Genomic DNA, 57,671 nt, shown 5'->3' on the forward strand with positions numbered 1-57,671 from the left:
CGTGACGGACAGCACCCAGCCGGTCACACGCGTCCCGTCCCATGCTTCCACCCGTCCATAAAAGGGGGCGGTTGCCGAGGGTCGTCCCAGATCGCCAGTGGTCGTGCCGCCGTTTTCCGGTTCGGAGGGGCGTGCAGGCAAATGGGTCATGGTGAGGGTATCCTGAAAAAGCTGCCGCACGGTCCTAATCAGGAGGAGCGCCGACGCAGCGCCTCCGTGATCTCCCGGCGGAACTCTTTCATCTCATCGTCGCCACGCCAAGCCGGACGATGGATCTCGTCCTTGATCACCTCGTCCAGCACGCGCCCGTTGGCCGCCACATGGGCTTCGTCGTAGTAGGAGTGCCCGGTGTCGACCGAAAAGCCGTGGGAGAGATAGAAGAAGTCGGCCTCATGCGGGTTTTCGGTCGGAATGGGTCGGCCGCCGTACCCCGCCTTGACGATCCGGATGGTGTGATCGGCGTGTTCAAAACCATAATGCTTGAACCGCGTGTCGTAGTATCCGCAATAGGAAATCACCTCTTTCGTAAAGGCGGACACCTGCGCCGTCAGCGAGCGGCATATGTACGGATCCTGCGGTACGCCCGCCCCTCCGACGATTTTGTCCTGATACCAGGGAGGCAGAAGGTTGATGTGCCCCCAGAGGTGCAGGGCTTCAACCCATGGGGCCTCCCATTCCGGCTCGATCGGGTACGAGTCGTCTTCAATGATAAAATATAAATCGGCTTGCGTAAAATTATTTAAGTAAAACAGGGCTCTATTTTTGTTCCATGATATTCCTTTGTTTTGTCCTGTTACGTAATTTATTTCATTTTCTTCAAGAAATAGCCTGGTGTCGTCAGATGATCCATCATCGGCGACGATTATTTCGTATGAATGATTTGTATTTTCTTTAATTTTTTTGATAGTTTTGGCAAGACAATCAACGCGATTGTAGGTAATGACGCCTATTCCAATGGTCTGGCTTTCAGTATTGTTTTTATCTTTCATAATTCTGTCCTGCATCGTATGCGATATGCCACAGTGATGTTTGCGGAGATCATTGGAGCATATTTTAAAAGTTCGGTTTGCACTTTTAGTCGTAAAATTGCTTAAAGCCAATGTCTTGTCAACCGGCGTCAAGAGAAGGGGGCAGCTCGATGCCTGCTCCTGGACACGCTTTGGGGCTGCGACAAGCCTGTGGATATGGACTGGCCAGACAGCAAAGATGTTGACGCGCGTAATGGAACCGCGCACTCATGCACAGCCCTTGCGAGGGGTGCGATCACCGGTCTCCAGCTTGGGCTGGGTGGCTGGGCGGTATCGGGGAATGGCTTCGGTGCGCGACATACCGCCTGGAGCGTGGAAGATCACGATCTCTGAAACAGGAGCGAGCGTTGAGCAAGGTTGCTTTGATCACTGGTGTTACGGGACAGGACGGCGCCTATCTCGCGGAGCTTCTGCTTTCGAAGGGCTACACCGTCCACGGTGTCAAGCGGCGCTCGTCCTCGTTCAACACCGAGCGGGTGGAGCATCTGTACCATGACGTTCATGAGGGCAACGTCCGTTTCCGGATGCATTACGGCGATCTGACCGATGCGACCAACCTGATCCGCATCGTGCAGGAAGTCCAGCCCGACGAGATCTACAACCTTGCCGCCCAGAGCCATGTGCAGGTGAGTTTCGAGACTCCGGAATACACGGCGAACTCCGACGGGCTCGGCACGCTGCGCCTGCTGGAGGCGATCCGCATTCTTGGTCTGGAGCAGAAGACGCGCTTCTACCAGGCTTCCACCTCCGAGCTGTACGGCCTCGTGCAGGAGACGCCACAGAAGGAGACGACGCCCTTCTACCCGCGCAGCCCCTACGCGGCGGCAAAGCTCTACGCCTACTGGATCACGGTGAACTACCGTGAGGCCTATGGGATGCACGCCTCCAACGGCATCCTGTTCAATCATGAGGGTCCGACCCGCGGCGAGACCTTCGTCACCCGCAAGATCACCCGCGCCGTTGCCGCCATCCAGCTCGGCCTGCAGAAGGCGCTCTATCTCGGCAACTTGGACGCCAAGCGCGACTGGGGCCACGCCCGGGACTACGTCGAAGGCATGTGGCGCATCCTGCAGCAGGACAAGGCCGACGATTACGTCCTCGCCACCGGCGAGACCCATTCGATCCGCGAGTTCGTGGAGTTGGCTTTCGATTGCGTGGGCCGCAAGATCGAATGGCGCGGCACGGGCGTGGACGAGAAGGGCGTGGACGTGGCGACCGGCGACGTGCTGATCGAGGTCGATCCGCGCTATTTCCGCCCGACCGAGGTGGATCTGCTGCTGGGCGATCCGTCCAAGGCCCACGCCAAGCTGGGATGGAAGCACACCACCACCTTCCCGGAACTGGTGCGCGAGATGGTGTCGAGCGACCTCGCGCGTTTCGAGCGCGAGGCGGCGGGACGCCGGGCCTGATTCCGCCGGAGGAGCCGCCGTGGCGCGGACCGCACTGATCTTCGGGGTGTCCGGGCAGGATGGAAGCTATCTTGCCCGGCATCTGCTCGACCGCGGCTACACCGTCCATGGCACCTCGCGGGACTGCGAGATCGCGTCGTTCCGCAACCTGACAATCCTGGGCATCCGTGACCAGGTGAACGTCCATTCGGCGACCCTGCACGATTTCCGCAGCATCGTGCAGGTGATCCGGGCGGTGAAGCCCAACGAGATCTACAATCTCTCGGCCCAGTCGGCGGTGGGGCTGTCCTTCGAGCAGCCGGTCGAGACGATCGACAGCATCCTGAACGGCACGCTGAACATCCTGGAGGCCATCCGCTTCCTGGGGGTGGACGCGCGCTTCTACCACGCCTCCTCCAGCGAGAGCTTCGGCAACACCCTGGACGAGCCGGCCGGTGAGGCGACCGCCTTCCGCCCCTGCAGCCCTTATGGCGTCGCCAAGTCGGCGGCGCATTGGATGGTCGCCAACTACCGGCAGGCCTACGGGCTCTATGCCTGCTCCGGCATCCTGTTCAACCACGAGTCGCCGCTGCGTCCGGCGCGCTTCGTCACCCGTAAGATCGTCCGCGGGGCCATCGCGGTGGCGCAGGGCCGGGTGAAGACGCTGGAGCTGGGCAACCTCGCGGTGGCGCGCGACTGGGGCTGGGCGCCGGAATATGTGGACGCCATGTGGCGGATGCTCCAGCAGGAGGAACCGGACGATTTCGTCATCGCCACCGGCCGCATGCACGCGCTGGAGGACTTCGTCCGGACAGCCTTCGCGCATTTCGGCATAGACTGGCGGGAGCATGTGGTCCAGGGTGCCACGAACCTGCGGCCGATGGACATTCATCGCAGCGTCGGCAACCCGGCCAAGGCCGCGGCTCGTTTGGGATGGAAGGCCGAAACCCTGATGCCGGATCTCGTCAGCCGGCTGATCGAAGCGGAGCTGGCCCTGGCGCCGCCGTAAGAGGGACCCCGGAAAGGAGCCAAGAGAGGACTGTGACGGTGGCCGAGATCCGGGGTATAGAACCGGCCCGTTCCTGCCTGTGCCGTGGGGCTGCCGCCCATGGATTTCCCCACCCCGTCGGCCTGGCTTTGAGTGGATTGCGAGAGAAATGACCACCGAGAGCTTTCCCGGCTCCGTCAGCCAACAGAGGAACGGAGCCATCTACGACTCCGGAGACCGCAGCGAGGCGGCGCGGGCCTGGGAGGATCTCAGGGACGGCGCTCTGCGTTGGCGGCTGTGGAGCCGGCTCGGCTGGCACGACATCCGCAAGCGCTACCGCCGGTCGGTCCTGGGGCCCTTCTGGCTGACGCTCAGCATGGCCGTCATGGTGGGCAGCCTGGGGCTGATCTACGGCACGCTGTTCCGGTTGGACCTGGAGGGCTATCTGCCCTTCCTGGCGGTCGGGCTGGCCACCTGGACCCTTATCGCCTCCTTCCTCAACGAGGGATGCATCAGCTTCATCGAGTTGGAGCCGCTCATCAAGAACGTCCGCATTCCGATGTCGGTGCACATCCTGCGGGCGCTGTGGCGCAATCTGATCATCTACGGCCACAACATCGTGATCTTCGCAGTGGTGGCGCTGATTTTCGGGATCTGGCCGGGAGCGGCGGGCCTCCTGGCAGTGGCCGGGTTGGCGCTGCTCCTGGTGAACGCCGGCTGGATCATGCTGCTGCTCGGCATGATCTGCACCCGTTTCCGCGATGTGCCCCCGATCATCGGCAGCGTGATCCAGCTCCTGTTCTTCGTGACGCCGGTCATGTGGAAGCCGGAACTGCTGGGCGACCGCCGCTACCTGATGGTCCTGAACCCCTTCTATCATCTGCTGGAGGTCATCCGGGCCCCACTGCTGGGCCATGTGCCGGGCTGGGAAAGCTGGGTGGCTGGCCTGCTGTTCGCCGCCGCCGGCTGGGCTTTCACCTTTGCCTGCTTCGCCCGCTTCCGCAAACGCATCGCCTATTGGCTCTGACCCGCTGGATCTGGAATGGCTTCGATCCGCCTGAACGACGTCTCGGTCGATTTCGTGCTCTATCAGGGAAGCGCGCGCTCTCTGAAGAAGACGCTGCTTCGCACCTCCACCAGCGGTGCGCTGAAGCACGACGCGCACCACCGGATCACGGTGAAGGCGTTGAACAACCTGAACCTGACGCTGGAACACGGGGACCGGGTCGGGCTGGTTGGCGGCAACGGGGCCGGCAAGACGACCCTGCTGCGCGTCCTGGCCGGCGTGTATGAGCCGACCGCCGGGCGCATCCGCGTCGAGGGCAGCGTCACGCCGCTGTTCGACCTGGGGCTCGGCCTGGACATGGACGCGTCGGGCTACGACAACATCCGGATGCGGGCCGCCTATTTCGGCATCGACGGGGACGAGATCGAGTCCAAGATGGAGGACATCGCCGCCTTCACGGAACTCGGCGACTATCTCGACCTGCCGGTGCGCACCTATTCGGCGGGCATGACGCTGCGGTTGGCCTTCGCCGCGGCGACCGCGGTCGATCCGGAAATTTTGCTGATGGACGAATGGATCGCCGTCAGCGACACACAATTCCTGGAAAAGGCGCAGCGCCGGGCGGAAGGCTTCGTGAACCGGTCCAGCATCATGGTCGTGGCCTCCCACGTGGACGATGTCTTGAAACGGCTGTGCAACAAGGCCCTCTGGCTGGAACGCGGCGCGGTTGTGCGCATCGGTCCGGTTGACGAGGTGCTGGCGGCGTATCACAAACACAACGCGGGCGGCGAACCGCCGCCGCGAGACGGAGATGAGTGATCGGATGACGACGGGTACGGCAGCCTTTTCCCTGGACGGCAAGCGGGTGTGGGTCGCAGGGCATCGCGGCATGGCGGGGTCGGCGGTCGTGCGCCGGCTGGAGCGGGAGCCTTGCGAGATCCTGACCGTGGGCCGCGAGACGGTCGACCTGCGCCGCCAGGCCGAGGTCGAGGCGTGGATGGCCGAGGCGCGGCCCGACGTCGTCTTCCTCACCGCCGCCCTGGTCGGCGGAATTCACGCCAACAACACCCGTCCGGCCGAATTTCTCTACGAGAACTTGGCGATCGAAACCAACATCATCCACGCCGCCAAACAGGTTGGGGTGCAAAAGCTGGTCTTCCTCGGATCCTCCTGCATCTACCCGCGGATGGCGCCGCAACCCATCGTGGAGGACGCGCTGCTGACCGGCCCGCTGGAACCGACCAACGAGTGGTACGCGATCGCCAAGATCGCCGGCATCAAGATGTGCCAAGCCTATCGGCGGCAGTACGGCTGCGACTTCATCTCGGCCATGCCAACCAACCTCTACGGCTACGGCGACAACTTCGACATCCAGCAGGGCCATGTCGCTGCCGCTCTGATGATGAAGATCCACCGGGCCAAGACGGAGGGGGCAGGCAGCGTCGAGCTGTGGGGTGACGGCAGCCCGCTGCGCGAGTTCCTGTTCGTCGATGATCTGGCCGACGGGCTGGTCTTCCTGGCCAAGCATTATTCGGGCGAGCCGCATGTCAACCTCGGCTCCGGCCATGAGGTTTCCATCCGCGGCCTGGCCGAACTGCTGGCTGAGGTGATCGGCTTCCAAGGTGATTTCCGCTTCGACCCGTCCAAGCCGAACGGCACCCCGCGCAAGATCATGGATGGTCACCGGCTGGCCGGCATGGGCTGGACCGCCCCGACGTCCCTGCGCGAGGGGTTCGCGCGCACGTACCGCTGGTATCTGGAAAAGCTCGACGCTGGCACCCTGCGCGGCATGACCGCCGGCCGCTGAAGCGGCCGTCAGCCTTGACGGATGCGGCGCAGCAGCCGCCGCATCCGGTCGCGCCCGCGACGGGCGACGCCGCGGGCCAACCGGCGCCAGGAGAGGTCGAGCCCGGCCCCGGTTTCGGCCAGCCGCCGCTTCAACTCGGCGTTCTCCAGCCGGGTGGCCAGGAAACCCTCCTGGTACAGCTCGATGCGCCGACGCAGCCAAGCTTCCGACTGATAGAGGGGCAGGGCGTTCTGGATGGCGTAGACCTCCGGCTGGCCCTTGGCGAGGTTGCTGGACGTGCCGCCCAGCCCGAAGGAGGCGACGATCACCGGCATGTGCATCAGCGTGACGGACGGGTCGGCGATGGCCTTCAGGAACCAGTCGTAATCGGCATGGACCCGCCACCGCGTGTCGAAGGGACCGGTGCGGTCGAACACCGCCCGCCGCGCGAAGGTCCCCTGGTGCGGCAGACAGCCGCACACCATCGTTTCCGCGGCCTTGTCGGCCTCCAGGGGCGTATGAATGACCGACCCGCCCTCCGGCAGGCGGACCTCGATGTCCCCATAGAAGAGGTCGCCGTCCGGGTGCCGTTCGATGAAGCGCACCGCGTTCTCGACCGAACGGGCGTCGTAGAACCAGTCTTCGGCATTCAGGAAGTGGATCAGGTCCCCGGTGGCCCGCGCCAGTCCTTTGTTCATCGCATCGTAGATTCCGGCGTCGGGTTCCGACACGAGAAGCGCCGGCCGGTGCCGGTGACCTTTTAGGATTTCCAGCGTTCCATCGGTCGAGGCGCCGTCAACGATGATATGCTCAACGTTCTGGTAAGTCTGTTGTGAGATGCTGTCCAGAGTACGGACTATGCCGTCACGGGCATTCCGGCAAATAGTAATAACCGAAACCTTCATCCACCTGCTCCTGTTGAGATCGCCCTGATTGAGCGTCCCGAGTGCAGAGCTTGTATCGGATGAGGGTGCTACAGTACAGTCGCGCCACCGGTGGACCACCGGAAGAGCGACCGGGACACAGGGGCCAGATGCAGAGCAAGACCGCCGCCGATCCGACAGACGCCTCTGCCGAGGCGGCACGGACCACCAGCCTTCATGCGCTTGCCGTTGTCGCACGTCATCATGGGCTGCACCTTTCGGTCGAGCAGCTCAGGCGCGATTATGCCATCGAAGCCGGTGAGCCACCGACGAAGCTGTTGCTGAAGATTGCCGAAGACAATGGCCTGACGGCCCGCGCCGTCAAGCTGCGCTGGAAGCAGCTGTCCCGTCTGGGCAAGGCCTTGCCCCTTCTCCTGCGGTTGCGGGATGGAAGCACGATGGTGCTGGTGTCCTTCCGGGAGGATGGCGGCGCGCCCGTGGCCATGCTTCAGGACCCGCTGAGCACCGATCAGGCCTGCATTGCCGTGGACGAGCTGCGATTGGCCTCCGTGTGGGAGGGCGATGCCGTCTTCATCAAGCGCCGCTATCGCATGACCGACCAGGAGCAGCCGTTCGGCTTCGGTTGGCTGTTCGGGCAGATCCTGCGCGAAAAGCGGATTTTCCGCGACGTCGCCATCTCCGCGCTCGTGCTCAGCATGTTCGCGCTGGTCCCGCCACTCGTCTTCATGGTCATCCTGGATCGCGTGCTTGTCCACCAGCGCCTGTCCACCCTGTATGTTCTGGTGATGGGAATCGCCTTCATCCTGGTGTTCGACACCCTGTTCGGCTACCTGCGCCGCTATCTGGTCGCGATCGGGACGGCCAAGGTGGACGCGCGTATCAGCACTTACATCTTCGACCGGATGATCGGGTTGCCGATCGATTTCTTCGAGCGGACGCCGACCGGCGTCATTTCCTACAAGCTGAACGAGGTCTGGCGCATCCGAGGCTTCCTGACCGGCCAGATGTTCGGGACGGTGCTGGATTCCATGACCCTGCTCGTGCTGATCCCGGCAATGTTCGTTCTCAGCCCACCGCTCGCCTTCATGGTGCTGGGCGTAGCCGCCATCATGTTCTTTGTAGTGGCGGTCTACATCGGCCCGCTCGCCCGCGCCTACGGTAAGGTCATCCAGGCGGAGCAGCGCAAGGGCTCTTTCATGATCGAGGTGCTGCATGGCATGCGCACGGTCAAGTCGCTGGCGCTGGAAGGCCGCAAGCGGCTTGACTGGGATGTGCGCGTGGCCGAGGCGGTGCGCGCCAACACTGCGATGCAGCTCCTGTCCAATCAGCCGCAGACCATTCTGCAGCCGCTGGAAAAGTCGATCTATGCGGGAACCCTGGCGATCGGCGCCTATCTTGCCATCGGCGAGGGAGCCATTGTGAACGGCGGTACGCTCGTCGCCTTCAGCATGATCGCGAGCCGTGCGACGAGCCCCTTCGTCCAGATGGCTTCCCTGATGCAGCAGTTTCAGGAAACCCGGGGTGCCGTCGGCCAAGTAGCCTCGGTCGTCAACCAAGCTCCGGAGCAAGCGCTCGGGCGCCAGGGCGTGCGACCGGCGATCAAGGGCGAAATCACGTTCTCCGATGTGCGGTTCCGTTATCCCGGCGCGCAGAACCCGGCTCTCGACAACATCTCCTTCTCAATCGAATCCGGCCAAGTTATCGGCATCATGGGCCGCTCGGGGTCGGGCAAGACCACGGTCACGCGCCTGCTGCAGGGCCTGCATCAGAACTACGACGGCCTGATCAAGATCGACGGTGTGGACCTGCGGGAGATCGACCTCAGCCATCTGCGCTCGAACCTGGGCGTGGTGCTTCAGGACAACTTCCTGTTCAACGGTACGATCCGCGAGAACATCATGGCCGCCAACCGCAGCGCCTCGCTCGAGGACGTGATGCGGGCAGCCCGGCTTGCCGGTGCGGAGGAGTTCATCGAACGTCTGCCCCGCGGCTACGAGACGGTGATCGAGGAAGGGTCGGCCAACCTGTCGGGTGGCCAGCGTCAGCGCATCGCCATCGCCCGCGCTTTGCTCGTCGATCCCAGCGTCCTCATCATGGATGAGGCGACCAGCGCACTCGACCCCGACAGCGAGGCGATCATCAACAACAACCTGACCCGCATTGCGCAGGGTCGGACGATGATCGTCATCTCCCACCGTCTGGCCTCTTTGGTGAACTGTGATCAGATCATGGTGCTGGAGCGCGGCAGTCTGTACGACATGGGCAAGCACGACGAACTGCTTCAGCGTTGCGACGTCTACCGCCATCTCTGGTTCCAGCAGAACCGACATCTCTCTCCGGGAAATTCTCATGACCGCGCTCCTCTTACGTCAGCCGCAAGCACCTGACCGGGAGGCCGAACAGGCCATCATCGATTTCCAAGGCGAGACCGAGGAAATCACCGGTCAACCGGAACCGCTCGGCGCGCGTGCGGTCGTGTGGGCTTTGGCGGCGATGGCCGTCGTGCTGATTGTTCTGGCTTCGGTGACTGGGCTGGACCGTGTGGTCAGCGCGTCCGGGCGCATCGTGTCCCAGGCGCCGACCATTGTCGTCCAGCCCCTGGAAACCTCGATCATCCGCAACCTCAACGCGCGTGCGGGCCAGACCGTCCAGCGCGGACAGGTGTTGGCGACGCTGGACCCGACCTTCTCGTCGGCCGACGTCGCCCAGCTCGAACGACAGGCCAGCAAGCTGTCGGCCGAGATCGCCCGGTTGAACGCCGAAGCCGAAGGCGCACCCTTCAAGCCCGGCAGCAAGGAGCAGGATCTGGTTCTGCAGGAGTCGATCTGGCAGTACCGGCAGGCCGAGTACGCGGCCAAGCTCGCCAACTTCGAACAGCGCATGGCCACCTTGCAGGCCACGATCAAGACCAGCCGGACCGATGCCGAGTATTACCGTTCCCGCCTGAAGATCGTCGGGGAGATCGAGGACATGCGCCGGACGCTGGAGAAAAACCAGACCGGCAGCCGCTTGAACTCGCTGATCGCCAGCGACACCCGCGTGGAAACGGAACGGACCCTCGGCCTCAGCGAAAACACCATCCGCACCTCGTCGCATGATCTGGAAGCGCTGCGCGCCGAACGGGATGTCTATATCCAGCAGTGGCGCAGCACCATTCTGACCGATCTGTCGACCCGCCAAGTTGATCTGGAGCGTGTTCGCGAAGAGCTCTCCAAGGCCCAGAAGCGCCGCGACCTGGTCGAGTTGCGTGCGGTTGAGGACGCCGTGGTGCTGGAGGTTGGGAAGTACTCCGTCGGTTCCGTGGTGGAAACGGCTCAGCCGATCTACACTCTGGTTCCTCTGAACGCGCCGCTTGAGGTGGAGGCGGAAATCGCCGGCATCGATCAAGGCTTCGTCAAGCCCGGTGACCATGTGCAGGTGAAGCTTGAAGCCTACCGCTACATGAAGCATGGAATGGCGAAGGGCATCGTCAAGACGATCAGCGAGGATGCTTTCACCCGTCGTGAGGACCAGAGCCAGGCGCCGCGGCCATTCTATCGTGCGCGGATCGAACTGACCGAGGTGAAGCTGCGCGACGTGCCGGAGGATTTCCGGCTGGTGCCCGGCATGCCTTTGACGGCGGACATCGTGGTCGGCGAACGGACGATCATGTCCTATCTTGTCGAAGGGGCATTGAGGAACACCTCGGAAGGGATGCGTGAGCCGTAAAACCGCGAGGGCTCCGGCCCTCGCGTGATCTATTGGGAAAAGGATGTTGAGGCCGATGCGCAAGCTCATCAAGGCCGCCGGGCGGCTGTTCGGCTCCACGTCGCCAGACAACGATCACGCCAGAGGTCTTAAAGCGCACGAGCGGGAGGACCACAAGGCGGCGCTTGAAGCGTGGCTGGCCGCAGCACGCGCGGGCCATGCCGACGCGCAGTATCGCCTTGGCCGTCTGTACGACTTGGGCAAGGGAGTCGTGCGCAACGCGGTGGATGCGGTCGGCTGGTACCGGCAGGCCGCCGAGCAGGGACACGGCGAAGCCCAGGCCCGGCTTGCCGAAATCTATTACTATGGATCCGGCCAGCCCAAGGGCGTCGTTCCGACCGACGAGGCGCTGTCACTCCTCTTTCCCAACGGTCTGAAGATCGAACAGGATTACAAGGAGGCGCTGCGTTGGGCGCGGGCCGCCGCTGAAGGCGGAGTCGTCGGCGCACAGGCCATGCTCGGCTACATGTACGCCTCCGGTTTCGGCATCATCCCCGACTACGCAATGGCGGAGCGCTGGTACCGTGCCGCCGCCGAACAAGGCAACGCAGCCGCTCAGCTTGGGCTTGGGACGTTGCTCGCCGGTGGTTACGGGGAGGCTTCCGATCCCGTCGCGGCCCACGAATGGTTCCGTAAGGCGGCGGATCAGAAGAACGTCATGGCTTGGTACTACCTCGGCACCCAGTACGCCTCGGGGCTGGGTGTCGAGAAGGACCATGGCGAAGCGGCCAAATGGTTCCGCAAGGCGGCGGAGGCCGGCGCCGCCGCTGCTCAGCGGGCGCTCGGTCTGCTGTACGCGCGGGGAATTGGCGTCGCGGCCGACCCTCACCATGCGGAAACCTGGCTGCGCAAGGCGGCTGTCCAAGGCGATGCCGAGGCGATGCTGCAACTTGGCCATTTGAACAGCCGGGGCGGCGGGATGCAGCCCAATCTGTTCGACGCCGCATCCTGGTATCGTGCGGCGGGTGAGTTGGGCCATCGTGAAGCCCAGAAAATCATCGCTCAGATGTATCTGGCCGGATCCGGCGTGCCGCGTGACGAGATGGAGGCAGCCCGCTGGCTGGAGCGTGCCGCGGGACAGGGCGACCCGCAGGCGCAGTTGCGCATCGGCACCTTCTACGCGGAAGGGCGCGGGGTGACCCGCGACTATGACCGGGCGCTCGACTGGTTCCGACGGGCCGCCGACCAGGGAAACACCGACGCCGTCTACAACATCGGCATGCTGCACAGCCTGGGGCTGGGGGTGCCGCGCGACCCGGTGGGCGCCATCCAGTGGCTGGAACGGGCCGCCAGTCAGGGCAGCGCGTTGGCCCAGTTCCGTCTGGGGGCAGCGCTCGCGTCGGGGGACGGTGTGACGCAGGATTACGCCGCTGCGGCCGAATGGTCGCGCAAGGCGGCCGAGCAGGGCCATGTCGGTGCCATGGTCAATCTTGGCCGCTTCCGCATGCAGGGGTTGGGGGGAGACCGCGATATTTCGGAGGCGATCCGTTGGTTGACCGCCGCCGCCAACCAGAAGGAGCCGGCGGCGATGACGGCGCTCGGCGAGTTGCATGGCCATTGGAGCAATCATAAGGACTTCGTACAGGCCCATCTCTGGCTGGAGCGGGCGGCGGCGCTCGGTGACGAGCGCGCCAAGGTTCTGCTGGAGCGGATGCCGGTTCCCTCACCTTCCAACGCATCCGACAAGAACGATGGTGGTCGCTCCCGCGCCGCTGGGGAAGGCTGACCTCTGTCCTACAGGACCAGGGTAACGCCGTTCCAAAGGCTTCGTGGCGGCAGGGAAAGAGCCATATGGCGATGGATATCCCCCGTCACCGGATGCGCCACGGGGCCGAGGTCGGCGTAACCCAGCCTGTGGTACAAGGCTTGGGCGCGTGTGTTGTGGGGCAGGACGGCCAGTTCCAGCCGTGGGCAGCATCCGGCGGCCCAGCGCTCCGCCGCCCGCATCAGGGCATGCCCAAGCCCCCGACCACGGACGTCCGGGTGAAGCTCGATGCCCAGAGCAAGGCCGCGCGATTCCGGCATAACGGGCCAGTCCGGTCCGAGCCGGCATTGTCCGATGACGCGCCCGCCCCGTTCCGCCACCAGCCAGCACCGTCCGGCCGTCCCCTGCGCGGACGCGGCGAGCCAGGACCGGATGCTTTCCAAGTTTGGGACGCCGGTGGCGACGGAGCCGCCATTCCAATGAACCATCCCGGCCAGGAAGGTCCACAAGCGTTCCGCATCGCCGTTTGCGGGATGCATGGCGCGCAGCGTGACAGGGCCGAGAGCAGGGATGGCGCGGCGGGGGGCACCGCGCAGACGCATGCCGGGAAAATCGGGCAGCCGCAAGTCCACGTCGTGCTCGTGATCCGCGAACGCAGCGGGGACCGCTAGGTCGAAACCGTAGCGCCCATCCCCTCTGCCGGCTGATTTCAGATCGTCGCGTGGAAGGTCGGCCACCGTGTCCAGCCGCAGCGCATGCCCCGAACCGGAGTCCAGCAGGATCGAGAGGCGCAGCCGCCGGTCGGGATCGGCGGGCATCCACGCCCATCCCCTCACCCGGGGGCCGACACTTTCGAGAAAGCCTTCGCACGCCGTCATGGCGCGGCGATCCAGCGTCCGGGACGCGGCTATTCGGTCAGCAGGTTCAGCAGGTAGCTGCCGTAGCCGCTCTTGGCGAGCGGTCGGGCGATGCGGGCGAGCTGTTCACCGTCGATGAAGCCCTTGCGCCAGGCGATCTCCTCCGGCGAGGCGATCTTCAGGCCCTGGCGGGCCTCGATGGTCTGGACGAACTCGGCGGCCTGAAGCAGGGACTGGTGCGTGCCGGTGTCGAACCAGGCATAGCCGCGGCCCAACTTCTCCACCGCCAGACGCCGCTGCTCGAGATAGACATTGTTCACGTCGGTGATCTCAAGCTCGCCGCGCGGCGACGGCTTGATCGTCGCGGCGATGTCCAGGACGCTGTTGTCGTAGAAATAGAGGCCGGTGACCGCGTAGTTGGACTTCGGCTGAACCGGCTTCTCCTCGATGGCGTTGGGGCGGCCCTCGGCGTCGAAGCTGACCACGCCGTAGCGTTCCGGGTCGCGCACATGGTAGCCGAAGACGGTCGCCCCGTGTGTCCGGCCGGCGGCGCGGACCAGGGCCGGCTCCAGGTCGTGACCGAAGAAGATGTTGTCGCCCAGGATCAGGCAGACCCCGTCCGTGCCGACAAAGTCCCGTCCGATGAGGAAGGCTTGGGCCAGCCCTTCGGGCTTCGGCTGCTCGGCGTAGGTGAGCGAAATGCCCCACTGGCTGCCGTCGCCCAGAAGGCGTTGGAACTGCTCCTGGTCCTGCGGCGTGGTGATGATCAGGATGTCGCGGATGCCGGCCAGCATCAGCGTCGACAGCGGATAATAGATCATCGGTTTGTCGAACACCGGCAGGAGCTGCTTGCTGGTCACCTGCGTCAGCGGATAGAGCCGCGTGCCGGACCCGCCGGCCAGAATGATGCCCTTCATGCCTTTGTTCCCACGCCCTGGGTTTCGTCGAGGATGTCGTCCAGCACCCGGTCGAGTCCGGTCATCCAGTCCGCTGGCGGAATGCCGTAGGCTTGGCCGAGACGCGTGGTGTCGAGGACGGAGTTGGCGGGCCGCCGGGCCGGTGTCGGGAAGTCGGCGGTCGTAATGGCGGTCACGGTCGGGCGGCGTCCGATGCGGGGGGCGGCGCGTTCGACGATGCGGTCGGCGAAGCCGTGCCAGGTGGTGGCCGGCGCCCCGCCGTAATGGAAGGTACCGGACGTCCAGCTTCCGCCGCCCAGCCGCGTCCGCGCGATGGCGGTGATGGCCGCGGCGATGGCCGCCGCCGGGGTCGGGCAACCGTGCTGGTCGGCGACGACTCGCAACTCGTCCCGCTCGCGGGCCAGCCGCAGCATGGTTTTGACAAAATTGTGCCCGTGAGCCCCGAACACCCAGGCGGTGCGCAGGATCACATGATCGGGCTGGGCGTCTCGCACGGCCTCCTCGCCGGCCAGCTTGCTGGCGGCGTAGACACCCTGCGGGGCGACGGGGTCGTCCTCGCTCCAGGGGGTGGACTTGCCGGTTCCGTCAAAGACGTAGTCGGTCGAGATATGGATCAGCGGGACCCCGGCGGCGGCGCAGGCGCGGGCCAGATTGGCCGGGCCGTCGCGGTTGACCGCGAAGGCCGCGTCCCGCTCGCTCTCGGCCCTGTCCACCGCGGTGTAGGCCGAGGCGTTGACGACCAGGGCCGGGCGATAGGCGGCGACGGCCGCAGCCACCGCCCGCGCGTCGGTGACGTCGCCGGACGCACGGTCCAGCCCCACCGGGGTCAGGTCCGGCGCCCAGGCGGCGCGCAGCAGCTCAAATCCGACCTGACCGTTGGAGCCGAAGACGAGAACGGCGCGGGGGTGAGACGTTGCTTCAGCCATGGGTCGATTCGGCGACGGGAGCCACGCCGAGACGCTGGCCACCGTAACCGGTGGACAGGCGCTCCCACCAGGCACGGTTGTCCAGATACCACGCGACGGTGCGGCGGATGCCGGTTTCGAAGGTTTCAGCGGGCGTCCAGCCCAGCTCGCTCTTCAGCTTGGAGGCATCGATGGCGTAGCGATGGTCGTGGCCGGGCCGGTCGGTGACGTGGGTGATCAGGTTTCGCCGCGGTCCGCCGGGCAGCGGTCCGGCCAGCTCGTCGACCAGATCGCAAATGGCGTGCACGACGTCGATGTTCTGGCGCTCGCTGTCGCCTCCGACGTTGTAGCTCTCGCCCAACCGGCCGGTCGTCAGGATGGTCCAGAGCGCCGAAGCGTGATCGTCCACATAGAGCCAGTCGCGCACGTTCAGCCCGCTGCCGTAGACCGGCAGGGGTTGCCCTTGCAGCGCCTTCAGCGTCATCAGGGGGATCAGCTTCTCCGGAAACTGCCAGCAACCGTAGTTGTTGGAGCAGTTGCTGGCCACGGTCGGCAGGCCGTAGGTCTCGTGCCAGGCCCGGACAAAATGGTCGGACGCCGCCTTGCTGGCCGAATAGGGAGAATTGGGGGCGTAGGGCGTGGTCTCGGTGAAGCGCCCATCGTCGCCCAGCGTGCCGAACACCTCGTCGGTGGAAACATGGTGGAAGCGGAAGGCCGCCTTCGCATCGCCTTCCAGCGCACGCCAATGATCGAGCGAGACCCGAAGCAGGGTGACGGTGCCGACCACGTTGGTCTGCACGAAGGCCATCGGACCGTCGATGGAGCGGTCGACGTGGGTTTCCGCCGCCAGATGGATGACCGCCGTGGGGCGGTGGTCGGCGAAGACGCGGCGCAGTTCCGCCTCGTCGCAGATGTCCACCTGTTCGAAGGCGTAGCGCGGGTTCCCGGCGAAGGGAGCCAGGCTTTCCAGATCCGCGGCGTAGGTGAGCTTGTCCACGTTGACGATCGAGGCCGTCGTGTTCGCCAGGACCCAACGGATGAAGGCCGAGCCGATGAAGCCCGCACCGCCCGTCACCAGTATGCGCATGCCATTTCCCCCTACCGCGCCTTTTCGAAAGGCGCCATCAAACCGTCAAAGAGCCCACTCTGAAGCCCCCACCCGGCCGGATCGTGCCGGCCTCAGGATGGCTGGAAATCAAACAGGTCGACCGTCTCGGCCAGCCGCGGAGCCACCGCGTCCTTGTCCGAAACCGACACGCCGGCCGTCGCCGGCCAACCGATGCCGAGTGCCGGATCGTTCCACAGGATGGACCGCTCGCACTCCCGCGAATAGAGCGCATCGACCTTGTAGGCAACGGTCGTGTTCGGCTCGAGCGTGCAGAAGCCATGCGCGAAGCCGGCGGGGATGAAAAGTTGCTCCAGCCCGTCGGCGGTCAGTTCCACCGCAGCGTGCCGCCCGAAGGTCGGCGATCCGCGGCGGATGTCCACCACCACGTCCAGGATGCGTCCGGCCAGAACCCGGATCAGCTTGGTCTGGGCGAAAGGAGGAAGCTGGTAATGCATGCCGCGCACCGTGCCGGGCGTGGCCGACAGCGACTGATTGTCCTGAACCCAGCGCCGTTCCAGGCCGTTCAGGGCAAAGGCCTGCTCGTTCCAGGTTTCGACAAAATATCCCCGCGCATCGCCGAACCGCTTCGGCACGACCAGTCGGACATCAGGCAGTGACGTTGACGTTACCTGCATAGGGAGGGATCCCATCGATCAGAAAGCTCCGCGCGTCGAGGCCGAAGGCTTCTCGGGCGGATTGCGGTGAATGGCAAGGCGACGTGCCAAGGCAGGCGGATGATCGGTTGCATCGAACGTTTCGTCAGGACGCCTGCATTCGGCAAAGAATAAATGGAATAGACCGTTCCTTAGCGCAAACACCTGTTGCATCGCAAGCAAAAGCCGGCTGGAACCCGTGCATAACTTAGGACATCATCCCCTGTGCCGGGGCGGCCTCCTGTACGAAGCCGTACTTCATCAGGTGGACGAGGCTGCGCAGCAGCAGCAGGCGGCGCTCCTCGGGGACGAGCGTCAGGATCTGGGCGACCGTGCGGCCTGGGGCGTCCAGGGATTCCAAAGCCATCAGCAGATCGGTGGCCGGTGATACGGTGCCGCCGCGCGCCGTCGAGTTCAGCGGATCGGCGTGCAGCGCTGCCAGGGCCTCGGCCATTCCCGCGCGGGTCAGACTGCCGGCCCGCGCCAGCCGGGTCGACGGGGTCAGGTGGCGCGTCGGGTAGGACGCGAACATGCGCAGGGGATCCGGGCGCAACGGGTTGCCGTCGCGGTCGGGGCGCCGCGGGGCGCGTTCCGCGGCGTGGTTGCGGATTTCCGCCAGCTGGCGCCAGACGTCGAGATACTGCGGGATGATCGCCCGCCAATCGAAGGCAGCAATGGCGCGGGCCCGGCCGGCCTCACCCATCCGCCGCCGCAGTGCGGGGTCCGCAGCCAGCCGCGTGTAGGCGTCCGCCGCCGCGGCCACGTCGACGGCGCTCACCTGCGAGACGCGGCCGATGTAGAAATCATAGGTGTCCAGCCCGGCGGCGTAGCGGTCGGCAAAATCGGGTCCGGTGCCCGGCGGCGGCAGGATGGTGGGAATCCGGAATCCGTCCACTCCGTCGCGCACCGTCTCGCGGTAGCCGTTCCAGTCGGTGACGACGCAGGGCAGCCCGGCCGCCATCGCCTCCACCGGGGAGATCCCAAAGGTCTCCTGCACGTTGTCCACCAGCGAGGTGAACAGGTCGGCGGCGGCCCAGACGCGGGTCCGCACTTCCGGCTTGCGACCGTCCAGGAAGATGGCGTTGACGCTGGGGCAATAACGTTTGGCACCCTGGATGAAGGCGGCGCCGATGGAGTCGTTGCCGAACCAGCCGGCCTGGATCAGGTGGATCCGCTTGCCGGTTCGCCGGACAGCTTCCTCCAGCGCCAGATACATGGCGATCGGGTGCGCCTTGGCGTGGAAGCTGAGGCGTCCCATGAACAGCACAGCGACATCATCCTCGCCGATGCCCAGCGCCGCGCGCTCCGCGTTGCGGTCCGCCGGGCCGAAGCGGAACGCGTCCGTGTCCACGCCGAGCGGGATCACCGGCAGATGAGGCATCGGGACCCCGGCGGCGCCCAGCCGGTCGCGCAGATACTCCGCGTAGGGCTCCAGAACCGCCTCCACCGAAGCGCGGGCCGCCCAGGATGTGCAGATCACCGCGTCCCACGGTTGCACCGGCGCGGTGGCCAGGGCGCCCAGGGTCTGGGGCGATTCCGAGGTCGTGTGGGTGATGCCGCACAGGCTGTAGCCCCGCTGGTCGCGGGAGCGGCGGCGCCAGGCGAACTGGTCGATGCCCGGTCCCGGCAGGAACAGGCAGCCGACACGGGCCAGCCGCGACGGTTCTCCGGTCGGGTAGAGCGCCACCTCCCGCCCCGGCGCGTGACGGGCGGCGAGATCGGCGAACAGGCGCGCCTGCTCCGCTCCGTCGGCGTGACAGGCGAAGCTGTTCAATCCGGAGTGCCGGAAGAAACCGACGAGGAAGGATTCCCCCGCCACATGGCGGCCCTTCAGGTCCGCCCGCGCGGTCTCGTAACCGTCGGGGTGGAAATAGATGGCGGCGTTGGACACGGGCGGTCGGGGTCCTTGGCGGTTGTGCCGGCGCTGCTCGGGCAAGGTCGGCGGGAGAGTAACCGCCCATCCTCGCCAGAGCAACGCGCCCGAATGTCCGTCCGCACCCCGTTCAGCCGTTCAGCCAGACCGCCAGATAATCGGTGCCGTTCACCGTGCCGGGCATCGCCGTCAGGGACCCCACGGACTTGCCGCTCAGTGTCAGGCTGGCGTCGATGTTGCCGTCGCCGTTGAGATCGATGTGGGCCGTGGCGCCGGTGAAGCCGCCGGCGCCGCCCATCTCCGCCCAACTGATGACCGACGTTCCCGGTTGCCAGCCCCAGACGGTCACGATCTCCCCCGCCTCCAGGTCGGTCACGGTGGACCAAACCGGCTCGCCCGAGCGGGCGTCGAGGAAGAAAGTGTCGTGGCCTTCGCCGCCGGTCAGGAAGTTGGACCCTGTTCCGCCGTCCAGAACATCGTTGCCGGCGCCGCCATCGATGGCGTCCGTGCCGCCCCGGCTGTTGATGAAGTCATTGCCGTTGCTGCCGACGATCGCCTCGCCGTCGTCGCTGCCGATGAGCTGCCATTCCAGGGTCTGGACGGGTCCGGAGTAGGTCGAGGCCTCCTGCAGGATCCGTTGCCCCGACGCGCTGTTGGCCACACCGAAGAAGGTGCTGGCCACCGTGCCGGGCGTCGCGTCCCGGCTCAACGCCAGGGTCATGTCCCCGAAGGACAGATGTTCGATGCTGCGCAGGGTGTTCGTGCCCTGCGGGCCTTCCACCATCACTTCACCCGCTCCGCTGTGGCGGATGGTGTAGGACGAGGGCGCCCCCTCGAACACCGCCGTGTCGAACCCGTCGCCGCCGTCCAGCAGGTTGTTGCCGGCCCCGCCGATCAGCGTGTCGTCGCCGGCCCCGCCGTACAGGGCGTTGTCCCGTTCGTTGCCGATCAGGATGTCGTTCCCCGAGCCGCCGATGGCGTTCTCGATCCAGCAGTCGTAGGCAATGCCCAGCGTCCGGGATTCCATGTAGAAGCCGGCTCGCCAAGCCGGTCCCAGGTCGCTGTAGGAACCGGGGCGCAGGTCGATCCGGGCGTCGCTGGTCTGGTTGGCCCAGCTTATGGTGTCGTTGCCGCCGCCGTCCCAGATGGTTTCGAAGATCGCCTGTCCAGGCGCCCAGGAATAGACGGTGTCCCCGGCGTTGGTCGACATGTTGGCGCCGTACAGATACTGGATGGCCGCGATGTCGTCGACCATGGGGGTGGTCGGAAAACGATCCTGCCAATAGCCCATCTCCGGAGGCGCCCCGGGGTAGGAACGGTAGCTCATCGTGCTGTAGAGCTGGCTATCGATTCCGGTGGGAGCGATCGGAAAAGCCCCGTATTCCTCATGCAGGTGCTTTAGGCCGAAGGCGTGTCCGATCTCGTGGACGATGGTCTGGTAGGTGTAGGAGCCGGCTGCCCAGGACAGGGTCGGATCGGCAAAGAGGGAGCCGAACCACACGTCGCCCGCTTCCGGCAGATCCACCACGGGCAGAACCGTGTAGGCGGTTGCCGGAGCGTTGCTCCCTCCGAAGCGGAGGTCGCCGCAGGACAGGGCGTTGTCGGCGACCTCGGTGCAGGTGATGTTCGCCACCGCCGTCCAGGTGCCGAGCGCTTGGCGGATCGCTGCCTGTGCCGTGCCGGACAGGGTCCAAAGGCTTCCCGGGTCCGGCGTCAGATAGCCGTCCCGATAGGCCGACAGGCCGGCAGTACCGAAAGAATAAGTCAGGGAAACCCCGGCCCCCGGATTGCTCCCTTCGCCCCACTTGTATCCGGAAAGCAATGAATCGATTTCAATGCGTCCGTTTCCCATGATTTCGGATACCGGGGATGTGTAATCCGGTGCGCTCATGGCCACCACCTTTTGAATAAAAGAGGGTTGTTTGTAAAAACAGCTCTTCAATTCAGAAACGGAGCGCGGTCATTCAACGAATTCGGAGGGGATATAAACTAAATAATTAGTGTAAATAAATAAATTAAGGCTTTAGCGCTTAAGTTATCGTGCTGGGTATTTGATTTTCCTGTGGGGCTTAACGCGGGTGACAACAATGTCTTGGCGGGTGATCTTTCTTGGGCTGACCCTATCCGTCCGGACGTTACTTGCGGGGGGCAGTGGGCTGAAGGGGAGTGGTCCGTCTGGACGCGCCGTGCCCATTCCTCTTGCGCGACCGGATGCTTTCGCGGCCTTTTGGACCTGATCGATCCTTGGGATCAGCCCTTTGGAAAGACCGGAGAGGGACGATGGAGCGGGTGGACTGCGTGGTGGTCGGGGCAGGGGTGATCGGGCTGGCGGTGGCCCGCCGGCTGGCCCGCGCCGGGCGGGAGGTGGTGATTCTGGAGGCGGCGGACACCATCGGCACCGGCACCAGCTCGCGCAACTCCGAGGTCATCCACGCGGGCATCTACTACCCCACGGGCAGCCTGCGGGCGCGTCTGTGCGTGGCCGGGCGGGACGCGCTCTACGCCTACTGCGCGGCGCATGGTGTGGAGCACAAGCGCATCGGCAAACTGATCGTCGCCACCGAGGAGGCTCAGTTGCCCCGCCTGGAGGCCATCCGCGCCCAGGCCGCCGCCAATGGGGTGGCGGATCTCGTCCCGCTCTCCGCGTCCGAGGCCGTGACGCTGGAGCCCGGCCTGCGCTGCGTGGGCGCCCTGCTGTCGCCGTCCACCGGCATCATCGACAGCCACGGTCTGATGCTGGCCCTGCGGGGCGATGCGGAGGAGGCGGGCGCGATGCTGGCCTTGCTCAGCCCCCTGGAGCGTGCCCATCGCGCCGCGGACGGTTTCGAACTGGAGGTCGGCGGGGCGGAGCCGATGCGCATCGCCTGCGGCACGCTGGTCAACGCCGCCGGGCTGGGCGCCTGGGGGGTGGCCCGCAATCTGGAGGATTTCCCGGCGGAGCGTGTGCCGCCGCGGGTGCTGGCCAAGGGCAATTACTACGCGCTGGGGCAGGGGCGCTCACCCTTCGCGCGGCTGGTCTATCCGGTGCCGGTGGATGGCGGGCTGGGTGTCCACCTGACGCTGGATCTGGCCGGGCAGGCCCGTTTCGGCCCGGACGTGGAGTGGCTGGACCCCGCAGGCTACGACCGGCTCGACTACCGGCCTGACTACCGGGTGGACCCGAAACGGGCCGACGGCTTCTACGGTGAGGTTCGGCGTTATTGGCCGGGCCTGCCCGACGGCGCCCTGGTGCCGGCCTATTCCGGCGTCCGTCCGAAGCTGAGCGACCGCGGCCAGCCGCAGGCCGATTTCCTGATCCAGGGACCGGAGACGCATGGAATGCCGGGTCTGGTCAATCTGTTCGGCATGGAATCCCCGGGCTTGACCTCCTGCCTCGCCATCGCCAACGAAGTGGCGGAACGGTTGGGAGGTTTGTCGTGATCGAGGGTTGGCATGGCCGCAAACGGTGTTCTCATAACTTCGAGCGTAAAGCCTGACCCATCAGGCTTTACGCTCGCCCTCAAACGGCGGGTACGGCTGTCCGGCCGCTTGCCTTTGCAGGTATGGGCCGTCGCGGCCCCTACCGTCGAGCGTAAGTGAGGAATTACGCTCGACGGCATCCAGTCCACGGTGGGTTCCGCCTGCCGGGCATAGCCCAAGGCTGTGGTTCGTCGGGCTTGGTAAACGCGTGGCCGCTGGCGATTCCGAGGCTTGAGCCGTTTTTGCTGCGGGGCAGGGGGCAAGCAAATGAAATTCTGCCCCCCCAAAGGTTGCATTGCCGGTCCGACACTTTGGTATGGACGTCTTCCGGTTGGCCGTGTAACAGGAACCGAGATGCGCGGTGCGGGTTGCAGAAACGTTGGGAGCACCGACGCGTTCCGGTCTGCGACGCTCCTGTTGCGACCCCATCCAAGAATGCGTGCTTGATGAAAATCCCATTTAACCTTCCTTCCATCGCCGGCAAAGAGATCGAGCATATTAAGAATGCTATTGAGCGCGGGCAGTTGGCTGGTGATGGGCACTACTCTCGACAATGCCACGCATGGCTGAAAGAATTCACAGGTGTTCACGCATCCCTTCTGACGCATTCCTGCACGGCAGCGTTAGAAATGGCCTCCATCCTGCTCGACATTGGGCCTGGGGATGAGGTCATCATGCCGTCCTTTACTTTCGTCTCGACCGCCAGTGCGGTGGCATTGCGAGGTGGGGTGCCGGTGTTCGTGGATATCAGGCCGGATACCCTGAATCTTGACGAGACCCTCATCGCCGATGCAATCACGCCACGCACGCGGGCAATCAGCGTGGTCCACTATGCCGGTGTTGTCGCCGAAATGGACGCTATAGGCGCCATTGCCCGCCAACACGACCTCGCTGTGATCGAGGACGCGGCACATGCTTTCGGTTCCAAGTACCATGGACGGGCGGCGGGTTCGATCGGCGATATGGCTGCCTTCAGCTTTCATGAAACGAAAAACATCATTGCGGGTGAAGGGGGGGCCCTGCTTCTGCGCGACGCCACCTACAATGAGCGTGCAGAAATCATCCGTGATAAGGGAACGAACCGACAGAAATTTTTCCGTGGCCAAGTCGATAAGTACACCTGGGTCGATATCGGCTCCTCTTACCTTCCAGGCGAGTTGATCGCCGCGTTTTTGTTTGGGCAGCTTGAGCAGGTACACCGTATACAGAACGAGCGCATGGGATACTGGACGCGGTACGACAAGGCACTCCATGGTTATCGATCGCAGGGCATTGGCTTACCGAATATTCCAAGCCACTGCACTCATAATGCACACCTCTATTACGCTCTGATGCCAGATTGTGAGACCCGGCAGGAGATGATCCGTCGGTTGCAATTGGAGGAGATTTTTGCCCCGTTCCATTACGTCCCGCTGCATACGGCGCCGGCTGGCCGACGTTTCGGCCGTGCGGCAAGCGATCTGGCGGTGACGGATGCCATTGCGCAGCGGCTTCTAAGGTTGCCTCTTTATCCAGGAATGGGGAACGATGCTGTCGATCGGGTGATCGAGCGCTTCGGCAGGCATCTTGAAGACATTCTGTGAGTTCTCTCAAGGAAATGGCAGGGATAATTCGAAATTGAATCGGGTATTTCTATTCCAATAAATTCTTCTTGTTAATTTCTGGATAGAATCCTGTGCCATTTTAATCTGGAGTTGAGTCAATGGCCGATAATTTATCAGGAAAAAGGAGATTGTACTCCATATCCATTTATTTTGTAGTGCCTGCTATTGTTTTTGTTTGTTTGCTTTCCTGGCGTCCGTTATTTCTTGGTTTCTACCACGATGACTGGTATAATATATTAAGACCTTTGCATTACTCGGAATACGATGAATTCATAAATCAAATTACCCGGCCTCTGTATTGGGCGGGAACGGCTTTTCTCAGGCGTACGATTTTCGACAACCCTGTGGCGTGGCACACTGTTCTCGCCGGACTGGTGACGTTGAATGCGGTCGCGATCGGCGCCGTCGGCCATCGCCTTGTCGCGCTCATCTCGGATGATCGGGACATGGCACGCTGGAGCATGGCCTTGTGCGCCAGCGTGTGGCTTGCACTCCCTTGGGCGTTGGGCCTGACCGTTTGGCCAACGCCGACCGTTGGGCAACTGGCAATCACCTGTTTCTGCGGTGTTGCGCTTGTCCTTTTATCGGAGGCTCCCCTTCGAAACCGGCTTTATGCAGGAGGCGGGCTGTTTTTACTTGGGCAATTGATCAATGAACTGTTCTGGTTCGCCTTCATTCCTCTGTTGATAATCAACGCCGCTGCGGATCGTACTCGTTACGGTGCGGTGCGATGGCGCCATATTGGGCTATTGACCGGTGGCTTTCTGGCGCTCCAGGCCATCCCTTTGTTTGCCAACCGGGTTTTGCACGCCTTCGGCATTGGCATCAATCGATCATTCAACCCGAATTGGTTCGACACGATTTTTCTCAGCCTGCGTCTTTTGCCGCAGGAGGTGAACCGTGCCGTAGTCTACCCTCAAGCCTTTTGGGCGGTGTTCGCTGTTCTGTTCGCTGCCATCGCTTACGGTCTCGCAACACACCGCAACCGGTTGCTGATTTTTGCATGTCTCACTGCTGTCATAGCGGGCGGGGTGGGCTCGGCGATTATGTTCGCATTGGCTGGCTATCGGTTGGAGTCGGTCGGTGTTTTTTCCCGGACCATGAGCACAGCCAGTGTGTGGTTCAGCCTGCTGCCGGCGCTTGTCCTTGGCGCCTTCGGAGCGGTGGGTCGGTTGGGGCGCCACGCCGCCATCTTGGCCCTCTGCGCACTGATCGCCATCCTCGGCGTTTCGGCGCAGTACCGTTTAGCTGAGTGGGTAACGTCCTGGGAGCGGCAGAAAGCCCTTCTTGCGTCCTTCCCTGGTGAAAAAATTGCCGACACTGCGTCGCCGAACGCCTTTATCGTCGTCTATCTTCCAAAGCAAGAAACGGCGGTTGAAGGGTTCGAGGCCTTTTGGGACATGACCGGTGCGCTGATGAACACCTTCCCAAGGCTTCAAGAGCGGCTTGCGCCCGAACAGGTCCGTTATTTTGCCACCGCTGTGCGGGCCGACCGCCATCATGTGAAATGGGATGGCGCCGGTATGACGACATCCTGGTGTGCTCCCGCGCAGGGGGAACTTTGGCGTCTTCCCGCCGAAGGAGAACTGTATGTTTGGGAAGCTGAAACGGGGAGACTTCACCGCTACGACCAGGGGGTCGACTTTGGGTGCGACGCCCCTCCGCCAAAAAGCGGGTCATGACGAAACGGGAAACCCGCTGTGCAGCCGGTCATCGCCGCTCTTCCTGGATCGCCAACCCGAACCCTTCGCGGCCATAGCCGTTGCCGTTGTAGAGCATGTAGCGGTGGCCGGCGTGATCGAAAACGCATGGATAGGTTCGTTCCCGGCTCTCCCATGGTTCAGGAGCACCCTGGAAGCGGATCGCTGCATCGTCCCGTTTCCAGGTCGCGCCGTCGGTCGAGCGGGCAAAGCCCAGCGCATAGTCCGGCCGCCGCCGCGCGTACCACATGGACAGGGTTCCATCCGGTTCACGGATCACCGAAGGGCGGGAAACGGCGAACTCGTCCGGGTCATCGGCCCCCGCGATGTCAATGACCGTTCGATCCCCAGGCGTCCATGTCGTCAGGTCAACGGATCGCGCCTCCTTGATCACGTGGGTCATCTGTAGCCCTGCGTCGCCCCAAGCCAAATGCGAACCGAACCACATGCGCCAGCCGATCCCGTCGCGGATCACCCACGGATATCCAAGGGTGAAGGGGTTCTCCCGGCTGCGCCCGACTATGGGAACGGGCGAAACCCGGATAAGCGCCCCATCGTCCTCGCCGACGGCAAGACCAATGAAGTTCGTGAACGGCACTCGCTGTAGCACGGTCCAACCGAGATAAAAGACGTATGTTCGGCCGTCATGACGAAGGACGCAACCGACCGTCACACCGTCGGCATCGAAAGCCCCTCGCGGTCCTGGTGAGAGAAGAGGGCCTCGGGGCGCTCCCAGCACCTCGAAGCGGTCGCCTTCAAGACCGAGGTCAAGTGCGGCGATGGACGAGCGTTGCTGCGCGTCACGGGTGGAAAAGAAGACGCGGACCCGTTCGCCATCGAGCGGCAAGACCGTCGGATAGCTGGCGTGACTCATCCCCCAGGGGGCAATTCCTGGTGCAGCCTGTACTTGGCCAAGCGGGCGCCAAACATTCCCGATACCGAGCAGCAGAGCCACGTCCTGCCCTCCTTCTGTCAGATGGATTTCAGGCGTGTACTTTTCACGCGCCGCTCTTCCGTATGATCAATGGGCATATGGACGCTTTCCGCGGCGGTGTCTTTTGTAATCAGCCCTCCTGCTCCCACGAGGGTGAACGCTCCCAGCGAGACATGGTCCCGAATTGTCGTGTTGACGCCCAGGAAGCTGTTTTCGCCGATCGTTACTCCACCGGACACCACCACATGGGACGTGATGAAGCAGTTCGATCCGATCACACTGTGGTGTCCGATGTGGTTGCCGCTCCACAAGGTCACGTTGTCGCCAATGGTCACAAAGGGCTGGATGGTGTTGTCTTCCAAGATGAAAGCGTTTTCCCCGATGCGCTTCGTATAGACGGTCGCCCGCGGACTGATGTAACTCGCCAGCTCATAGCCGGCCTCTTTCAGGGCGGTGCATTTGGCGGCGCGGAGCCGGTTCATCGACTGATAGGAAAGCGCGACAAAAGCGTCGTGCGAAGCGGCTGGAAAGCGGGCTGAGATCTCATCAAGGGCAACCAGCGGACGGCCGAACCGAGTGTGCGCATCAAGATAGCCGACATCGACAACAAAGGCGGCGACTACCCGACCGGCCTCGCGCGTGAAGTAGAAGTCTGCCAATTCGGCAATGTCGCCGGCCCCGAAGATCACGATGGGCTTCATGGCCGTTCCTCCGGGGTGTGCCGAACCAGCAGGGTGAACTCGTAAAGCCCGTAATCGTGCCGCAGGGCGACGTGCCGCCCGAAACGTCGGATGCACCAGTCCAGAAGCTCCGCCGGCGAGGCATAGTAGAGGCGCGGGTCCATGCGGTCGCGGTCGGAATGGGCGGTCAGGACGTTGAAGGCGATGCCACGCCGTGCCTGTGCCGCCATCGCCGCGACCGTCTCCTGAACGAATCCCAGCCATTCCTGGTCGGGAATGTCAAAGCGGACGTTGAAGATGCCGCTGGCAACGACGTAGTCGGCCGGTGGAGGAGCATCGCTTTCCTCAAACACCACATCAGCCAGTCCGCCATGGGTCTCGCGTGCCGCCCGCACCATGTCGGGGGCGATGTCCACCCCATGGTAAGGATTGGGTCGGCCGTTGCGGCGCAAAAAGGCGGCAAGCGCTCCATATCCGCAGCCCAGTTCGGCGATGCTGCCGCGGTTGTCGGTTCCGACAAGGTCCAACAGCCGGGCGAAGCGAAGTTCCTGCGAACACTCGTCACGCCAATCCGCGCCGCGGGCGGTCGGCCCATGGGTCGCCAAGCGGTCACTGTAATAGGCTGCAACTCGGTCGAGGAATGGCCGGCGGCTCATGGGCTTGCGTCTTCCAGGGCATTGGCAGGGGATACGGTGCTCGGTGGCGCCGTCGAACGGTGGATCGCCGTTATGATGGTCCGCGGACGCCGCTTGACCTCAAGAAAGATCGTCCCGATGTAGATGGCAATCACACCGTTGATGAACATTGACAGGCCGCTGAACAGCAGAAGCCCGATCATCACCGAGGTCCATCCCGGAACCCCAATTCCGGTGATGAAATACCGCAGGACCAAGAAGGCGATCAAGAGAACCGATCCGGCGCTGATTGCGAGCCCCGTTAGAAACACCCCGATCAGCGGCGCGATGGAAAACGCGGTGACCGCCATCAGGAACAACCGGAGCAGCTTGCGGAGCGTGTATTTCGTCGGTGCGAGCGCTTCCTTTCTGACCGGTAGCGGAACCTGTCGGAAGCCGGTCACGTGCATGACTCCAACCAGAAAGATTTCCCGCTCATCGAACGTCAGAAGCGCGTCGATGTACCGCCGTGACATCAATCGGGCCGTTGTCACATCGCGCGGAAAATCAAGGTCGCTGAGGAAGCCGAGCAGGCTGTAGAACGCGTTGCGGCACATCTGATAAAGCGGGTTGCCCTTGGGCCGAACCTGAACGCCGTAGACGACATCCGCCCGCTCCCTGACCATGGCTTGATGAAAGTCCACCGCCCACAGCGGGTCCTCCTCCAGGTCGCCGTCCATCATCATGACGAGATCGCCGGTTGCGATGCCCAGCCCGGTCCATAATGCCTTATGCTGGCCAAAGTTGCGGGACAAGTCCACGACGACGACGCTGGGGTCCCGTTCGGCAAGCGCCACGGCGACGGCCGCCCCATTGTCGGGAGAGCCGTCGTTGACGAAGACCACTTCATGGTCGAAACCGAGCCGTCGGGCCGCCTCCGCCGCCCGTTCCGCGAAAGGCTCGATGTCATCCGCGGTGCGATAGATCGTCGTGACGAAGGATATCTTCACGGACCGTGAACCTTGGCAAAGGACTGGCAATAGGCCGGCGCATCGGGCCCGACCGCGAACAGCACGTCGATTACGGAAACGGCATGGTCGAAAGCCGGCCCCCGCTGGGGATAAGGCGGATAGGGACCATAGCTCATCCAATCGACGGAGATTCCTGCCGCCGTGAACGGCGCCTCGTCAAGATAATCGCGTGCCGACGGGCCGGACAGATAGCGGGTGGCGCCCGCCTTGCGGCAGATGTCCAGCAGCCGGTCTCCACGCTTCCCTTCGGGTTCGAAGTTCCGGTCCCGCACCACGCGGGTGGTGATGCCAAGCCGTTTCAACAATCCGACAAGGAACAGTTCGTTCACCTCGGTCAGCGTGGACAGGCGGTCGGCCTGCTCGTACAGCGTCCGCAACGCCGGAGCTTCATCGGCGAAGAAGGGCGCGCGCCGGTAGGCAAGTTCGATCGCGCGCCAATGCTTTTCCGCCCAAGGCTCAGCAAAGCGGACCTCCTCAATTGACTGTTCGAAACGCGCCTTCGTCGCCACCGGAATGGTAAGCCAGATCGGGCCGTCAGTCGTCATGATCCGATTGCGGTTGTGCCAGTGCCGCTTGACATATTGCGCGCCATCCAGAATGACGTGGACGTCGGTTCGGCCGATCAGATCGAAGAAGCCCTTCCAGGGAATGTAACAGGACTGGATGATCGAGACGTTCATGAAGGGTCCGGTCGGCTGATGCGTCGTGGGGCTGGCGGTCCGCCGAGAGCTGGTGGTATGCCTATGACGGGGCGGGGTGGCCGCTTGGTTGGGTTGTGCATTCCATGTTGAAATATTTGTTCCTTGCCGGAACTCTGCTCTTCACGGTTTATGGCCAGTTGATCATTAAGGCCCGCGCGGGCGTTCTGGCAAGCGATGTGAGCGAAGGCGCCGGTTCTTATCTCCTGCGCATGTTGCTCGATCCGCTGGTGATAACGGGTTTCGCAGGGGCTGGGATGGCCGCGCTGTGCTGGCTGCTCGCCGTGCGGTCCCTGCCGATCGTGTATGCCTATCCGTTCATGGCCTTGAGCTTCGTCCTGGTGCCTTGTGGTGCCGCCCTGTTCTTGGGCGAGGTCATCAGTTGGCCCCAGATGGTCGGTCTCGCTCTTATCGTTGCGGGCGTGGCTCTCACCGCGGTGTTTCAGTAATGCCGTCCTTGGCGACGGGGCTTCGGTTGTGCCCAACCTGCGGTGCTGGCGATACGGTCGAGGTCGATAAGGCGCTCTGGCCCACCGGCTGGTGCTGCCCGGCGTGCGGCAGCGATGTATCCAGGGTTGACGGTATTCCAATGTTCGCCCGGGATCTGGCAGACACCGTGTCCGGCATTGATCCGTCCGCTTTCGCTGCGCTCAAGGAGGTGGAGCAAAGGCATTTCTGGTTCCGCACCCGAAACCGTCTTCTCACCGGCCTGATCAACCGGCATTTTCCGCAGGCGCGCTCCTATCTGGAGGTTGGCTGCGGTAATGGTGCCGTGTTGGCGGAGGTGGCCCGGCTGCGCCGCTGGACCCGTCTGGTTGGCAGTGAGCTGCATCCTTCCGGGTTGATCAACGCTCGCGAGCGCCTGGAACCGGGAGCGGAATTCATGCAGATGGACGCGCGGCGCATTCCTCTGCGTAGCGCCTTTGAACTGGTGGGCGCATTCGATGTGATCGAGCACATCGAAGAAGATGAGGCCGTGCTGACCGAACTGGGGGCGGCGTTGGTGCCCGGTGGCGGTTTGCTTCTAACCGTGCCTCAGCATCCCTTTTTGTGGAGCGAAACGGATGCGGCGGCGCATCATGTACGGCGGTATCGCCGTGGCGAACTCGACGCCAAAGTCCGCAAGGCCGGTTTTGAGATCCTTCAGTCTACGTCCTTCTTGTCTTTGCTATTGCCATTGCTGATGACCTCGCGTCTGGCGTCTGGCCGCCGCTCGTCGCAACGCGCTGCCCACACGGCCGAATTCGCCATAGCTCCCGCATTGAATCGTATCCTTGGTGCCGTCACGGACCTGGAGGTTGGATTGACGCTCCGCGGTGCTTGTTGGCCGGTTGGCGGCAGTCGTGTCGTGATAGCCCGGAAAACGGCCTGAAGTGGACTGAACCGTGCCGGGTTTCCCGGCAACTGCATGCAGGTTGCTGCTGGCTGTCGGTAATCGGTGCCCGTTGCGGCCATGGCGCTGAGGGTTACGGCGTTCACTGAGTCGAGGAGGAGCCGCTCCTGGGTAGGGGGCCTTCGTCAGACGAAGGCGTTCTCGACCAACTCGCACAGCATGTGGCCGGCGGCGATGTGCATTTCCTGGATGCGCGGGGTGTCGGTGGACGGGACGCACAGGCAGACGTCGCACAGCTCCTTCATCCGCCCGCCGGCGGCGCCGGTCAGGCCGACGGTGCGCATGCCGAGCGCGCGTGCGGCTTCCAGGGCGGCCACCACGTTGCGGCTGTTCCCGCTGGTCGAGATGCCGACCAGCACGTCGCCGGCCCGCCCCAGGCCGCGAACCTGCCGGGCGAACACCTCGTCGTAGGAATAGTCGTTGGCGATGGCCGTCAGGGCGGAGGTGTCCACCGTCAGGGACACTGCCGCCAGTGGCGCGCGGTCCCGCAGATAGCGGCCCGTCAGCTCTGCCGCGAGATGCTGGGAATCGGCGGCGGATCCGCCGTTGCCGCAGAACAGCACCTTGCCGCCACCCTTCAGCCCGTCGATCATCAGCCCGGCGGCGGCGTCGATCTGCTCGGCCTGCTGGGCGAAGGCCGCAAAGTTCCGGGACGTCTCAAGCAGGGCTTCGCGGACGCGGTCGGCGGCGGAATGGCTCATCTTCAAGTCCTGGGGTTTGGAAAACGGACGAACCATACGACGGGGCGCCGATGGGCGCCACAGCCCTTTCCGGCGCCCCGCCTTCCATCACAGGATGCCGAGCCGCTGCCACACTGGCAGCTTCTGCGGCAGGAAATCGGCCAGCTTCGCGGCGACCAGCGGGCGCATGACGTCCGGGTCGGAGATGGGTGAACCATCCTCGGCGAAGATCGTGCGCCCAAGCGTGCGCAGCGCGTCCATCACGAAGCCGCTGAGGGGCTGGATATCCACCGGCTGCCCGGCCAGAAGACCAGCCAGGACGAGACGCTCCAGAGAGTCGGCCCCGATGCCCAGCCCGATCGTGGGCGCCGCCAGGAAGAACAGGTTTTCGTCGACCAGCATGCGCCGACCGATCGCGCGGTTCAACCGTCCGGCCGCCTGATGGCCTTCCTCCGCAGGTTCCACCAGGGGATGGACTTGGTTGGCGGAAATCAGGAGCGCCACAAAGCGGGAGATCGTGCCGAAATCGTGCCGCGCCATGGTCGGCAGCGCCGCGATCTCGCCGAGGCTCGGCGTGCCCGTGGCAAGCGCGTCGAGGATTGGCAGGCCGAGCCCCGGATCGTGGCGCAGTTCGCCCAGCGGAACCGGAACCGCCAGCCCGGCGCTCTCGCGCGGGACCGTCAGGGTGAAACGAAGCCGCTGGAGTTCCGCGGTGGCTTCCGCGGCGGGCAGCCGGTCCAGGCCGCGGACGAAGATGTCGCGGCGGAACACCTGATTCATGGCGAAGTCGCGCACCGTCTCCGCCAGCGTCGGGTCGGCGATCTCCGCCAGGATGGCCCGCAGTTCCGGACGGACCGACAACTCGTCGAAATTGTGCGGGATGTTGGCGGAGCAGGCGTAGCCCAGCTTCGCTCGTGCCATGTCCTGCGCCACCTGGGCATGGCCCAGAGGCTCCCAATGGGTGTTCAGATACTCGTGCGTCAGATAGTGGCGATCCTGCTTCGCGATCGTTTCGAGATGCTGCCCGGGGGTGGCGTTGGCGGCGAAATAGCCGGCCCCGCCCTCGCTCAACCGGCCGATGAAGCCGAGCGCCGCGTCGAGCTGCCGGTCGCTGCGGGCCGGGTTGGCCGCCGCGTGCGCCAACATCAGTTTCTGCAGGGGAAGCAGCGGCGCCCAACCGGGCATGGCGTTGTAGCTGACGAAGACCAGCCCGCCGGGCTTCAGCGCCTTCTCCAGAATGTCCACCACCGCCCGGCGGTTCTCCGGGCTGACCCAACTGTAGACGCCGTGCAGGACGATGACGTCGAAACCCTCGCCGGCCTCGTCCGCCGGCAGCGCTCCGGCGGCCACCTCCTGGAAGCTCCGCTCCAGAAAGGTGACGTTGGACAGCCCCGCCTCTTCGGCCAGCCGGCGCGCCCCGGCGACGTGCAGCGGGTTGAAGTCGATGCCGGTGAAACGCCCGTGGGGGTGGGTCGCCGCCAGGATGTTCAGGGTCATCCCCTGGCCGCAGCCCAGCTCGCAATAGCGGAAGGCCCGGTCGGTGCGCGGCGGCCGGATGCCGTTCAGCAGGCAGACGTAGGACAGGTAACCGGGCGTCAGCTCGCGATAGGCACCATGGGTGTAGGCGATGTCGGCGTTGTAGCCGTCGCTCCACGCGCTCATGTCGGGGTCCTTTCCGCGGGGTTCCGTCCGGCGATCAGATCGTCGATCAGAGCGAGATGACGGGGCAGGGTGACGGTGCGGAGATCGTAATTCTCGACCACCGTCCGCCGCGCCCGGTCGCGCAGGGTCTGCATACGGTCGGGATGCTCGAACACCTCGTCGACCCGGTCGGCCAAGGCCGCCCCGTCGAAGAAGTCCACCAGCAGGCCGTTCTGCCGGTCGCGCAGCACCTCCTCAACCGGGATGGTGGCGGAGCCGATCAGCAGACAGCCCGACGCCATGGCCTCCAGGAAGGACCAGGACAGAACGAAGGGATAGGTCAGGTAGACGTGGGCAGACGAGACGCGGAGCACCGACAAATAGGTGCCGTAGGGGATCTTGCCCAGGAAATGCACGCGGCTCCGGTCGATACCCGACCCGATCTCGGCCATCAGGATGTCACGGTAGCTCCTCCCGTCACCGGACACCTGTCCATAGCTGACCTCGTCGCCGCCGACGATCAGCACATGGGCCTTGGGCCGCCGCTTCAGGATCTCCGGCAGGGCGCGCATGAAGACGTGGAAACCCCGGTAAGGCTCCAGGTTGCGGGCGACATAGGTGATGACCTCGTCCCTGCGGGTCAGCGTCAGGCCCGACGGCAGGCGCAGCCACGCGTCGGGCTCCGGGTGGACGATGGTGGTGTCCACGCCCTCGTGGATCACGCTGATGCGCGAACGCATGTAGTCGGGATAGAGCGACCACTGCCAGCCGGTCGGGGTCTGGCCCCAGTCGGCGGCGTCGAAGCCCAGCGTGTTGATGACGTTCTTGGTGCGCACCCGTGGGCCGTCGTTCTCGGTGACCGGCACCGTTGGATCGAAGCCGATGTCGGCCCCGTGCAGGTGATAGAAGAACTCGAAATAGGCGAGCAGAGGAACGTCCGGCCAGACGTCCTTCATATACAGCGTCTCGCCCCAGCCGTTGTGCCCGATCATGATGTCGGGGCGGAAGCCTTCGGCCTTCAGGCGGCGGCAGACCTCATGGACGCTCTGTCCATAGACGACCGCCAGTTCCAGTTCCTGGATGTAATGGTGCGTCGTCGGCTTCGCCGTCCGGAAGGGCTGGTAGACCGCGCGCTCCACGCCGGGAATCTGGGCTGGGCTGTCGTGCGAGATGAAAACCACCCGGTTGCCCGGCTGGGCTGCCAGATGCTGCACGATGTGCTGGTATTGGCCCGAAAAGTTCTGGTGGACGAAGAGATAGTTCATCGCGTGCCGCCGATTCCGCAAAGAAGGCCCGCCATCCGCTGCGGGCCAGGATGAGCATGGTGCCCGAGCCTCAGCCGGCGGACGGCGGGACGAGGCCAAGCTCCTTCAGCGCGTCCGCCGGCGCGGGTGGACGGAAAGCCTTGACCTGCAATTCGTACGCCTCGGCCCGCCGCCAGATCGCCACCGGTTCGAAACCCGCCTCCTGCAACAGGCGCCCGAGCAGGTTCGGGGTGAAGCCGGTGCGGTGGGCCATGAAGCGGTTTCCCATGGCCAGGGCCGGACCATAGCCGTACACGACGTCCAACGGCCGGATCGGGCCGTTCCTGGAGTCATAGAGCGGCTCGTCCAGCCGATCCTCAGCCACCAGCTTCGCCACCGCCTGCAGGTCGGGCACGCTCAAGAAGAGCGTGCCACCCGGCGTCAGGACGCGCAGGAACTCCCGCAGCGCCACCGGCACGTCGTGCGGGTCGAGATGCTCCAGATTGTGCGACGACCAGACGGCATCCACCGACCCGTCGGGCACCGGAACCATGTCCGTTATCGAAGCGATGATGTCCGGGTCGACCTTCGGGTCGATGTCGAGACGCAGCTCCCGCCACCCATCCGTCGGCAGGGAGCTGCCGAGGATGGAAATGGCGCGCTGACCGCATCCGACATTGAGCACGGTCTTGAGCATCGGCCTGTGGGCGTTCCGGATCAATAGGAACGCGGCTGGGTGCCGCCGGCCTTCTCGACGAAGCGCAGCAGGAAGCCTTCCAGAGCGTCGCTGATCGCGTCGGAGCGGCAGGGGCTGCCGTTCTGTCCGGCGGGCGAGCGGTAGCCGCTGACGAAGGCCCCCTCATAGACGCAATCGAAACGCTCGGCCGTGGCGCCGCGCAGGCGGATCGAGAAGCCGACCAGGGGCGTGCCCAGGCCGCGGCTGCCGCACATGCCGCCACCGCTGATCCAGGGGGTTTCCCAGCCGTTCGCGGTCAGGCCCTTGTACTCGATGTCCTCGGAGGCGATGCCCTCGACCGGGGTGATCGAGAAGGCCTCGATCCACAGACGCTGTCCGACCGCGCCGGCCCAGTTGGAATCGGCGAAACGCAGATCGCCCTGGCGCTGGATGTGGGCCAGGATTTCGGTGCGCGGACGGACAGCCGATGAAGCCGCCGGCGCTTGGAACTGCGCGCCCTTGACCGGAGCGGACGCTGCCACCGGAGCGGCGGCCTGCTGAGCCGTGGGAGAATCCGCCGGGGCATCGTCGATGCGGGCGAACTGGAGCGAGAGCAGCGCGTTCTGCCGTTCGGTGTGCTTGTAGGAGGACAGGATCAGGTTCGCGGGCCCACCCGACACCTTGATGATGATGGTGTCGCCCGGCTTGCTAAGCCAATTTCCGGACACGCTGCCAATCATCTCGACGGTGGTGCCGGAATGATTGTTGGGGGACGCAGCGAGCTGAACGCTGGGAAGAGGAAACTCGCCGGCCGCCGCCATGCCGCCGCCGCTCGTGACGATCAGCGAATAGAAACCGGGTGCCAGCGACAGGGTCTGGGCCGTCGCCTTGATCTGAGAGGGTTGTTGGGCTTCTGTGGACGCAACTTTACCGATCATCGACGACCCCCCGCGGGACTGGGAAATTGAACAGAAGGCGTTCGGACCATCCGAATCCGCCCCCGGAATGCTTGGCCTGTAATCTGACCGAAAGGAAGAGGACTGCCCGATTGCTACGCCATGCGGCGTATGAGCGTCAAGAATGCCCAGGAGGGCGTCGTTGATTGTCGCAGCCTCCAGCAACGGTGGCAGCAGATGGCCGCCACCCTTCTCACGGATGCGCTCGGACATCGCTCCCAGGTCGAAGGCCACCACCTCCAGTTCGGCCTTCCAGGCGGTGGACAGGGCGTAGCACCAGGTCTCCGGCGAGATGGACGGCAGAAAGGCGATGTCGGCCTCCTGCGCCCGCACCAAAGCCACCGCCTCCGCCTCCGTGAAGCGGCCGGTGACGAAGCCCTGCCCCGTCTCGAACAGGGGCGGGTCCGCCTCGCTGAAGCCGACCACCACGAATTCCAATGGCAGGCTGCGCGCCGCGGCGTCGCGGGCGCAGGCCAAGAGAACCTCGTAGCCTTTCTGGATGCCGACGGCACCGATCGTGCACACACGCCACCGGCGGCCGTCCCGGCGGCGGGGCGGCTGGGGTGGCGGCGGGGCGATATCTTCCCAGGGCCTGACCTCGATGGGGCGCGGGGCGATGTGACGCAGCAGCCGCGCCGCCACATCGCGGGTCGGCGCCGTCACCCGACGCGCGCCGGCGGCCAGAGTGCGCGTGCGCCGGCGCAGAGCACCCACCGTCAGTTCCGGGTCGGCACGGTCGTCCGGATCGGCGGTGCAGCGTTCGCAGGCGGCCAACTCCGGCTCCCCGCAATAGCGCCCGTCCTTGTCCACCAGGCTGAGGCGCGGGCAGATCAGGCCGTAATCGTGGATGGTGAGATCATAAGGAACGCCGAGCCGCCCGGCCAGGTCCAGCACCGCGGGGTCATGGCCCAGCAGATGATGGATCTCCACCGCCGCCGTGCCGGCCAGCCGCAGGGCCTCGACCAGTTCGTCAAGCTCTCCGCGGGTGCGGAACACCAGATCGCGCAGGTCGGGCCGGTCCATGGCCTCGATCCGGCAGCGGCGCTCGGACGGGATGGAAGGACGGCGCCGGGCATTCTCCTCATCGTCCTCGTCATCGTCCTTGTCCTCGTTTCCCTCCGCGGCTCCGGCGGTTTCGGGAATGAGCCGCAGGACGCGCCAGCCCTCCGCGCGCAGAGCGTCGGTGCGCTCCTCGATGAAGCGGGCGACCCCGCCACGCCCGGCGAGCGTGACCAGCAGGACGGCGGGTCCCTGTGCGGTTCCGCCCCCCTCCGCCCAGCGGGCGAGGTCGAGGCGCCGGCGCGCGGCCATCAGCGGGTCGGCGGCGATAAAGTCCTGGACCAGCGCGTCGTATCCGGGATGCAGCCGTTCCAACAGGTGGCTGTTGCGCGCGGCGAGGATCGCCTTCTGCCGTCCGAAGGAGCGTCCGCCCACATGCGCCACGAAAACGTCGGCGGCCCCGAGATGGCGCCAACCCAACCGGTGCGCGCGCAGACAGAAATCGTTCTCCTCACCATAGCCGCGCCCGAACAGCCACTCTTCGAAGGGGCCGGTCTCCCTGAGGCAATCGCGCCGGATGTAGGCGCAGAAGCCGACCGCCGTCGGCAGGTCGACCCGCAACCCGGCGTTCACCGTGCGGGCCAGCCGGTCGAGCGCCGCCGTTTCCGTCAGGGACGGCGGGGATGGCCGGTCCGCCCCCGAGGGGTAGTTGAGAATCGTTGCGTCGTTGGACAGGGGGGTGACCGTGCCGACGTCCGCCGCCGACCAAGCCGCGGCGCGCAACCGTTCCAGCCACGGCCCGGCGACCAGCGTGTCGGCGTTCAGCAGCACGGCGTCACGGTCGGGATGCAGGGCCAGCCCCCGGTTGACCGTGGCTGGAAAGCCGAGATTGTGCTGATTGCGGAGCAGCGTGATGCGCCCCGCCTCGGCGAGCGCCTTCAGTTCGCGGACAAGGTCCGCATCCGGGCTGGCGTCGTCGATGACGACGATCTCGCACGGCGTGGCGTCCCCCGCCGCGAAGACCGACCGCAGACAGGCCATCGTCTCCTCCCGCCCGCGGTGGACCGGGATCACGATGTCCACCATGGGCGATGCCCCAGTGGTTGGCCAAGCGGCTGGAGGGCGCCCCGTCTCTGCCGGACGGGATGGCCGCGGACCGACCGGCGTGGACCGCCGTCCGATCCGGCGGGGGCCGGGCCAGGGAAGGGGGCTGCCAGCCAGGGGAGCATGTCCTGGTCCGGCGGTGACGTGGAGACGGCCGGGCGAGAGGCCGGCGACGACCGGATCGATGAGGAAGCCGTAATGGCCGTCCTCGACCCCTTGGGCTCTCACCCCCTGTGCCGGACGGTCCGCGGTCACGGTCACGGTGCGTCCGGCCTCGTCCGTCACTTGGACGGTGACGGACTGCGGCGGATCGCCGGGGCACCAAGCCCAGCCGGAAAGCACCGCTTCGGCGGCCCCGCCGGGTCCGTCATCAAGCAGGACGCTTCCTTCGACCGCTGCATGGCGTCTGGGATGCAGGGGCGTGCCGAGCAGGGGCTCTCCGTCCAGGGTGATGGAGAGTGGCTGCCCTTCCAACTCCGGGCCGACGGGAAGAACGAAACGGATCGGCCCACCGTCGCCCTGCTGGCCATAGTGCCGCAGGAACGGCGCCCGGCCCATGACGAGCAGGGCGGCATCCTGGGAGGATCCGATTCGGATTATGCCGTTCCGGTTCGGTGACGACGAATCCGGCGCAAGGGCACCGACGATCCTCAGGCCTATGTCGGCAGTCGCCCAACCGACGGCCTGCCCGGTCAGTACGGCGTGGTCGGCAAGGTCTCCCAACAGGGGGGCGACGCTCACCGGGAAACGGTTCAGTTGTTGGACGATCAAGGGAAGCAGGCGGTCCGCCGCTCCCAGACGGGCCAAGGCCTGTCCCAACGCGATAGCCGCGGTTGGAACGGCGGCCTTTTCGACCGCATCGCTCAGCAACGGCGGCACCTCGGCCGGGCGGTCCGCCGCGATCAGCAGGGCGGCGAAGAAAGCCTTGAGCGCGATGTCGTTCGGAGCGAAGCGGGCGCCGCGTTCGGCCCAGCGCAGCGCGGTGCCCAGATCCCCCCGTGCGAGGGCGCAGCGGGCAAGGCCGGCGGCACCATAGACGTGGGTGGCGTTGTGGCGCAGCAGAATGCCCGCCACCGTCTCGGCCTCGGCGATGTGCCCATCGGCAATCAGCCCTTCCAGGCGCTGCACGTCCAGGCGCCGGGCCTGGGTTTTCGAGCTGCCGGCCGAACCCATGAAGAACGATCCCCTGCCTCGATTTGGGGTGTCCCGATCAGTGATGTCCCGATCGGAGTTGCGGCTGTCCGCAAGGGCGCCGGAGCCGCCCGGCGGATCCTTGTCGGTCTTCGCTTCCACCCTTCATGCCGAAGAAAGGCAGAGACATGAAGCGCATAAAAATGGACCTGCCGATCGCTCGGCAGGTCCATCAGATAATGCAGAGACTCTTCTTAGACGGCGAAGTTGCTGGAGGTCAGGTTGGTGACCCCGGCGACCGTGATCTGGGTGCCGTCCGACAGCGAGATGACCGAGCTGCCGCCGGTGACCGTGACGCGCGACGCGACCTGGGCCGCGGTGAGGCCGTAGCCCTGGACCGCGATGAGATCGGTGCCGGCCTTGAAGTCGCCGATGACGTGCTTGCCGCCGCCGAAGACGGTGCTGAACACGAAGATGTCGTTGCCTTCACCACCGAACAGCGTGTCGTTGCCGACGCCGCCGATGATCGTGTCGTTGCCGGCGAAGCCGCCGATGACGGCGGTGCCCGTCTTCGAGGTGTTGCCGATCAGCAGGTCGTTGCCCGTACCGCCGGCGACCAGGGCGTTGCCCGAGCCGCCGAAGACCGTGTTGTTGCCCGCCGCCGCGGCGACGGTGGTGTTGCCCTGGCCGCCGGCGATCAGGTTGTTGCCGCCGGTGACCGCCAGGAAGGCGTTGCCCGTGCCAGCACCGATGGTGGCGTTGCCGCCCGCCGCGAAGACGGTGTCGTTGCCGGCCGCGAAGATCTGGTTGTTGCCGCCCGTGCTCAGGATGGTGTTGTTGCCCGCACCGGCGGTCAGCACGTTGTTGCCGGCCGCGGCCACGACGGTGTCGGCGCCCGAGCCGCCGAGGATGGTGGCCGAAGCGCCCGCCACGGTGCTGGTGCCCAGCAGCTGGCCGCCCGAGCCGCCGACCAGGGTCTGGCCGGTGCCGGTGCCGGCCTGCAGCACGGTGCCGGCGGCGTCGTTCGCGACGAGAACGTTGTTGTTGCCCGAACCGCCCAGGAGGGTGGCGGCGGTGTTGGTGTTCAGCACCAGCGCCGTGTTGCTGTCGCTGATCAGGCTGAGCGTCTTCGTCGGCGGAAGGGCGCTGTCGCCGATTACGAGCGCCTTGGTGTCCTTCGTCGTCGCGACGAGGCTGGTGTTCTGGAGAACCGCACCCGCCAGGGTGGACGCGGTCTTAACTTCGCTGGTAATACCACCGGTGATCGTGGTCGACGTCGTCATATTTTTGAACCCCCGCCAAAGTGTCTAAAACTTTGCGCCTTATGGCATGCCTTGCGCTCGATATCATTGGTAACCCGTTTTTGCAAGTGCGGAATGGAACCATCCGATAGAATAACCACTTATGGGAAAGCAATCCGAACGGGTGAGGGGCTCTAGCGATAATGTTTCACATCAGTAACAGACTCGCAGGTTGCGCCAAGCCTGGATGCGAGAAGCGGATCGCATGATTTGCTTTCCTCACAGCATGCGCAGGTGGATTTGTTCAGCATCTTTTAGGAAAATGACTGGGAACCGGTTTCGCGTCGCATCCCGAGCGTTCCAGGTACAGCGATCCATCCATTGGGGAAAGCCGGGGTTCCGGCCTTCCCCAAAGGCCTTCCGCCGTTCCTGGTTTGCAGCACCGCCGCCGCCGTGCCATTGTCCGAAGAAATATATACTGCGGCCATGCGTATCCTGCTGCTCTCCCGCTACAGCCCTCGGGGCCCCAGCAGCCGTCTCCGGCATTACCAGTTCCTTCCGGCACTGGCTGACGCGGGAATGTCGGTTGCCGTGGCTCCCTTGTTGCCCGATTCCTACCTGGAAGCCCTTTACACGGGGCGGTCGCGTCCGTTGCGCCGCATCGCGGCGTCCTATGCGGCGCGCATCCGCCAGATGGCGTCGGTACGCAATTTCGACCTTCTGTGGGTCGAGAAGGAATTGCTGCCCTGGATTCCCTATGGGATGGAGCGTTGGATCCTGGAATCGGCCCCACCCTACGTCGTTGATTTCGATGACGCCTGGTTTCATCACTATGACCGCAGCCGCTGGTCCCTGGTGCGCCGGCTGCTGGGCAGCAAGCTCGACCGAGTGATGCAGCGTGCGGCCCTGGTGACCGTTGGAAACGATTATCTCGCCCGAAGGGCCGAGTCGGCTGGTGCCCGCTCGATCGCGACCCTTCCCACCGTGGTCGATCTCGCGCGCTACCCCACCGGAACGGCCCAGGCCGATGGTCTTCCGGCGGTGGGCTGGATCGGGTCCCCAATCACCGATCATTATCTCAATCTGGTCGAAGAGCCGCTGCGCCGGATGGTGACGGGGAGCGAGGCCCGGATTTTCCTGGTCGGCGCCACCCCCGCGGCGCTGAGCGGGCTGCCGGCCGATCGCCATGAATGGCGGGAGGAGACGGAAACCAGTCGCATCGCCCAGTTCGACATCGGCATCATGCCGCTGGCCGACACGCCCTGGGAACGAGGCAAGTGCGGTTACAAGCTGATCCAGTATATGGCTTGCGGCAAACCGGTGGTGGCGTCTCCGGTCGGCGTCAACCGGGACATTGTGGAGCATGGGGTCAACGGCTTCCTGGCCGAAACCCCGGAAGAGTGGACCGGCGCGCTGCGTCGCCTCGCCGCCGACCCCGACCTGCGGCGGCAGCTGGGTGCGGCCGGCCGCGCCAAGGTGGAGCGGCATTACTCCCTGGAAGGCACGGCGCCGCGCCTGGTCGAGTTGCTGCGCGCCGCGGCGTCCTGACAGATATGGGACGGTGCGGTTTCGCATTGCGCCACCCTTCGAGTCGGGACTAGAACGCCCGCGCCCTTTTCAAGACGGAACCCGTCGCTCATGACCATGGCTGCAAGCACTTCCCACGTCCCGTCCGGCCTGCTTGGCCTGTTCACGGAGCCCTGGCACCACCGGGCCCTGGTCCGGCGCCTGGTCCGGCGGGAGATCGAGGCGCGCTACCGGGGATCGGTCCTGGGAATCCTGTGGGCCTTGCTGACCCCGTTGCTGATGCTGGCCGTCTTCACCTTCGTCTTCTCGGTGGTGTTCCAGGCCCGCTGGGGAACCTCGACCGGTGGAAAGGGGGAGTTCGCCCTGATCCTGTTCGCCGGCCTGATCGTCTTCACCATGTTCTCCGAAGCGCTGGTCCGCGCACCCGGCCTGATCCTGGAGAATCCCTCCTACGTCAAGAAGGTGGTGTTTCCCCTGGAGATCCTGCCCTGGGTGATGGTGCTCTCCAGCCTGTTCCAGGTGGCGGTCAGCCTTCTCATCCTGACCGCCTTCTATCTGGCGGTCTTCGGGCTGCCGCCTCTGTCGGTCCTGCTGCTGCCGCTGGTGTGGCTGCCGCTGCTCCTGTTCTGCCTGGGCGTCGGCCTGCTGCTGAGCGGGCTTGGTGTCTATCTGCGCGACCTGCGGGCGATCATGCCGGTGATCAGCCAGCTCCTGATGTTCCTCAGCCCGCTGTTCTACCCGGCGAGCGCGCTGCCGGAAGCCTTCCGCGGGCTGCTGCACCTGAACCCGTTGACCGGCATCATCGAGAACACGCGCACGGTGCTGTTCGCCGGCGCGGCCCCCGACTGGACGGTGCTTGGCATTCAGATCCTGGCCGGCCTGCTGTTCGCGGTCCTCAGCCTGCGGCTGTTCCGCTATCTGCGGACGGGGTTCGCCGATATCGTGTGACGGCGCGAACCGGACGATGAAAAGGCGCCCGGCGGACGAGCCCGCCGGGCGCCTTTTTTGTTGCGATCCCTGAAGACTCAGGCCGGAGCCTTCACTGCCACGACATGGTAACCGACGGTGAACTGCGGGATCGGGCAGGCATCGTCGAGATTGTGGAGATAACGGGGCAGCAACTCCCCAAACAGCCGCCCGACGGCGCCGTCGAACCCGCCGTGCAACTCGCGATGGCGGTCCATGGTCCAGGCCACGCGGGCGCATTCCTGGGACAGCATCCGGAAGAAGCCGCCGTTCGGCACGGTTTCCCGCAACGTCAGCCCGGCCCGCTCGCAGGCGTAGCGGTACCAGTGGGGCGTGAAGCCGCCATAGTAGTGATAGGGTTCCTGGTGCAGCCCCGACCCGAGGGGGGCGGTCAGCAGCAGCGTGCCGCCGGGGGCGAGGACGCGCGCCATTTCCCGAACCGCGGCGGCGGGTTCGGGCACATGCTCCAGCACCTCTGTGCACAGCACCACGTCGAACGCGCCATCCGGAGCCGGCAGGTTCAGAATGTCGCTGACAAGATCGATGCTACCGTAGATTCCTTCATTGCGTTCCGGGCTCTGGAAGCCTTCATACTGCTTGAAATCATGGGACGTGTAGGCACCATGAGCGAACAGGGGCCGGTAGCGGCAGGTCCCCGCCCCAACGTCGAGTACCCGTGCCCCCGCCGGAATCCGGGCGGCCTGCGCGGCAACCCAGCGGTCGCGGTCCCGCTGGTTGAAGTCATGGATCTCCTCCAAGGAGGTGGATGCGCCTTCTGTTGCCGTGAGCCTGGTGAGGAAGCCCGCCAGATCGTCCGGAACGGAAGCGGGCTGCGAGGAAGATACGCCAAAAAGAGCGGGATGGGCGTTCGGAGCCGGCGGCAGCCGACCGTCGGCCAGGAAGGCGCGGAGCTGTTCGCGCCAGCGTTCCCAGGTCGGGCGCTCCGCCTCGGCGACGGTGCTCTCCCAGAGCAGGGCTTCGACCGCGGCGATCTGCTCGTCCAGCGGCCGATCCTTGTCCTTGACGGCACGGGCGGTCACGTTGTGCAGCGGCGGCTCGTGACCGGACTGGTGCTGCTCGATCACCACGTCGGTGAAGCCCAGCTTTTCCAACGTATGACGGAAACGGTCACCGAACCAATGGCCGACGTGATAACCCCAACTCGCCGTCTGGTCGCCTTCCATGTGGCGGAGTGCGCGCAGCTTCAGCGTAAGGGGCAGGTCGCCGGCGACCTCGCGGGCACAGGCCACCGTGTCGGGGGTTTCCAGATGCAGCGTGCCACCCGGCTTCAGCCAGCGGTGCCAACGCACCAGCAGGCCATAGGCCGCCACGCGGTTGAAATGCTCGAAGACGTGATGCAGCCGGACCTCGTCCACCGACCCATCCGGAAAGTGCAGCCCCAGGACATCGGCTTCCAGATCGGGGCGCACCGCCATGACGTTGTGGGCATCCGCCGGGTAATCGATGTTGACGTAGCCCGGCAGCCGCGTCTCTCCGCAGCCGAGATGCAGGCGAAGAGGAACGCCGGGCGTCAGAAGATTGCGCGCCCGCAGAAGGCCATGCGTGTCCAGCCCACCGGCCGTCGGGTTTTCCCCGGAACTGGTCATGTCAGCTGTCCCCGTGGACATAGGCGCGCAGGGCATCCTTGAGGTGCCTTGGCACCCGCAGGATTACATCTTCGATCACGGCCACGTAATCGCCCCGGCCGGCCTTCTCCAGAGCGTGAACCAGTCCGGTGACGTCCGGCCAAGCGTCCGCGTTGTGGAGAGGATGCGGCGGGTGGAGGAACATTCGGGCGTCGTCCACCAGGACGAGGTGGGATGGCAGGCCGGCATCGATGGCGGCGATCTCTTCAAGCACGGGGCATTCGGCCGTCTCTCCGGCGGTTCCGGGACCCGACCAATGAGCGTCGAGCCAGAACAGCGCCGGATCGGCCAGGGAATCAACGACGCCGCGCAGCAGTTCCCCGCTGTTGCCGTGCAGGACGGTGACGTTCGGAACATCCCGAAAACGCTCGGCAGCGTTCCGGTAAAGGCTGGGATCGGCCTCGATGGTGATCACCCGCTTGAAGCGTTCCGCTGCCCACGCGGCCGTCCGTCCCTGAAAGGTTCCGGTTTCGACGAACGTCGTGATGCCGGCTTCGGCCGCCAGCCTTTCGGTCAGGGCTTCCGGAACGCCTGGATGTACGATGCCCAAAATAACCTCGCGCGCAAGAAGACAAGCGGACGCGTTGCGCGCTCCGCCCTGGTCACCTTATACCAAATTCCGCCGATGGCTATTCATCAGAGGGCCTTCGCCGTTCAGGCCGCCTCCTTGGCCGTTTGGCGGAGCTGGGCCGATGCGGTGAGCCGCCGGGTCAGGAGCGAGCCGGCGTCGATCATCGGGCGCTCGATGAACCGGTAGGTCACGCTGGAAACCACGATCGTAGCCAGGAGAACACCGGTGAGGACGAGAAGGAAAACGCCGTTTCCATTCCAGGCGCCGAAGTGTGCGAACAGATCCACGTTCCGGTCCGTATGCGCCAGGACCAGGTCGTACCACACGAAATGGACAAGATAGGCGCTGAAGCTGATACGGCCGAGGAAGCGGATCGGCCGGTTCACGACCAGGGTGTTCGCCCCTCCGGCGATGCACAGGACGGCGAGGGCGAAGCACACGGAATAGGCGATATGGGCCTGGACAACGGTCGGCGGATGCAGGGCCATCGCGATGGCGGCTCCAACGGAAAGCGCGAGGCCGCTCCACGCCAGCCGGGGTGGTAGACGCGGACGGTCCCGCAGCACGAAGAAGACCAGGATGCCCAGGGCAAAAGGTGTCAACTGGTTGAAGAACCAGAGGAAGGTGAAGGTGCTGACGAGGTAGGGCGGCAGGTCCGGTCGCATCCCCTGCACCCAGCTCGTGGCGCCCGGAAGGCTGAATTCCGCCAGCAGGACGGTGCCCGCCGCAAACAGCAGGGCGCCCTTCCAGGAACGGATCGTCGCCGCAATCAGTGGAAAGGTCAGATAGAAGGTCACTTCCACGGCGATTGACCAACCGCCTGGAACCACCGAGGTAATGGTCTCCGGGTGCCATCCATGCAGGAAGGCCATGGTCATGGCGACATGCCATGGACCAATCCCGTTTGGCGCGAAGTAGCGCGCCTGGAATCCGTCGAGCCAAAAGAAGAAACCGATGCCGACGTAGAACATCGGCAGAATGCGGAACACACGTCGAATGAAGAAATTCAGGGTTTTGATATCCCCCTCATCGTTCCGGCTGTGCCACGACTGTATCAGTGTGAGGGCGCTGACCAGAAAGAAAAGCTGGACGCCACGGGCCCCCTGGGCCATGAAGGATTGCACCGATGGCGAGAGATGCGGGTAGAGCTGGGACGTGTGGACGACGATCACCGCCAGGATCGCGTACCCTCGCAAGGCATCAATGAACCCAAGCCGTCGATCCATGGTGGTCCCTTCCATTGTCACCCGAGCCCGCGGCCGTCGGGTCACGCATCCACGGTGAAGACGACTTGCTCCATGGGGATGCCGATCAGCCCCTGCGCAACGGACGACCATTGCACCTGGAATTCCATGGCGTCGTACATCCAGTGGTGCTGGATGTGCGTGTCGGGCGTGCCATCCGCAAGCGCCAGATTGATGGTGTAGGTGCCTCCGGTCAGATACGGGAAGCGGAAGCGGAATCCGGCGCGGAACGTTTGCCCGGCGTCCACCACGGGTGGGAGCAAATCCGTCTTGGAGGTGTCCCAGGCGAACACCACCTGCCCCAGCCGATCCTTGACGCCGAACCCGACGATCGGGCTTTGCAAAGGCTGGCGGGCTTCGGCCTCGATCCACAGGGTGACGGCGTCGCCACCGTTGACCATCGTGGCGGTGCTGCCCTCGGCATCCTCGATCCAGGCCCGCTCGATCCTGGCGCCCCCCTCGCCGGAGGAAAGCGCGTCCCAATGGAACGACACCCGCGTGCGGGTCTTGAGATCCTGCACCAGCAGAGTCCCGTCGTCATCCGGAACAGGCTGGGCGCCGTCCCCGGCCGGCTCTGGTTCCGGTGCCTCCGCCTCATCGGCGGTGCCGGCCTTCAGGCTTTCAAGGAAAGCCCGGGCATCGAGGTGCTTCTGGGGATTGGCCATCCAGACCTTGTAATGATGGGCAACATCCCGTGGCGCCCCGTCCTCGATCACTTGGCCGCCGTTCAGCCAGACCGCCCGATCGCACAAGGCGGTGACGGCGCTCATGTCGTGCGACACGAACAGCAGGGTGCCGCGCTCGCGGAACTCGCGGATGAAGCGGGTGCATTTCTGGGTGAAGGCGATGTCGCCGACCGACAGGATCTCGTCCACGATCAGCACCTCGGCGTCCACGTGGGCGGCCACGGCGAAGGCCAGGCGGGCCTGCATGCCGCTGGAATAGGTGCGCACCGGCTGGTGGATGAAGTCGCCGATGTCGGCGAAGGCGGCGATGGTGTCGCGCCGTTCGGCGATCTGCTCCTCCGTCAGGCCGAGCACGGAGGCTGACAGGGCGATGTTCTCCATGCCCGAGAATTCGGGGTTGAAGCTGGTTCCCAGTTCCAGAAGCGGGGCGATGCGCCCGGTGATCGACGCGGTTCCGGCGGTCGGCTGAAGCACGCCGCTGATGACCTGGAGCAACGTGGATTTTCCCGCTCCATTGCGCCCCAGCAGCGCCACCGACTCCCCGCGCCGGACGGTCAGATTCACGTCCTTGAGCGCCCAGAACTCCTTGTAGAAACGGCGCTTGCGGCCAAGGAGGAGCTGAAGCAGCCGATCCTGCGGCCGTGAATAGATATGGTAGCACTTGCTGACGTTCCGGACGTCGATGGAGACGTCGGCGGGTGTGGGTGACTGATCGAGCACGGCCGCTTCCCTGGTGAAGGCCGGAAACCAGACCGGTATTCCGCCGGAAAGTCAAGAATCCGAAGCGGGTCAACGCTGCGGTTGCGTCCCGAGGCTCCTTGCCGGTGTGTGGCGGGATGTTTAAGGTGCGCGCGCGAAACGGTGCGGCGTGCTCTGCTCAGGAACTCCAATGATCTTCGAAACCCTTGACCGGATCGGGCGCGCGGGCGTCCGGGTGCAGCGCTTTGCGGCCGTTGGGCCGTTGGGTGCGATTGCGGAGGGAGCGGAGACGCTGGCGCTGGACGGGCCGCCGGCCTCCTGGGCCGAGCGGCTGGCGGCCGAAGCCGCGGAGGGGACGCCCATCGACGGGCTGCTGGCCGGTGGCGACGAGACGGTGCGCGCCCTGCTCGCCGCCGACACCGACGGGCGGGCGCTCGACGCCCTGGCCGTCGTCCTGGTCGCCGGCGAGGCGGCCCAGCCGCCGCTCAGCGCGCCGCTGTTCGACCGCGGCTTCGTTCCCCTTCGGGGTGACGGGGAACTGCGCGCCTATGTCCGCTCCAGCCGGCTGGCCGATCCCGCGCTCGCCGGGGGGGGCGGCCCGGCCTCGGTCAGCATGACCACGCTGGGCGGCAACGGCCGGTTCGCCAACCAGCTCTTCCAGTACGCCTTCCTGCGCCTGTACGGGCTGCGCGCCGGGGCGGGGATCGCGGTGCCGGCCTGGGAGGGCGAGGGGCTGTTCGGCCTGTCCGACCCGCGCCCCGGCGCCGAGCCGCATCCGGAGCTGCGCTTCTACGGCTTCGACGACGACGACCTCGCGCTGTGGGCGATGGACGCCCCGCCGGTCGGCGTCGATTTCTGGGGCTATTTCCAGGAGGTGCCGGAGAGCTGGACGCGCCACCGGGAGTTCCTGCGCCGCCTGTTCCGCCTGCGCGCCGACTGGAGCGAGCCCCTCGACGCGGCGGTGGCGGGGCTGCGGGCGCAGGGGCGGACGCTGGTCGTCCTGCATGTGCGGCGCGGCGACTACGCCGGCTTCGACAAGCGCGAGCTGCCCTGGTACCGCATCGTGCCGACGCTCTGGCACCGCGCCTGGCTTGAGGCGGTGTGGCCGACGCTGGCGGACCCCATCCTGCACATCGCGACCGACGATCCGGGGGCGGTGCTGCCGGAGTTCGAGGACTATGCCCAGCTCGACGCGGCGGCACTGCGGGCGGCGACGGGGATGCCGGCGCACGTGCTGGACTTCGCGCTGCTCGCCCGCGCCGACCGTCTGGTGTTGGCCAACAGCAGCTTCTCGCGCTTCGCCGCCCTGCTCGCCGGGCCGGAGCAGCGGGCCGTGCTGCCGGATTTCCAGGCGAAGGGCTTCGTGCCCTACGAGCCGTGGGCGGACCGGGCCTTCTGGCAGCGCTTCGCGACGCCGGAGGCGTGCCGGGACACCTACGGCTCGACGCCGGAGGCCCGGCTGCGGCGCTCGCTGATGGTGCGCGGCATGCTCGGCCAGACCCAGGCGGCGCTGCGCTGGAACGAGGGGCAGGTCGCCGCCCTGACACGCGAGGCCGAACGCCTCGCACGGCTGAACGGAAATCTCGAAAACCTGCTGACGCTGCGCGACATCGCGATTGCCCGGCTGACCGCCGAACAGGCCACGATCACCGCCCGGCTGACCGCCGAACACGCCACGGCCACCGCCCGGCTCACCGCGCGGTATGAGGACGCCATTGACGATCTGGCCATGGAACACGAAGCGGCCATGGAGCGTCTGTCCGCCGAACGTGACGCCGCGCGGAACGAGCGGGAGGCCCTGAAGGCGGCGCACCGGGCGGAGCTGGACGCGGTCGCCGCCAGCACCTCCTGGCGGGTGACCGCACCGCTGCGCCTGTCGAGCCGACTCCTGCGCGGCGCGGTGCGCAAAACCCGCGGGGGGGTCGGATTCGCCCTGCGCCGGGATTGGCCGGGGCTTGAGGCCGCCGTGCTGGCCAACCTGAACCGCAGCGGGCAATCCCTTCCGATGGATGCCGCGCCGGCGGGAGGCGAGGCCGCTCGGGAAATCGCCGCTCGGGAAATCATGGCCGTGGGGATGGTGAAGGCGCCCCCCCTTCTGGAGCCGCCGGTTCCGGCACCTCCCGCCGTCGCCGCGGCGCTTCCCTTCACCTTCTCCGGCAACGTGTGGATCGGCCGCGGCGAGGTCCCCGCCCGCCGCACGCTGGTGGCCGGCATTTTGCGCACGCCCCAGCCCCACCGCTCGCCGCTCGTGACGGTGGTCGTGCCCTGCTACAATTACGGGCGCTTCGTCGAGGAGGCCGTGGACAGCGTCCTGGCCCAGACCTTGACCGATCTGGAGGTGATCGTCGTCGACGACGGCTCGACCGATCCCTTCACGAAGGATGTCCTGGACCGGCTCGACCGGCCCCGCGTCACGGTGTTGCGTCAGGCGAACGCCGGATTGCCGATGGCCCGGAACAACGGAATCGCCCTGGCGCGGGGAACCTACGTCTGCTGCCTGGACGCCGACGACACCCTCGAACTCTCCTACCTGGAAAAGGCGGTCGCCGTCATGGAGGCGCGCGCCGATGTCGGCTTCGTCTATTCATGGCTGCGCCTGTTCGGGGACGAGGAGGGGATCTGGCGGACGGCGCCCTTCGACCTGGAACGCATTACCATCGAGAACCACGTCAGCGTGTCGGCGGTTTTCCGCCGTTCGCTGTGGGCGGCCGCCGGCGGCTATTCCCCAGTCATGCGTGGCGGCTACGAGGATTGGGAGTTCTGGCTTCGCCTGGGAAGCCTGGGCGTGGAAGGCTTGTGCATCGCCGAGCCGCTGATGAACCACCGCCGCCATGGCCGGACGATGACCGCGGAAGCGCAGGACATGCACCAGGAGCTGATCGGACGCATCCGTATGCTCAACCCGGAAGTCTTCGAGCCGGCCTTCCGCGCCGACGTCCGCGCATCCATGGCTCCGTTGCCATCGGCGACCCCCTTCGACTGGCTCGACCGGACGGCGGCGGGCAAGGGAGCGAAACCGGGATTCCTGCTGATCGTTCCGTGGCTGGAGGTCGGCGGATCGGAGACGGTTCTGCTGACCATCCTGGAGGCGGTGCGCGACGATTTCGACATCGTCATCGTCACCACCTTGCCGGCTGACAACGCCTGGGCGGACCGCTTCCGCGCCTTCACGCGGCGCCTCTACCATCTGCCCCAGCTCTTCGATGCGGAGTTCCACAGCGCGTTCCTTCAGGCCGCCGTCCGCGCCTGGAACATCGAGCAGGCGATGATTTCCGGCTCCGCCCTCGGCTATCTGGCGGCGCGCGCCCTGAAGAAGGCCAATCCCCGGCTGCGGATGTTCAACCTGCTCCACAACGCCTGGGGCGACGGCTACATCCGGTTCAGCGTCGAGAACGACGACGCCATCGACACCCATGTGGCCATCGCCGAGCGCGTGCGGTCGGGCCTTCTGGAACGGAAGGTCGATCCGGCGAAGATCGTCTGCATCCGCAACGGCATCGACACCGAAGAACGCTTCAACCCGTCCCGCCACGACCGGGCCGCCGCCCGCGCCCGGCTTGGCTGCCCGGACGACGGCATCCTGATCGGCTTCGTCGGCCGGCTGAGCGCGGAGAAGCGGCCCGTCGATTTCGTGACCATGGCGTCGCTCCTCGGCGACGACCCGCGCCTGCGCTTCGTGATGGTGGGCGACGGCCCCCTCGCGCCGGAGGTGCGGGCGGCCGCGAGGGTGTCCGGACTGGAGGAGCGCCTGACGATGCGGCCGCACGGGGACGCCGGCGAGATGCCCGGCCTTTACGTCGCTCTCGATCTCCTCGCCCTGACCTCCGACATCGAAGGCCTGCCGATGGTCCTCGTGGAGGCGATGGCCATGGAGGTGGCCGCCGCGGCGACCGATGTGGGCGATGTCGCGACGTTGGTTCGGGCGGGCGAAACCGGCACCATTCTGCCGATCGGCGACCCGGCCAAGGCGGCGTCCCTGGTCCGCTCCCTGGTCGCCGACCCCCAGGCCCTCACCGCGATGCGGCGGCGGGCGCGCGCCACCGTCCTCAAGGAGAAACTGACCACACGAAGCATGGCGGCCAGCTATCGCCGGCTGTTTCTGTCCGAAACCATTCCGGCGTAGGCCCGAGGGCTCCGGAACGGCGTGTCCATGGCCTTCCCGCGAGCCCCCTCGGGAGCCTCGGTTGCGTCCCGAGGCTCCTTGCCGGTGTGTGGCGGGATGTTTAAGGTGCGCGCGCGAAACGGTGTGGCGTGCTCTGCTCAGGAACTCCAATGATCTTCGAAACCCTTGACCGGATCGGGCGCGCGGGCGCCCGGGTGCAGCGCTTTGCGGCCGTTGGGCCGTTGGGTGCGATTGCGGAGGGAGCGGAGACGCTGGCGCTGGACGGGCCGCCGGCCTCCTGGGTCGAGCGGCTGGCGGCCGAAGCCGCGGAGGGCACGCCCATCGACGGGCTGCTGGCCGGTGGCGACGAGGCGGTGCGCGCCCTGCTCGCCGCCGACACCGACGGGCGGGCGCTCGACGCCCTGGCCGTCGTCCTGGTCGCCGGCGAGGCCGCCCGGCCGCCGCTCGCCGCGCCGCTGTTCGACCGCGGCTTCGTTCCCCTTCGGGGTGACGGGGAGCTGCGCGCCTATGTCCGCTCCAGCCGGCTGGCCGATCCCGCGCTCGCCGGGGGGGGCGGCCCGGCCTCGGTCAGCATGACCACGCTGGGCGGCAACGGCCGGTTCGCCAACCAGCTCTTCCAGTACGCCTTCCTGCGCCTGTACGGGCTGCGCGCCGGGGTGGGGATCGCGGTGCCGGCCTGGGAGGGCGAGGGGCTGTTCGGCCTGTCCGACCCGCGCCCCGGCGCCGAGCCGCATCCGGAGCTGCGCTTCTACGGCTTCGACGACGACGACCTCGCGCTGTGGGCGATGGACGCCCCGCCGGTCGGCGTCGATTTCTGGGGCTACTTCCAGGAGGTGCCGGAAAGCTGGACGCGCCACCGGGACTTCCTGCGCCGCCTGTTCCGCCTGCGCGCCGACTGGAGCGAGCCCGTCGACGCGGCGGTGGCGGGGCTGCGGGCGCAGGGGCGGACGCTGGTCGTCCTGCATGTGCGGCGCGGCGACTACGCCGGCTTCGACAAGCGCGATCTGCCCTGGTACCGCATCGTGCCGACGCTCTGGCACCGCGCCTGGCTTGAGGCGGTGTGGCCGACGCTGGCGGCCCCCATCCTGCACATCGCGACCGACGATCCGGGGGCGGTGCTGCCGGAGTTCGAGGACTATCCCCAGCTCGACGCGGCGGCGCTGCGGGCGGCGACGGGGATGCCGGCGCATGTGCTGGACTTCGCGCTGCTCGCCCGCGCCGACCGTCTGGTGTTGGCCAACAGCAGCTTCTCGCGCTTCGCCGCCCTGCTGGCCGGGCCGGAGCAGCGGGCCGTCCTGCCCGACTTCCAGGCGAAGGGCTTCGTGCCCTACGAGCCGTGGGCGGACCGGGCCTTCTGGCAGCGCTTCGCGACGCCGGAGGCGTGCCGGGACACCTACGGCTCGACGCCGGCGGCCCGGCTGCGGCGCTCGCTGATGGTGCGCGGCATGCTCGGCCAGACCCAGGCGGCGCTGCGCTGGAACGAGGGGCAGGTCGCCGCCCTGACACGCGAGGCCGAACGCCTCGCACGGCTGAACGGAAATCTCGAAAACCTGCTGACGGAGCGGGACGCCGCGGCGAACGCACAGGTGGAAAACCTGCTGGCGGAACGGGACGCCGCCATCGCCGACCGCCAGACCGCCATCGCCATCGTGGCCGGTGAGTATGAGGAAACCCTTGCCCGCCTGTCCGTGGAACACACGGCGGCGGTGGGGCGCCTGTCCGCCGAACGTGACGCCGCGCGGAACGAGCGGGAGGCCCTGAAGGCGGCGCACCGGGCGGAGCTGGACGCGGTCGCCGCCAGCACCTCCTGGCGGGTGACCGCACCGCTGCGCCTGTCGAGCCGACTCCTGCGCGGCGTGGCGCGCAAGGCGCGCCGGGCGGTTGGACTGACCCTGCGCCGGGATTGGCCGGGTTTGCGGGCTGCCCTTCTGACCAACCTGACGCGGGGAGCTCCGCCCGCGCGCCCGGCGGATCAGCCGTCGGAAACGCGGTCGCCGGCGGAGCGGGGCAACGAGAACCGCGCTCTGTCCCACGCTCTGAGGAAGCCGGCCCGTGCGATCGATGCCCTGGTCGCAGGGTCGAGCGCACGGGTGACGGTGGTCATCCCCTGCTACAACTACGGCGCCTACGTCGCGGACGCGGTCCGGTCCGTCCTCGACCAGACCTACCCGCGGGTCGACGTCGTCGTGGTCGACGACGGCTCCACGGACCCGGATACGCGGGCCGCGGTGGACGCCCTGGCCGGGCCGCGCGTACGCGTTCACCGGCAGGTCAATCAGGGCCTGTCGACGGCGCGCAACAACGGCGCCGCGCTCAGCGACGCCGACTATCTGATGTTCCTCGACGCCGACGACCGTCTGGCGCCGGTGGCGGTGGCCGCCCTGCTGGCCGAACTGGAGGCCAACCCCGACCGGGCTTTTGCCTACTGCCACCAGCGCTTCTTCGGCGACACGGAGCTTGTCTGGGCGCCGCAGCCCTACAACGCCTACGACCTGCTGTGGGCGAACCATCCTTCGGTCTGCGCGCTGGTGCGAGGCGACTGGTTCCGGCGTTCGCCCGGATACCGTCCACAGATGCTGTTCGGCTACGAGGACTGGGAGTTCTGGCTGGCCCTGTCGGCGATGGAAGGGTACGGCCTGTGCGTTCCAGTGCCGGCCTTCGAACACCGCCGCCACGGCGTGACGATGACGCACGAGGCGCATCGCCGGCAGCGCTTCCTGGCCGGCCGCATCCGGCATCTGAACGCCCCGCTCTACCGGCTGGCCGCCGTGGCGGAACGCAAGGCGGAATGGCGCCCGCTGGTGTCCGTCATCATCCCCTTCTACAACGGCCATCTGTTCCTGGACGAAACGCTGGCCTCGCTCGGCGCGCAGACCATGCGCGACTTCGAGGTCATCCTGGCCAACGACGGGTCGGAGCATCCGGACTCGCTCGCCATGCTCGAACGCCTTCGGGAGCGGACGGACCTTCGGGTGCTCGACTGTCCGCACCGCGGCCTGCCGGCCACCCGCAACGCGGGGGCGCTCGCGGCTCGCGGCGAGTACATCTTCTATCTCGACAGCGACGACCTGCTGGACCCGACCGCCCTGGAGAAACTGGCCCTGGCCGCCGCGACCCGGCCCGGCACTGCCTTCATCTATTCCGGGGTGGTGCATTTCGGGGCGATCGAAGGGGTCTGCCTCGACCCGTTCGACCGCGAACGGCTGACCCGCGAGAACTATCTGGCCTTCTCCTGCCTGATCCGCCGCGACGTCTACATCGCGGTCGGCGGCATGGACGAGGGCCTGACCGACTGCTACGAGGATTACGATTTCTGGCTGCGGCTGATCGATGCGGGCCATGAGGGCTACCTGGTTCCGGAACCGCTGTTCCGCTACCGGCGCCACAACCTCGGCAACCGCACCAAGCTGGCCCGCGAGACCAGCCACGAGGACATGCTGGAGCGGCTGCGGCAGCGCAATCCCGGCCTCTACGGCCGCCCACCGGTCGACCGCTCCGGCTGGAAACTGATCGCGCCCGAATCGCCGTTCGACGGTCTGCGGCCCGAAATCCGCGCCTTGGCCGAGGTCTGGCAAACGCATGTCGGGGTGCCCACCGACCGCTACCGCCGGCCCAACACGCCCCTGCCGTTCCCGCCCACGCAATGGCGGGACCCGCGCACCGGCGTTCTCTTCTTCATTCCCCACTGCGCCATCGGCGGAGCCGAGCGGGTGGATCTGGAAATCCTGGCCGGCCTGCCACGCGACCGTTTCCACGTCACCTTGCTGGTCGAGCAGGCCGGGGAGCATCCCTGGCTCGACCGCTACCGAACGCTCGTCGACGAGGTCGTCCTGCTGCCGTCGCTCACCCCGGATGCCGAGGAGCAGCAGGCCGTCTGCCTGCATTACGCCATGGCGCGGGCCGCCGACCTCGTCTTCGTGCGGAACAGCGGTCTCGGCTATCGCTTCGTCGAGCGGCTCAAGGCCATCACCGACACGGTCCGCGCGGTCGATCTTCTGCACCTCCATTGCAAGGATGGGGATTGGGTTCGCGCGTCGGTGCTGCACCACGACCAACTCGACCGCCGTTTCGTCATCACGCGGGAACTGCGCGACCACGCCACCCAGACTTATGCCCTGGACGAGGACCGCTTCGAGGTGATCCATTGCGGGGTGGACCCGGCCCGCGCGCTCGCCCCGGAGGACCGGGCGGCGCACCGCTGCCGCATCCGGGAAACCTTCTCCATCCCCCTGGAGGCCCGGACCATCGGATTCGTCGGGCGCGTGGCCGCCCAGAAGGACCCGCTGCGCTGGATCGAAACCGCCGCCGTGCTCGCCCAGGCGGAGCCGGACCTGCATTTCCTGGTGGTCGGGGACGGCGAACTGATGGAGGAGATGAAGGCCGCCGCCGACCGGCTGGGCGTGGCCGGGTGCATCCGTTTCGCCGGCTATCACGCCGATGCCGATCCCTTCATCGCGGCCATGGATCTGCTTCTGGTCAGTTCAGCCTACGAAGGGCTGCCGCTCGTCATCATGGAGGCGATGCTGCAAGGGGTGCCGGTGGTGTCCACCGACACGGGAGGTACCGCGGAGTGCCTGGACGACCGCCTCGGAGCCCTGGTTCCGGCGGACGCGCATCCGGACGTCCTGGCGCGGGCGGTGCTGGATGTCCTGGCCCGCGCCGCCACCGATCCGGAGCTGCCCGTCCTGACCCGGGCGCGGATCCTCGACGGCTTTTCCACCCCGCGCATGCAGGAGCGCTACCGCGAGACGCTGGTCGCGCTGGGGGCCGGTCTCGATCGGGACAAGAGGCTGTCCGACTACCAGCTCCGCCTGATGGAGGCACCACTCTTCCGTTGAGAATCCAATGAGCTTCGCGGACGGACCAATCATTCGGGCCATGTTGACAGCGCCGGTGCGATCTTTTAGCCCCGGGTGGCGCGGACATCGGGCGAAACAGAAGGAAAGATGCTGACATGTCTTACGAAGCGGTGACGCAGGGCGAAGCGGTGGCGCAAAGCCGTGTTCTCGTGACCGGTGGGGCGGGCTACATCGGCAGCCATGTCCTTCACGCCCTGACCGATGCCGGCATCCCCGCCGTGACGGTCGACAATCTGTCGACGGGCCGCCGCGCGGCCGTGCCGGAGGCCGTGCCGCTGGTGGAAGGCGACATCGGTTCCGTCGACCTGCTGGAACGGGTGATCCGCGAGCACGCCGTCGATGCGGTGATGCATTTCGCCGGCTCCATCGTCGTCCCGGAATCGGTGACGAATCCGATCGCCTATTACCGGAACAACACCCTCAACAGCCTGACCCTGCTCGACACCTGCGTTCGGCTGGGCGTCGACAAGTTCGTCTTCTCCTCCACCGCAGCCGTCTACGGCGCGCCGGAAACGGTCCCGGTCGGCGAGGACACCCCGACCCTTCCGATCAACCCCTACGGCGCCTCCAAGCTGATGACCGAGCAGATGCTGCGCGACGTCGGGGCCGCCCACGGCCTGCGCAGCGTCATCCTGCGCTATTTCAACGTGGCCGGAGCCGATCCGGCGGGCCGCACCGGACAGGCGACGCCGGCCGCCACGCATCTCATCAAGGTCGCCT

Annotated in this window: 43 protein-coding genes (2 of these 43 running past the window's edge); 18 read left to right on the forward strand and 25 right to left on the reverse strand. The window is 65.8% G+C overall.

The annotated features are described in order from the left end of the window. Both H1Q64_RS33095 and H1Q64_RS33100 read right to left on the reverse strand, forming a co-directional pair. On the reverse strand, positions 1–150 hold the start of the coding sequence (locus H1Q64_RS33095) for a glycosyltransferase family 2 protein (RefSeq protein WP_237908204.1). The gene continues 2,358 nt to the left of window position 1, outside the view; the window shows 150 of its 2,508 coding nt (coding positions 1–150); it begins with the start codon at positions 148–150; the stop codon falls past the left edge of the window. A gap of 38 nt (positions 151–188) precedes the next feature. Further along, complete coding sequence (locus tag H1Q64_RS33100) at positions 189–989, reverse strand: glycosyltransferase family 2 protein (RefSeq protein ID WP_237908205.1); 801 nt, start codon at positions 987–989, stop codon at positions 189–191. Positions 990–1,375: 386 nt separating this feature from the next. On the opposite strand from H1Q64_RS33100, the gene gmd reads away from it, so the two are divergent. The 5 genes from gmd (at position 1,376) to fcl (ending at position 6,217) form a co-directional block, all read left to right on the forward strand. Beyond that, positions 1,376–2,437 (forward strand): GDP-mannose 4,6-dehydratase, encoded by a 1,062-nt coding sequence (gene gmd, locus H1Q64_RS33105; protein ID WP_237908206.1) that lies wholly within the window; start codon positions 1,376–1,378, stop codon positions 2,435–2,437. A gap of 19 nt (positions 2,438–2,456) precedes the next feature. Then, a complete protein-coding gene (locus H1Q64_RS33110; protein ID WP_237908207.1) occupies positions 2,457–3,425 on the forward strand; it encodes a GDP-mannose 4,6-dehydratase in 969 nt (322 codons plus the stop codon). A gap of 148 nt (positions 3,426–3,573) precedes the next feature. Then, the gene (locus H1Q64_RS33115) at positions 3,574–4,431 is read left to right on the forward strand and encodes an ABC transporter permease (RefSeq protein WP_237908208.1); all 858 of its coding nucleotides are present in this window, start codon (positions 3,574–3,576) and stop codon (positions 4,429–4,431) included. A 15-nt stretch (positions 4,432–4,446) separates the two neighbouring features. Further along, positions 4,447–5,229 (forward strand): ABC transporter ATP-binding protein, encoded by a 783-nt coding sequence (locus H1Q64_RS33120; RefSeq protein WP_237908209.1) that lies wholly within the window; start codon positions 4,447–4,449, stop codon positions 5,227–5,229. 4 nt (positions 5,230–5,233) lie between these two features. Beyond that, positions 5,234–6,217, forward strand: a complete 984-nt coding sequence (gene fcl, locus H1Q64_RS33125) for a GDP-L-fucose synthase (RefSeq protein ID WP_330874672.1) — start codon at positions 5,234–5,236, stop codon at positions 6,215–6,217. 8 nt (positions 6,218–6,225) lie between these two features. Here the strand turns inward: fcl and H1Q64_RS33130 are convergent, their stop codons facing one another. After that, positions 6,226–7,101: a glycosyltransferase family 2 protein gene (locus H1Q64_RS33130; protein WP_237908210.1), complete on the reverse strand. Its 876-nt coding sequence runs from the start codon at positions 7,099–7,101 to the stop codon at positions 6,226–6,228. A gap of 128 nt (positions 7,102–7,229) precedes the next feature. Between H1Q64_RS33130 and H1Q64_RS33135 the strand changes: the two genes are divergently transcribed. Genes H1Q64_RS33135 through H1Q64_RS33145 form a run of 3 tightly spaced genes read left to right on the forward strand, consistent with a single transcriptional unit; the run spans position 7,230 to position 12,553 of the window. Continuing rightward, positions 7,230–9,467, forward strand: a complete 2,238-nt coding sequence (locus H1Q64_RS33135; protein WP_237908211.1) for a peptidase domain-containing ABC transporter — start codon at positions 7,230–7,232, stop codon at positions 9,465–9,467. Beyond that, complete coding sequence (locus tag H1Q64_RS33140; protein WP_237908212.1) at positions 9,430–10,788, forward strand: HlyD family type I secretion periplasmic adaptor subunit; 1,359 nt, start codon at positions 9,430–9,432, stop codon at positions 10,786–10,788. The genes H1Q64_RS33135 and H1Q64_RS33140 overlap by 38 nt, the downstream gene beginning before the upstream one ends. 55 nt (positions 10,789–10,843) lie before the next feature. Then, on the forward strand, positions 10,844–12,553 hold the full coding sequence (locus H1Q64_RS33145) for an SEL1-like repeat protein (protein WP_237908213.1): 1,710 nt from the start codon (positions 10,844–10,846) through the stop codon (positions 12,551–12,553). An 8-nt stretch (positions 12,554–12,561) separates the two neighbouring features. Here the strand turns inward: H1Q64_RS33145 and H1Q64_RS33150 are convergent, their stop codons facing one another. The 7 genes from H1Q64_RS33150 to H1Q64_RS33180 form a co-directional block, all read right to left on the reverse strand. Further along, on the reverse strand, positions 12,562–13,350 hold the full coding sequence (locus H1Q64_RS33150; protein WP_237908214.1) for a GNAT family N-acetyltransferase: 789 nt from the start codon (positions 13,348–13,350) through the stop codon (positions 12,562–12,564). 89 nt (positions 13,351–13,439) lie between these two features. Beyond that, the gene (rfbA, locus tag H1Q64_RS33155) at positions 13,440–14,306 is read right to left on the reverse strand and encodes a glucose-1-phosphate thymidylyltransferase RfbA (RefSeq protein ID WP_237908215.1); all 867 of its coding nucleotides are present in this window, start codon (positions 14,304–14,306) and stop codon (positions 13,440–13,442) included. Continuing rightward, positions 14,303–15,232: a dTDP-4-dehydrorhamnose reductase gene (gene rfbD / locus H1Q64_RS33160; RefSeq protein ID WP_237908216.1), complete on the reverse strand. Its 930-nt coding sequence runs from the start codon at positions 15,230–15,232 to the stop codon at positions 14,303–14,305. Before rfbD ends, rfbA begins: the two co-directional genes overlap by 4 nt. Next, positions 15,225–16,298, reverse strand: a complete 1,074-nt coding sequence (rfbB, locus tag H1Q64_RS33165; protein ID WP_237908217.1) for a dTDP-glucose 4,6-dehydratase — start codon at positions 16,296–16,298, stop codon at positions 15,225–15,227. The genes rfbD and rfbB overlap by 8 nt, the downstream gene beginning before the upstream one ends. A gap of 92 nt (positions 16,299–16,390) precedes the next feature. Beyond that, on the reverse strand, positions 16,391–16,954 hold the full coding sequence (gene rfbC / locus H1Q64_RS33170) for a dTDP-4-dehydrorhamnose 3,5-epimerase (RefSeq protein ID WP_237908218.1): 564 nt from the start codon (positions 16,952–16,954) through the stop codon (positions 16,391–16,393). 226 nt (positions 16,955–17,180) lie between these two features. Beyond that, entirely contained in the window at positions 17,181–18,863 is a 1,683-nt protein-coding gene (locus H1Q64_RS33175; RefSeq protein ID WP_237908219.1) for a glycosyltransferase family 4 protein, read from the reverse strand. Between the two features lie 112 nt (positions 18,864–18,975). Further along, on the reverse strand, positions 18,976–20,667 hold the full coding sequence (locus H1Q64_RS33180) for a M10 family metallopeptidase (protein WP_237908220.1): 1,692 nt from the start codon (positions 20,665–20,667) through the stop codon (positions 18,976–18,978). 458 nt (positions 20,668–21,125) lie between these two features. On the opposite strand from H1Q64_RS33180, the gene H1Q64_RS33185 reads away from it, so the two are divergent. From H1Q64_RS33185 to H1Q64_RS33195, 3 genes are all read left to right on the forward strand, one after another. Then, positions 21,126–22,265, forward strand: a complete 1,140-nt coding sequence (locus H1Q64_RS33185) for an NAD(P)/FAD-dependent oxidoreductase (protein ID WP_237908221.1) — start codon at positions 21,126–21,128, stop codon at positions 22,263–22,265. 485 nt (positions 22,266–22,750) lie between these two features. Beyond that, entirely contained in the window at positions 22,751–23,887 is a 1,137-nt protein-coding gene (gene rffA, locus H1Q64_RS33190) for a dTDP-4-amino-4,6-dideoxygalactose transaminase (protein ID WP_237908222.1), read from the forward strand. Between the two features lie 119 nt (positions 23,888–24,006). Further along, a complete protein-coding gene (locus H1Q64_RS33195; protein WP_237908223.1) occupies positions 24,007–25,590 on the forward strand; it encodes a hypothetical protein in 1,584 nt (527 codons plus the stop codon). 28 nt (positions 25,591–25,618) lie between these two features. Here H1Q64_RS33195 and H1Q64_RS33200 read toward each other — a convergent pair whose 3' ends face one another. Genes H1Q64_RS33200 through H1Q64_RS33220 form a run of 5 tightly spaced genes read right to left on the reverse strand, consistent with a single transcriptional unit; the run spans position 25,619 to position 29,547 of the window. Continuing rightward, the gene (locus tag H1Q64_RS33200) at positions 25,619–26,563 is read right to left on the reverse strand and encodes a hypothetical protein (protein ID WP_237908224.1); all 945 of its coding nucleotides are present in this window, start codon (positions 26,561–26,563) and stop codon (positions 25,619–25,621) included. A 17-nt stretch (positions 26,564–26,580) separates the two neighbouring features. Beyond that, positions 26,581–27,243: an acetyltransferase gene (locus tag H1Q64_RS33205; RefSeq protein WP_237908225.1), complete on the reverse strand. Its 663-nt coding sequence runs from the start codon at positions 27,241–27,243 to the stop codon at positions 26,581–26,583. After that, positions 27,240–27,878, reverse strand: a complete 639-nt coding sequence (locus H1Q64_RS33210) for a class I SAM-dependent methyltransferase (RefSeq protein WP_237908226.1) — start codon at positions 27,876–27,878, stop codon at positions 27,240–27,242. Before H1Q64_RS33210 ends, H1Q64_RS33205 begins: the two co-directional genes overlap by 4 nt. Next, a complete protein-coding gene (locus tag H1Q64_RS33215) occupies positions 27,875–28,846 on the reverse strand; it encodes a glycosyltransferase family 2 protein (protein WP_237908227.1) in 972 nt (323 codons plus the stop codon). The genes H1Q64_RS33210 and H1Q64_RS33215 overlap by 4 nt, the downstream gene beginning before the upstream one ends. Next, positions 28,843–29,547: a WbqC family protein gene (locus tag H1Q64_RS33220; RefSeq protein ID WP_237908228.1), complete on the reverse strand. Its 705-nt coding sequence runs from the start codon at positions 29,545–29,547 to the stop codon at positions 28,843–28,845. The genes H1Q64_RS33215 and H1Q64_RS33220 overlap by 4 nt, the downstream gene beginning before the upstream one ends. A 104-nt stretch (positions 29,548–29,651) precedes the next feature. Here H1Q64_RS33220 and H1Q64_RS33225 point away from each other — a divergent pair, with 104 nt between their 5' ends. Both H1Q64_RS33225 and H1Q64_RS33230 read left to right on the forward strand, forming a co-directional pair. Further along, positions 29,652–30,014, forward strand: a complete 363-nt coding sequence (locus tag H1Q64_RS33225; RefSeq protein WP_237908229.1) for an EamA family transporter — start codon at positions 29,652–29,654, stop codon at positions 30,012–30,014. Between the two features lie 140 nt (positions 30,015–30,154). Continuing rightward, complete coding sequence (locus H1Q64_RS33230) at positions 30,155–30,937, forward strand: class I SAM-dependent methyltransferase (protein WP_237908230.1); 783 nt, start codon at positions 30,155–30,157, stop codon at positions 30,935–30,937. A gap of 146 nt (positions 30,938–31,083) precedes the next feature. Here H1Q64_RS33230 and gmhA read toward each other — a convergent pair whose 3' ends face one another. The 6 genes from gmhA to H1Q64_RS33260 all read right to left on the reverse strand — a co-directional run bounded on the left by gmhA (position 31,084) and on the right by H1Q64_RS33260 (position 40,672). Continuing rightward, the gene (gene gmhA, locus H1Q64_RS33235; RefSeq protein WP_237908231.1) at positions 31,084–31,659 is read right to left on the reverse strand and encodes a D-sedoheptulose 7-phosphate isomerase; all 576 of its coding nucleotides are present in this window, start codon (positions 31,657–31,659) and stop codon (positions 31,084–31,086) included. Positions 31,660–31,746: 87 nt separating this feature from the next. After that, positions 31,747–33,300, reverse strand: coding sequence for a class I SAM-dependent methyltransferase (locus H1Q64_RS33240; RefSeq protein WP_237908232.1), 1,554 nt, complete (start codon positions 33,298–33,300; stop codon positions 31,747–31,749). After that, positions 33,297–34,544, reverse strand: coding sequence for a glycosyltransferase family 4 protein (locus H1Q64_RS33245; protein ID WP_237908233.1), 1,248 nt, complete (start codon positions 34,542–34,544; stop codon positions 33,297–33,299). The genes H1Q64_RS33240 and H1Q64_RS33245 overlap by 4 nt, the downstream gene beginning before the upstream one ends. Positions 34,545–34,614: 70 nt before the next feature. Further along, positions 34,615–35,220 (reverse strand): class I SAM-dependent methyltransferase, encoded by a 606-nt coding sequence (locus tag H1Q64_RS33250; protein WP_237908234.1) that lies wholly within the window; start codon positions 35,218–35,220, stop codon positions 34,615–34,617. Positions 35,221–35,240: 20 nt separating this feature from the next. Next, positions 35,241–39,431, reverse strand: a complete 4,191-nt coding sequence (locus tag H1Q64_RS33255; RefSeq protein ID WP_237908235.1) for a glycosyltransferase — start codon at positions 39,429–39,431, stop codon at positions 35,241–35,243. A 212-nt stretch (positions 39,432–39,643) separates the two neighbouring features. Beyond that, positions 39,644–40,672 carry a calcium-binding protein gene (locus H1Q64_RS33260; RefSeq protein ID WP_237908236.1) on the reverse strand — a complete coding sequence of 343 codons (1,029 nt, stop codon included), beginning with the start codon at positions 40,670–40,672 and terminating at the stop codon, positions 39,644–39,646. A 444-nt stretch (positions 40,673–41,116) separates the two neighbouring features. Here H1Q64_RS33260 and H1Q64_RS33265 point away from each other — a divergent pair, with 444 nt between their 5' ends. Next, complete coding sequence (locus tag H1Q64_RS33265; protein WP_237908237.1) at positions 41,117–42,178, forward strand: glycosyltransferase family 4 protein; 1,062 nt, start codon at positions 41,117–41,119, stop codon at positions 42,176–42,178. Between the two features lie 90 nt (positions 42,179–42,268). After that, positions 42,269–43,105 (forward strand): ABC transporter permease, encoded by an 837-nt coding sequence (locus tag H1Q64_RS33270; protein ID WP_237908238.1) that lies wholly within the window; start codon positions 42,269–42,271, stop codon positions 43,103–43,105. A 77-nt stretch (positions 43,106–43,182) separates the two neighbouring features. On the opposite strand, the gene H1Q64_RS33275 is transcribed toward H1Q64_RS33270, so the two are convergent. The 4 genes from H1Q64_RS33275 to H1Q64_RS33290 all read right to left on the reverse strand — a co-directional run bounded on the left by H1Q64_RS33275 (position 43,183) and on the right by H1Q64_RS33290 (position 47,990). Then, positions 43,183–44,730 carry a class I SAM-dependent methyltransferase gene (locus H1Q64_RS33275; protein ID WP_237908239.1) on the reverse strand — a complete coding sequence of 516 codons (1,548 nt, stop codon included), beginning with the start codon at positions 44,728–44,730 and terminating at the stop codon, positions 43,183–43,185. Position 44,731: 1 nt separating this feature from the next. Beyond that, entirely contained in the window at positions 44,732–45,319 is a 588-nt protein-coding gene (locus tag H1Q64_RS33280) for a hypothetical protein (protein WP_237908240.1), read from the reverse strand. Between the two features lie 104 nt (positions 45,320–45,423). Beyond that, positions 45,424–46,566, reverse strand: a complete 1,143-nt coding sequence (locus H1Q64_RS33285) for an acyltransferase family protein (protein ID WP_237908241.1) — start codon at positions 46,564–46,566, stop codon at positions 45,424–45,426. A gap of 41 nt (positions 46,567–46,607) precedes the next feature. Next, the gene (locus H1Q64_RS33290; protein ID WP_237908242.1) at positions 46,608–47,990 is read right to left on the reverse strand and encodes an ABC transporter ATP-binding protein; all 1,383 of its coding nucleotides are present in this window, start codon (positions 47,988–47,990) and stop codon (positions 46,608–46,610) included. A gap of 169 nt (positions 47,991–48,159) precedes the next feature. Between H1Q64_RS33290 and H1Q64_RS33295 the strand changes: the two genes are divergently transcribed. From H1Q64_RS33295 to galE, 3 genes are all read left to right on the forward strand, one after another. Then, a complete protein-coding gene (locus tag H1Q64_RS33295; protein ID WP_237908243.1) occupies positions 48,160–52,092 on the forward strand; it encodes a glycosyltransferase in 3,933 nt (1,310 codons plus the stop codon). Between the two features lie 149 nt (positions 52,093–52,241). Beyond that, on the forward strand, positions 52,242–56,930 hold the full coding sequence (locus tag H1Q64_RS33300) for a glycosyltransferase (protein WP_237908244.1): 4,689 nt from the start codon (positions 52,242–52,244) through the stop codon (positions 56,928–56,930). A 116-nt stretch (positions 56,931–57,046) separates the two neighbouring features. Then, positions 57,047–57,671: the 5' portion of a UDP-glucose 4-epimerase GalE gene (gene galE, locus H1Q64_RS33305; RefSeq protein WP_237908245.1), read on the forward strand. It continues 416 nt past the right edge of the window; the window shows 625 of its 1,041 coding nt (coding positions 1–625); it begins with the start codon at positions 57,047–57,049; its stop codon lies off the right edge, out of view.

The sequence above is a fragment of the Azospirillum brasilense genome (assembly GCF_022023855.1).
Taxonomy (GTDB): Bacteria; Pseudomonadota; Alphaproteobacteria; order Azospirillales; family Azospirillaceae; genus Azospirillum; species Azospirillum brasilense_F.

Bases quoted from the DNA above. Each gene is read 5' to 3' on its own strand.
- rffA (WP_237908222.1), top strand. From the start codon at position 22,751: ATGAAAATCCCATTTAACCTTCCTTCCATCGCCGGCAAAGAGATCGAG.
- H1Q64_RS33245 (WP_237908233.1), bottom strand. From the start codon at position 34,544: ATGAACTATCTCTTCGTCCACCAGAACTTTTCGGGCCAATACCAGCAC.
- H1Q64_RS33120 (WP_237908209.1), top strand. From the start codon at position 4,447: ATGGCTTCGATCCGCCTGAACGACGTCTCGGTCGATTTCGTGCTCTAT.
- H1Q64_RS33250 (WP_237908234.1), bottom strand. From the start codon at position 35,220: ATGCTCAAGACCGTGCTCAATGTCGGATGCGGTCAGCGCGCCATTTCC.
- H1Q64_RS33115 (WP_237908208.1), top strand. From the start codon at position 3,574: ATGACCACCGAGAGCTTTCCCGGCTCCGTCAGCCAACAGAGGAACGGA.
- H1Q64_RS33210 (WP_237908226.1), bottom strand. From the start codon at position 27,878: ATGAGCCGCCGGCCATTCCTCGACCGAGTTGCAGCCTATTACAGTGAC.
- H1Q64_RS33135 (WP_237908211.1), top strand. From the start codon at position 7,230: ATGCAGAGCAAGACCGCCGCCGATCCGACAGACGCCTCTGCCGAGGCG.
- H1Q64_RS33140 (WP_237908212.1), top strand. From the start codon at position 9,430: ATGACCGCGCTCCTCTTACGTCAGCCGCAAGCACCTGACCGGGAGGCC.
- H1Q64_RS33300 (WP_237908244.1), top strand. From the start codon at position 52,242: ATGATCTTCGAAACCCTTGACCGGATCGGGCGCGCGGGCGCCCGGGTG.
- fcl (WP_330874672.1), top strand. From the start codon at position 5,234: ATGACGACGGGTACGGCAGCCTTTTCCCTGGACGGCAAGCGGGTGTGG.
- H1Q64_RS33185 (WP_237908221.1), top strand. From the start codon at position 21,126: ATGGAGCGGGTGGACTGCGTGGTGGTCGGGGCAGGGGTGATCGGGCTG.
- H1Q64_RS33100 (WP_237908205.1), bottom strand. From the start codon at position 989: ATGAAAGATAAAAACAATACTGAAAGCCAGACCATTGGAATAGGCGTC.
- gmhA (WP_237908231.1), bottom strand. From the start codon at position 31,659: ATGAGCCATTCCGCCGCCGACCGCGTCCGCGAAGCCCTGCTTGAGACG.
- H1Q64_RS33150 (WP_237908214.1), bottom strand. From the start codon at position 13,350: ATGCCCGCCGATCCCGACCGGCGGCTGCGCCTCTCGATCCTGCTGGAC.
- H1Q64_RS33230 (WP_237908230.1), top strand. From the start codon at position 30,155: ATGTTCGCCCGGGATCTGGCAGACACCGTGTCCGGCATTGATCCGTCC.
- rfbD (WP_237908216.1), bottom strand. From the start codon at position 15,232: ATGGCTGAAGCAACGTCTCACCCCCGCGCCGTTCTCGTCTTCGGCTCC.
- H1Q64_RS33220 (WP_237908228.1), bottom strand. From the start codon at position 29,547: ATGAACGTCTCGATCATCCAGTCCTGTTACATTCCCTGGAAGGGCTTC.
- H1Q64_RS33285 (WP_237908241.1), bottom strand. From the start codon at position 46,566: ATGGATCGACGGCTTGGGTTCATTGATGCCTTGCGAGGGTACGCGATC.
- H1Q64_RS33295 (WP_237908243.1), top strand. From the start codon at position 48,160: ATGATCTTCGAAACCCTTGACCGGATCGGGCGCGCGGGCGTCCGGGTG.
- H1Q64_RS33255 (WP_237908235.1), bottom strand. From the start codon at position 39,431: ATGGGTTCGGCCGGCAGCTCGAAAACCCAGGCCCGGCGCCTGGACGTG.
- H1Q64_RS33240 (WP_237908232.1), bottom strand. From the start codon at position 33,300: ATGAGCGCGTGGAGCGACGGCTACAACGCCGACATCGCCTACACCCAT.
- H1Q64_RS33275 (WP_237908239.1), bottom strand. From the start codon at position 44,730: ATGACCAGTTCCGGGGAAAACCCGACGGCCGGTGGGCTGGACACGCAT.
- H1Q64_RS33270 (WP_237908238.1), top strand. From the start codon at position 42,269: ATGACCATGGCTGCAAGCACTTCCCACGTCCCGTCCGGCCTGCTTGGC.
- rfbA (WP_237908215.1), bottom strand. From the start codon at position 14,306: ATGAAGGGCATCATTCTGGCCGGCGGGTCCGGCACGCGGCTCTATCCG.
- rfbC (WP_237908218.1), bottom strand. From the start codon at position 16,954: ATGCAGGTAACGTCAACGTCACTGCCTGATGTCCGACTGGTCGTGCCG.
- H1Q64_RS33260 (WP_237908236.1), bottom strand. From the start codon at position 40,672: ATGACGACGTCGACCACGATCACCGGTGGTATTACCAGCGAAGTTAAG.
- H1Q64_RS33225 (WP_237908229.1), top strand. From the start codon at position 29,652: ATGTTGAAATATTTGTTCCTTGCCGGAACTCTGCTCTTCACGGTTTAT.
- H1Q64_RS33195 (WP_237908223.1), top strand. From the start codon at position 24,007: ATGGCCGATAATTTATCAGGAAAAAGGAGATTGTACTCCATATCCATT.
- H1Q64_RS33265 (WP_237908237.1), top strand. From the start codon at position 41,117: ATGCGTATCCTGCTGCTCTCCCGCTACAGCCCTCGGGGCCCCAGCAGC.
- H1Q64_RS33130 (WP_237908210.1), bottom strand. From the start codon at position 7,101: ATGAAGGTTTCGGTTATTACTATTTGCCGGAATGCCCGTGACGGCATA.
- H1Q64_RS33145 (WP_237908213.1), top strand. From the start codon at position 10,844: ATGCGCAAGCTCATCAAGGCCGCCGGGCGGCTGTTCGGCTCCACGTCG.
- rfbB (WP_237908217.1), bottom strand. From the start codon at position 16,298: ATGCGCATACTGGTGACGGGCGGTGCGGGCTTCATCGGCTCGGCCTTC.
- H1Q64_RS33205 (WP_237908225.1), bottom strand. From the start codon at position 27,243: ATGAAGCCCATCGTGATCTTCGGGGCCGGCGACATTGCCGAATTGGCA.